Annotated in this window: 52 protein-coding genes and 5 pseudogenes (1 of these 57 only partly in view); 25 read left to right on the top strand and 32 right to left on the bottom strand. The window is 58.2% G+C overall.

Going from position 1 to position 57,026, the window contains the following annotated elements; translation table 11 throughout:
- The 3 genes from C3L37_RS17950 to C3L37_RS17940 form a co-directional block, all read right to left on the bottom strand.
- Positions 1–1,036, bottom strand: partial view of a PAS domain S-box protein gene (locus C3L37_RS17950; RefSeq protein WP_164974798.1) — the start only. It extends 1,814 nt beyond the left edge of the window; only the first 1,036 of its 2,850 coding nucleotides appear in the window; the start codon lies at positions 1,034–1,036; its stop codon lies off the left edge, out of view.
- A gap of 1,135 nt (positions 1,037–2,171) precedes the next feature.
- Positions 2,172–4,328 carry an acetate--CoA ligase family protein gene (locus C3L37_RS17945; RefSeq protein WP_129115962.1) on the bottom strand — a complete coding sequence of 719 codons (2,157 nt, stop codon included), beginning with the start codon at positions 4,326–4,328 and terminating at the stop codon, positions 2,172–2,174.
- Positions 4,329–4,597: 269 nt separating this feature from the next.
- Complete coding sequence (locus tag C3L37_RS17940) at positions 4,598–5,209, bottom strand: TetR/AcrR family transcriptional regulator (protein WP_129115961.1); 612 nt, start codon at positions 5,207–5,209, stop codon at positions 4,598–4,600.
- A gap of 97 nt (positions 5,210–5,306) precedes the next feature.
- Here C3L37_RS17940 and C3L37_RS17935 point away from each other — a divergent pair, with 97 nt between their 5' ends.
- The 4 genes from C3L37_RS17935 to C3L37_RS17920 all read left to right on the top strand — a co-directional run bounded on the left by C3L37_RS17935 (position 5,307) and on the right by C3L37_RS17920 (position 10,137).
- A complete protein-coding gene (locus tag C3L37_RS17935) occupies positions 5,307–6,248 on the top strand; it encodes an ABC transporter ATP-binding protein (RefSeq protein ID WP_129115960.1) in 942 nt (313 codons plus the stop codon).
- A complete protein-coding gene (locus C3L37_RS17930) occupies positions 6,241–7,029 on the top strand; it encodes an ABC transporter permease (RefSeq protein ID WP_129115959.1) in 789 nt (262 codons plus the stop codon). The genes C3L37_RS17935 and C3L37_RS17930 overlap by 8 nt, the downstream gene beginning before the upstream one ends.
- A gap of 692 nt (positions 7,030–7,721) precedes the next feature.
- Positions 7,722–8,357 (top strand): GAP family protein, encoded by a 636-nt coding sequence (locus C3L37_RS17925; RefSeq protein ID WP_129115958.1) that lies wholly within the window; start codon positions 7,722–7,724, stop codon positions 8,355–8,357.
- A gap of 589 nt (positions 8,358–8,946) precedes the next feature.
- Positions 8,947–10,137 (top strand): AI-2E family transporter, encoded by a 1,191-nt coding sequence (locus tag C3L37_RS17920; RefSeq protein ID WP_129115957.1) that lies wholly within the window; start codon positions 8,947–8,949, stop codon positions 10,135–10,137.
- A gap of 51 nt (positions 10,138–10,188) precedes the next feature.
- Here the strand turns inward: C3L37_RS17920 and C3L37_RS17915 are convergent, their stop codons facing one another.
- From C3L37_RS17915 to C3L37_RS25835, 3 genes are all read right to left on the bottom strand, one after another.
- Positions 10,189–10,593, bottom strand: a complete 405-nt coding sequence (locus C3L37_RS17915; protein WP_129115956.1) for a DUF5518 domain-containing protein — start codon at positions 10,591–10,593, stop codon at positions 10,189–10,191.
- Positions 10,594–10,844: 251 nt separating this feature from the next.
- Complete coding sequence (locus tag C3L37_RS17910) at positions 10,845–11,171, bottom strand: DUF6920 family protein (protein ID WP_129115955.1); 327 nt, start codon at positions 11,169–11,171, stop codon at positions 10,845–10,847.
- Positions 11,078–11,485, bottom strand: coding sequence for a DUF6920 family protein (locus tag C3L37_RS25835; RefSeq protein ID WP_394345805.1), 408 nt, complete (start codon positions 11,483–11,485; stop codon positions 11,078–11,080). The genes C3L37_RS17910 and C3L37_RS25835 overlap by 94 nt, the downstream gene beginning before the upstream one ends.
- A 510-nt stretch (positions 11,486–11,995) precedes the next feature.
- On the opposite strand from C3L37_RS25835, the gene C3L37_RS17905 reads away from it, so the two are divergent.
- The 3 genes from C3L37_RS17905 (at position 11,996) to C3L37_RS17895 (ending at position 14,242) form a co-directional block, all read left to right on the top strand.
- Positions 11,996–12,427 carry a hypothetical protein gene (locus C3L37_RS17905; RefSeq protein ID WP_129115954.1) on the top strand — a complete coding sequence of 144 codons (432 nt, stop codon included), beginning with the start codon at positions 11,996–11,998 and terminating at the stop codon, positions 12,425–12,427.
- A gap of 128 nt (positions 12,428–12,555) precedes the next feature.
- Positions 12,556–13,296, top strand: a complete 741-nt coding sequence (locus C3L37_RS25830) for a rhodanese-like domain-containing protein (RefSeq protein WP_129115953.1) — start codon at positions 12,556–12,558, stop codon at positions 13,294–13,296.
- 703 nt (positions 13,297–13,999) lie between these two features.
- Positions 14,000–14,242, top strand: coding sequence for a hypothetical protein (locus C3L37_RS17895; RefSeq protein ID WP_129115952.1), 243 nt, complete (start codon positions 14,000–14,002; stop codon positions 14,240–14,242).
- Between the two features lie 38 nt (positions 14,243–14,280).
- Here C3L37_RS17895 and C3L37_RS17890 read toward each other — a convergent pair.
- Together C3L37_RS17890 and C3L37_RS17885 are read right to left on the bottom strand one after the other, a co-directional pair.
- Positions 14,281–14,700: pseudogene (locus C3L37_RS17890) on the bottom strand (zinc ribbon domain-containing protein); the annotation flags it as partial.
- A 628-nt stretch (positions 14,701–15,328) separates the two neighbouring features.
- The gene (locus C3L37_RS17885) at positions 15,329–16,129 is read right to left on the bottom strand and encodes a hypothetical protein (RefSeq protein WP_129115951.1); all 801 of its coding nucleotides are present in this window, start codon (positions 16,127–16,129) and stop codon (positions 15,329–15,331) included.
- A gap of 115 nt (positions 16,130–16,244) precedes the next feature.
- On the opposite strand from C3L37_RS17885, the gene C3L37_RS17880 reads away from it, so the two are divergent.
- Positions 16,245–16,733 carry an ArsR family transcriptional regulator gene (locus C3L37_RS17880; protein WP_129115950.1) on the top strand — a complete coding sequence of 163 codons (489 nt, stop codon included), beginning with the start codon at positions 16,245–16,247 and terminating at the stop codon, positions 16,731–16,733.
- Positions 16,734–16,798: 65 nt separating this feature from the next.
- Here the strand turns inward: C3L37_RS17880 and C3L37_RS25825 are convergent.
- From C3L37_RS25825 to C3L37_RS26015, 6 genes and pseudogenes are all read right to left on the bottom strand, one after another.
- Positions 16,799–17,103, bottom strand: a pseudogene (locus C3L37_RS25825) (hypothetical protein); the annotation flags it as partial.
- Positions 17,095–17,684 (bottom strand): annotated as a pseudogene (locus C3L37_RS25020) (RNA-guided endonuclease TnpB family protein); the annotation flags it as partial. The pseudogenes C3L37_RS25825 and C3L37_RS25020, both read right to left, overlap by 9 nt.
- A 19-nt stretch (positions 17,685–17,703) precedes the next feature.
- Positions 17,704–17,985, bottom strand: a complete 282-nt coding sequence (locus tag C3L37_RS17870; protein WP_129115949.1) for a hypothetical protein — start codon at positions 17,983–17,985, stop codon at positions 17,704–17,706.
- A gap of 2 nt (positions 17,986–17,987) precedes the next feature.
- The gene (locus C3L37_RS17865) at positions 17,988–19,160 is read right to left on the bottom strand and encodes an RNA-guided endonuclease InsQ/TnpB family protein (RefSeq protein WP_129115948.1); all 1,173 of its coding nucleotides are present in this window, start codon (positions 19,158–19,160) and stop codon (positions 17,988–17,990) included.
- 1 nt (position 19,161) lies between these two features.
- Positions 19,162–19,551 (bottom strand): IS200/IS605 family transposase, encoded by a 390-nt coding sequence (tnpA, locus tag C3L37_RS17860; protein WP_129115947.1) that lies wholly within the window; start codon positions 19,549–19,551, stop codon positions 19,162–19,164.
- A 59-nt stretch (positions 19,552–19,610) separates the two neighbouring features.
- A pseudogene (locus tag C3L37_RS26015) lies at positions 19,611–19,847 on the bottom strand (hypothetical protein); the annotation flags it as partial.
- A gap of 218 nt (positions 19,848–20,065) precedes the next feature.
- Here C3L37_RS26015 and C3L37_RS17855 point away from each other — a divergent pair.
- Positions 20,066–21,016, top strand: coding sequence for a DMT family transporter (locus C3L37_RS17855; protein ID WP_129115946.1), 951 nt, complete (start codon positions 20,066–20,068; stop codon positions 21,014–21,016).
- 175 nt (positions 21,017–21,191) lie between these two features.
- Here C3L37_RS17855 and C3L37_RS17850 read toward each other — a convergent pair whose 3' ends face one another.
- The 5 genes from C3L37_RS17850 to C3L37_RS17830 form a co-directional block, all read right to left on the bottom strand.
- Positions 21,192–21,731, bottom strand: coding sequence for a hypothetical protein (locus C3L37_RS17850; RefSeq protein ID WP_228546326.1), 540 nt, complete (start codon positions 21,729–21,731; stop codon positions 21,192–21,194).
- Positions 21,721–23,415 (bottom strand): sodium/proline symporter, encoded by a 1,695-nt coding sequence (locus tag C3L37_RS17845; RefSeq protein WP_129115945.1) that lies wholly within the window; start codon positions 23,413–23,415, stop codon positions 21,721–21,723. Before C3L37_RS17845 ends, C3L37_RS17850 begins: the two co-directional genes overlap by 11 nt.
- A gap of 326 nt (positions 23,416–23,741) precedes the next feature.
- Positions 23,742–24,848 carry a pyruvate dehydrogenase (acetyl-transferring) E1 component subunit alpha gene (pdhA, locus tag C3L37_RS17840; protein WP_129115944.1) on the bottom strand — a complete coding sequence of 369 codons (1,107 nt, stop codon included), beginning with the start codon at positions 24,846–24,848 and terminating at the stop codon, positions 23,742–23,744.
- A 139-nt stretch (positions 24,849–24,987) separates the two neighbouring features.
- Complete coding sequence (locus C3L37_RS17835) at positions 24,988–26,061, bottom strand: Leu/Phe/Val dehydrogenase (RefSeq protein WP_164974797.1); 1,074 nt, start codon at positions 26,059–26,061, stop codon at positions 24,988–24,990.
- A gap of 90 nt (positions 26,062–26,151) precedes the next feature.
- The gene (locus C3L37_RS17830; RefSeq protein ID WP_129115942.1) at positions 26,152–27,159 is read right to left on the bottom strand and encodes an agmatinase family protein; all 1,008 of its coding nucleotides are present in this window, start codon (positions 27,157–27,159) and stop codon (positions 26,152–26,154) included.
- Positions 27,160–27,290: 131 nt separating this feature from the next.
- On the opposite strand from C3L37_RS17830, the gene C3L37_RS17825 reads away from it, so the two are divergent.
- From C3L37_RS17825 to C3L37_RS17790, 8 genes are all read left to right on the top strand, one after another.
- Positions 27,291–28,112, top strand: a complete 822-nt coding sequence (locus tag C3L37_RS17825) for an SDR family NAD(P)-dependent oxidoreductase (protein ID WP_129115941.1) — start codon at positions 27,291–27,293, stop codon at positions 28,110–28,112.
- 361 nt (positions 28,113–28,473) lie between these two features.
- Positions 28,474–28,776, top strand: a complete 303-nt coding sequence (locus C3L37_RS17820; RefSeq protein ID WP_129115940.1) for a hypothetical protein — start codon at positions 28,474–28,476, stop codon at positions 28,774–28,776.
- A complete protein-coding gene (locus C3L37_RS17815; protein WP_129115939.1) occupies positions 28,776–30,317 on the top strand; it encodes a sodium:solute symporter family protein in 1,542 nt (513 codons plus the stop codon). The genes C3L37_RS17820 and C3L37_RS17815 overlap by 1 nt, the downstream gene beginning before the upstream one ends.
- 80 nt (positions 30,318–30,397) lie before the next feature.
- The gene (locus tag C3L37_RS17810; RefSeq protein WP_129115938.1) at positions 30,398–32,455 is read left to right on the top strand and encodes a hydantoinase/oxoprolinase family protein; all 2,058 of its coding nucleotides are present in this window, start codon (positions 30,398–30,400) and stop codon (positions 32,453–32,455) included.
- Positions 32,448–34,181: a hydantoinase B/oxoprolinase family protein gene (locus tag C3L37_RS17805; protein WP_228546325.1), complete on the top strand. Its 1,734-nt coding sequence runs from the start codon at positions 32,448–32,450 to the stop codon at positions 34,179–34,181. The genes C3L37_RS17810 and C3L37_RS17805 overlap by 8 nt, the downstream gene beginning before the upstream one ends.
- Before the next feature lie 2 nt (positions 34,182–34,183).
- Positions 34,184–35,425 carry an MFS transporter gene (locus C3L37_RS17800; RefSeq protein WP_129115937.1) on the top strand — a complete coding sequence of 414 codons (1,242 nt, stop codon included), beginning with the start codon at positions 34,184–34,186 and terminating at the stop codon, positions 35,423–35,425.
- 458 nt (positions 35,426–35,883) lie between these two features.
- Complete coding sequence (locus C3L37_RS17795) at positions 35,884–37,338, top strand: sulfatase-like hydrolase/transferase (RefSeq protein WP_129115936.1); 1,455 nt, start codon at positions 35,884–35,886, stop codon at positions 37,336–37,338.
- A gap of 3 nt (positions 37,339–37,341) precedes the next feature.
- Positions 37,342–39,258 (top strand): asparagine synthase-related protein, encoded by a 1,917-nt coding sequence (locus C3L37_RS17790; RefSeq protein ID WP_129115935.1) that lies wholly within the window; start codon positions 37,342–37,344, stop codon positions 39,256–39,258.
- A gap of 603 nt (positions 39,259–39,861) precedes the next feature.
- Here the strand turns inward: C3L37_RS17790 and C3L37_RS17785 are convergent.
- From C3L37_RS17785 to C3L37_RS17750, 8 genes are all read right to left on the bottom strand, one after another.
- On the bottom strand, positions 39,862–40,119 hold the full coding sequence (locus C3L37_RS17785) for a thioredoxin family protein (RefSeq protein WP_228546351.1): 258 nt from the start codon (positions 40,117–40,119) through the stop codon (positions 39,862–39,864).
- 191 nt (positions 40,120–40,310) lie between these two features.
- Positions 40,311–40,664: an SHOCT domain-containing protein gene (locus C3L37_RS17780; RefSeq protein WP_129115934.1), complete on the bottom strand. Its 354-nt coding sequence runs from the start codon at positions 40,662–40,664 to the stop codon at positions 40,311–40,313.
- A 6-nt stretch (positions 40,665–40,670) separates the two neighbouring features.
- Positions 40,671–41,087 carry a DUF302 domain-containing protein gene (locus C3L37_RS17775; RefSeq protein WP_129115933.1) on the bottom strand — a complete coding sequence of 139 codons (417 nt, stop codon included), beginning with the start codon at positions 41,085–41,087 and terminating at the stop codon, positions 40,671–40,673.
- Positions 41,088–41,182: 95 nt separating this feature from the next.
- The gene (locus C3L37_RS17770) at positions 41,183–41,536 is read right to left on the bottom strand and encodes an SHOCT domain-containing protein (RefSeq protein WP_129115932.1); all 354 of its coding nucleotides are present in this window, start codon (positions 41,534–41,536) and stop codon (positions 41,183–41,185) included.
- A 57-nt stretch (positions 41,537–41,593) separates the two neighbouring features.
- Positions 41,594–41,887, bottom strand: a complete 294-nt coding sequence (locus tag C3L37_RS17765) for a hypothetical protein (RefSeq protein WP_129115931.1) — start codon at positions 41,885–41,887, stop codon at positions 41,594–41,596.
- A gap of 230 nt (positions 41,888–42,117) precedes the next feature.
- A complete protein-coding gene (locus C3L37_RS17760; protein ID WP_394345804.1) occupies positions 42,118–43,587 on the bottom strand; it encodes a multicopper oxidase family protein in 1,470 nt (489 codons plus the stop codon).
- On the bottom strand, positions 43,577–44,725 hold the full coding sequence (locus C3L37_RS17755) for an MBL fold metallo-hydrolase (RefSeq protein ID WP_129115929.1): 1,149 nt from the start codon (positions 44,723–44,725) through the stop codon (positions 43,577–43,579). Before C3L37_RS17755 ends, C3L37_RS17760 begins: the two co-directional genes overlap by 11 nt.
- Before the next feature lie 63 nt (positions 44,726–44,788).
- The gene (locus C3L37_RS17750) at positions 44,789–46,573 is read right to left on the bottom strand and encodes a 5'-nucleotidase C-terminal domain-containing protein (RefSeq protein ID WP_129115928.1); all 1,785 of its coding nucleotides are present in this window, start codon (positions 46,571–46,573) and stop codon (positions 44,789–44,791) included.
- Positions 46,574–46,862: 289 nt separating this feature from the next.
- On the opposite strand from C3L37_RS17750, the gene C3L37_RS25015 reads away from it, so the two are divergent.
- From C3L37_RS25015 to C3L37_RS17725, 6 genes and pseudogenes are all read left to right on the top strand, one after another.
- On the top strand, positions 46,863–47,051 hold the full coding sequence (locus tag C3L37_RS25015; RefSeq protein WP_228546323.1) for a hypothetical protein: 189 nt from the start codon (positions 46,863–46,865) through the stop codon (positions 47,049–47,051).
- An 18-nt stretch (positions 47,052–47,069) separates the two neighbouring features.
- Positions 47,070–47,411, top strand: a pseudogene (locus tag C3L37_RS25010) (sulfite exporter TauE/SafE family protein); the annotation flags it as partial.
- 279 nt (positions 47,412–47,690) lie between these two features.
- Positions 47,691–47,990 (top strand): hypothetical protein, encoded by a 300-nt coding sequence (locus C3L37_RS25005; RefSeq protein ID WP_228546321.1) that lies wholly within the window; start codon positions 47,691–47,693, stop codon positions 47,988–47,990.
- A gap of 22 nt (positions 47,991–48,012) precedes the next feature.
- Positions 48,013–48,411 (top strand): hypothetical protein, encoded by a 399-nt coding sequence (locus tag C3L37_RS17735; protein WP_228546320.1) that lies wholly within the window; start codon positions 48,013–48,015, stop codon positions 48,409–48,411.
- A 239-nt stretch (positions 48,412–48,650) separates the two neighbouring features.
- Positions 48,651–49,418: a hypothetical protein gene (locus C3L37_RS17730; protein WP_129115927.1), complete on the top strand. Its 768-nt coding sequence runs from the start codon at positions 48,651–48,653 to the stop codon at positions 49,416–49,418.
- A 144-nt stretch (positions 49,419–49,562) separates the two neighbouring features.
- Complete coding sequence (locus tag C3L37_RS17725) at positions 49,563–50,117, top strand: DoxX family membrane protein (protein ID WP_129115926.1); 555 nt, start codon at positions 49,563–49,565, stop codon at positions 50,115–50,117.
- Between the two features lie 65 nt (positions 50,118–50,182).
- Here the strand turns inward: C3L37_RS17725 and C3L37_RS25000 are convergent, their stop codons facing one another.
- The 4 genes from C3L37_RS25000 to C3L37_RS17710 all read right to left on the bottom strand — a co-directional run bounded on the left by C3L37_RS25000 (position 50,183) and on the right by C3L37_RS17710 (position 54,175).
- A complete protein-coding gene (locus C3L37_RS25000; protein WP_228546319.1) occupies positions 50,183–50,410 on the bottom strand; it encodes a hypothetical protein in 228 nt (75 codons plus the stop codon).
- Complete coding sequence (locus C3L37_RS24995; protein WP_228546318.1) at positions 50,410–50,622, bottom strand: hypothetical protein; 213 nt, start codon at positions 50,620–50,622, stop codon at positions 50,410–50,412. The genes C3L37_RS25000 and C3L37_RS24995 overlap by 1 nt, the downstream gene beginning before the upstream one ends.
- A gap of 241 nt (positions 50,623–50,863) precedes the next feature.
- On the bottom strand, positions 50,864–53,470 hold the full coding sequence (locus C3L37_RS17715) for a heavy metal translocating P-type ATPase (protein WP_129115925.1): 2,607 nt from the start codon (positions 53,468–53,470) through the stop codon (positions 50,864–50,866).
- Positions 53,471–53,575: 105 nt separating this feature from the next.
- A complete protein-coding gene (locus C3L37_RS17710; protein ID WP_129115924.1) occupies positions 53,576–54,175 on the bottom strand; it encodes an AsnC family transcriptional regulator in 600 nt (199 codons plus the stop codon).
- Positions 54,176–54,307: 132 nt separating this feature from the next.
- Here C3L37_RS17710 and C3L37_RS17705 point away from each other — a divergent pair, with 132 nt between their 5' ends.
- Positions 54,308–54,505, top strand: a complete 198-nt coding sequence (locus C3L37_RS17705; RefSeq protein ID WP_129115923.1) for a CopZ family metallochaperone — start codon at positions 54,308–54,310, stop codon at positions 54,503–54,505.
- A 104-nt stretch (positions 54,506–54,609) separates the two neighbouring features.
- Here the strand turns inward: C3L37_RS17705 and C3L37_RS17700 are convergent, their stop codons facing one another.
- The gene (locus tag C3L37_RS17700; RefSeq protein WP_129115922.1) at positions 54,610–54,828 is read right to left on the bottom strand and encodes a hypothetical protein; all 219 of its coding nucleotides are present in this window, start codon (positions 54,826–54,828) and stop codon (positions 54,610–54,612) included.
- Between the two features lie 6 nt (positions 54,829–54,834).
- Between C3L37_RS17700 and C3L37_RS17695 the strand changes: the two genes are divergently transcribed.
- Entirely contained in the window at positions 54,835–56,850 is a 2,016-nt protein-coding gene (locus tag C3L37_RS17695) for a copper-translocating P-type ATPase (protein WP_129115921.1), read from the top strand.
- Positions 56,851–57,026: the final 176 nt, after the last annotated feature.

The following is a 57,026-nucleotide window of genomic DNA, read 5'->3' as shown; positions in this document are numbered from 1 at the left end:
CTTCCCCGCGCCAGCGCCCCCGACGCTTGATGATCGGTTCAATGTCCGTTTCTATGCGCTGGATCTCTGCCCCGTCGTAGAGCTGTTGCCAGGATTCGCCGACGAGTTCGGCGGGATCCGCGTATCCGTACATTTCGGCGTGCGCCCTGTTGACGTAGACGTATTTTCCATCCGCGTCGAGGATCGCCATGCCGTCGGTCGTCGCGTCCATGGCTGTGGACCGTTGTCGGATCTCCCGCTCGTGCTCTATGCGGTCCGAGATATCTCGGACGAGTGCCAACACGTGGGGACGGCCGTCGATCTCGATCCGAGAGGCCGAAATTTCCGTGGGGAGTATCCCTCCGGTAGACGTGCTACAACCAAACTCGTCTGACCACCCCGTTCCCTCATCCAAGACCTCATCGACGAGCTCGAGGAATCGAGGCGGATCATAAGAGTAGACGTCGGATGGAGCCAGGTCCAAAAACTCCTCGCGGGAGTAGCCGAGCAGGTCACACGCCTGTACGTTACACTCTTTGAACGTATCACGCGACGGATCGAAGATGACGATCGCGTCGTTCGCGTGCTCGAAGATCTTCTCGAAGTGTTCCTTGGCTTCTCGCTGCTTTCTCTCCCGCTCTTTTCGTTCGGTGATGTCCATGTAAATGGCGTAACCGCCAAGGGAGCTGTCGTCCGCCTCGAACCGAATACCTCGAAACAGAAACTCGCGGGGACCGGTGATCGTCTGCCGACGAACCTCGGCTTCGACTCGCTCGTGTTGCAATAACTTTTGGAGAAATGAGCGATATTCGGCGTATTTTTCTGTGGGGACGAGGACGTCATCAGCGGCACGGTCGACGACTTCTTCGGCGGAATACCCAAACACATCCTCGAAGGCGCCGTTCACGGCTTTGATGATCGCCGTCTCGCCGTCGAATTCATATTCGACGATCGGATCGTGCGAATTCTCGAACAGCGCCGCACGGCGATCGTACTCCTCTTCTATGCTGTGATGTTCCGAGTTCTTGGATTCGGAACGGTCACGGATCGCTACCACGAAGAACCACTGACTATCGTACCCGGAACCATAGATGGTGAGGGTAACCGGAACGGTACACCTGAGGTAGATAAGCACCACTCCGCAATCGTCTTTTTATGGGATCGCTGTTCATCCGCGCTCGCTCGCTCTCCGGTGGTTTCGATCGACATGTGACTCTCGGGGAAGAGTCGTCCGATGAGTTTACCAACCAGTTTGCGGGGGGGATACCGGAGGAGTCGTTCAGTAATCGGATTCACGAAGACGATACTCTCGAAGAGTGTACTCCGCGCGTCCAGAGAGGATTGAGACATGCTACTCCGGCTTTACGTGCTCCCGACGGAAGAAGAACCCACCTTGACCTCAAGGTGTGATAACCAGTGGCGCTGCCGCGAAGCACTCGTACACGCACACAAGACCGTTCGACCGCCTTCGTGTAGCCGACTCGAGTGAGACTCTTACAGTCAACTACCCCGCCCTGAACGCCTTCGGCGTTCTGAGGACAGGGCTTGCGTGGCGTCGGTCGGGAGTTGTGGTCCCGGACCGACTTGTGTGCCGGTGCGGTCGGTCGGCAGAGGCAATTTAATTGGACGTGACCTCGGCGACTTCGCGGCCGGCCGAGCCGGCTCGGAGCGGTCGCGTCGTCGGTCCGTCCTTCGGGGTCGGTTGACGGCGGCCCGTCTGGAGCGAGGAACCAAACCTTCCCCGCCCGCACTGGTGGTTCGGCACCCGTTGCCGGGCTTTCTGAAGCCCTCTTCGGACTACAGAAGACGACGAGCCGGCCGATACTCACTGTTTCGTCCGACCTCGCAACGCGATTCCTCCCTCCCTCCTCGCGGCTCCTTCGTCGCCGCTCGGTGAGGAAGGGGATACGCTCGCCGTCTTCGGCTTTCTGACGTGTGCGATAGCGTGATGTACTATCTCACCAATGCGGTACTGTGCGTGATAGTGGAGGAGTTGAACACTCAACTCCTCGCACGCACTGCGCAGTGGGGTCAGATGGGCATGGGACGGGCCGAATCCACGCCTCTGGAGACTGCGACCGCTGTGGATTCCGTGTGAATCTGCACGTCGCGTCGGTGACCGAGGAAGCCCCTACCTCAAGAAGCGAGGGGTGAGTAACCCCAAGCGCGGTAGGTGGAGGTAGTTCACGTCTTCATCCGTCGTAACTCCGCCGTCGGTAACTGCACGTTTCGAAACATTCACGCCTGACGAGCACGTCCACCACCGCCGCGCCGTCCTCGCGCACTATGACCGGGTTGAGGTCGACCTCCGCAACCGACGGGTTCTCGACGATGAGGTCGCCGACCCGTTCGAGGAGGTCCGCCAGCGGCTTGGGCGGGATGGGCGGGCCGTCCCGTCGTTTGGCGAGGAGTGCTTCTAACTTGGTCGCCTCGACGGCTTCGCGGGCGTCCGCGGAGGAGAGAGGCGGAACACGAACCGCCCGATCGTCGAGCAGTTCGACCAAGGTGCCGCCCGGTGCGACGGTTACCAGCGGCCCGAACACCTCGTCCGTGGAAGCCCCGACCAGCGCCTCGACGCCGCCGTCGACCTGCTCTTGGATCAGGACGCCTTCGATGGCGGCGTCTGGTTCGTACGCGCGAGCGTTCCCGACGATGCGCTCGAACGCACCCCGGGCGGCCGCCTCGCCGTTGATGCCCGTCTCGACTGCTCCAGCCTCGGTCCGGTGGGGCAGGTCGGACGAATCGACCTTCATCGCGACCGGAAAGCCGACCTCGGTGGCGATGGCCGCCGCCCCCTCGGGGTCGGTAGCCAGTCGTGTCTCGACCGGCTCGATGCCGTACTCGCCGAGTAGCGACGCCGCGTCCGACCACCCGAGCACCCCGTCAGGGAGTTCGAGCGGCTCTTCGATCCGGGTTCGCGAGCGGAGCGCCGAGCGTGGAGGCTTTTCGGCTACCCGGTCGCGAACCTCCTTGAAGCGAACGAGCGAGGCGAGCGCGTCCATGCACCGCTCGGGGTCGTAGAACAGCGGCGTCTCCTCCCGAACGCGCTCGTAGGGCAGGTCGTCGGTCGGTTCGTCGGGCTCCTTGCGGCCGGTCCAGAGGAACACCACTGGATCAGAGGCCTCCTTGGCGACCTTGAGGACGTCAGGGACGATGCGGGTGGCGCGCTCGTCGACCGCCGACAGTCCAAGCGCGACGACGTAGGCGTCGAAACTCTCGTCGGCGAACAACGCCTCGGCGACGTCCGGGAGGACGTCGGCACCGTATCCGCGGATGTCCGCGGGGTTGTGCATCTCGCCGAAGGTGAGCAGGTCGTCGTGTTCGACGAGTTCGCGCTCGGTCTCGCCCTCGATGGGCGGAAGTTTGAGGCCGCGCTCGTCGGCCATGTCGGCGAGGAGGCTCGCCAGCCCGCCGCTGGTCGAGACGATGGCCACCCGGTTGGACGCTGGCGGGTCGAACGCCTGATGGACGCTCGCGCGCCCGAGGAGGTCCGGGATGTCGGAGACGCGCTCAACGCCCGTCTGGGAGAACGCCCCCTCCCACGCGGCGTCGTCGCCGGTCAGAGACCCGGTGTGCGAGAGTGTCGCAGCCTCGGCGGTCTCGGACTGGCCGATCTTGATGGTCAACACGGGGGTTCCCTTCCGGACCGCCCGGTCGACGACCGACATGAACCGGTCGGGATCGGCTAGCCCCTCGATGTACGCGCAGATGACCTCCACACCAGGCTGGTTGGCCATGTACTCTATGTAGTCGCTCACCGAGAGATCGGCCTCGTTTCCGGTCGAGGCGAGATACGCGAAGTGGACATCCTCGTCGGCCGCGCGCTCGAAGAACGTGGTGAACGCGAGCGCACCTGACTGGCTCACCAGCCCGATGGAACCCGGCTCGGGGCGGCGCGAGCAGGTGCTCGTCAGCACGGTGCCGTCGACCGCGTTCGCCAGTCCGATGCAGTTGGGGCCACAGACCCTGATATCCTCCTCGGCTGCAACCGCCGCGAGGTCGGACTGGAGGTGCTCGCCTTCCGCGTCAGCTTCGGCAAATCCGGCGGTGATAACCAACGCGGCGGGCACGCCGCGCTCGCCCGCCTCGCGCACTACACCGACCACGTACTCTCGCGGGACGCTCACGACGACAAGGTCGACCGTCTCGGGCACGTCGTCGATCGAGTCGTAACACGTCTGTCCCCAGGCCTCCTCCCTGCCGGGATTGACCGGGTAGAACCTCCCGTCGAAGCCGTACTCGAGGAGATTATCTATCAGATTCGAAGAGTAGAACGAGTTCGGGCTCGCTCCGACGACCGCGATGGAGTCGGGCGCGAACAGCGGGTCGAGCGATGCAGAGTCTACCATGGTACGAACGCTCGTGACATCCGTATAAATCCAACCATCGGATCCATCAGATGTCGCTTTTGTCCCCGCCCCCTTGACCGGTCCGCCGGACCGCAGCTGGAGTTTCCATCGACGCGTCGGTGTCACTCGGCTGTACGTCTACGGGCCTTCGACGTCGATGTGCCCACGGCGTCGCGCTCAGCGAATCTCCAAGGCGCCAGCCTCCATCGCGAGCTCCGGACTCGACAGCACGAGTATCTTCAACGCAGTGAGTACAATTTATTGTATATTTATTCGTTCACCAGTCCCCGCGCGAGCGACGTGATGAACGCTTCCTTCACCTGTTGGTAGTACTGCTCGTCGTAAGCGTCGTACTCCTCTCTGTGCAGGACGAAGAGGCCAATTGTGCCCATCACGCCGAGGATCGTCTCCGGAGCGAGGTCGGCTATCGGCCCGTCACTCCGGTTCTGGACCTCCTCGACGAACGGGAGGAAGTCGGTAAGCGCCGCTCGCTGGGCTTGCTCGTACGACTGCTGGGGAATGCCCCGAAACAGGTCCCGGTACTCGCCCTTGACAGTCACTCGCTGGACGAGCGGGTTCTCCTCCGCGAACGCCGCATAGCACCGGAACAGCCGCTCGAGCGACTCGAGTGGGTCGTCCGTCTCCGCCAACTCCGCTTTGACCTCGTCGCGGAACGCTTCGCTCTCCCGGAGGAAAATCTCGAAGTACAGTTCGGCCTTCGAGTCGAAAAAGCGGTAGAACGTGCTCTTGGCGATGCCGACCGGCTCGGTGACGTCCGCGACGTTCGTCTTCTCAGGGCCGAGCGTCAGGAGCAGTTCGTGGCCCGTTTCGACGAGCTGTTCCCTGATTCGGTCCCGCTCTTCGTCGGTGAAACCGTGCATGACCGAACGGATGCGGAGAAAAACGATAAATAAATCGGTCATGAGTCATGACTCCATGACCGGTATGATTATTTAGTCATGGAACCGAACGTCGGGTATGGCCGCCATCGAAGTGACCGATCTGACGAAAGACTACGGGAGCGTCCTCGGCGTCAACTCACTCACGTTCGCCGTCGAGGACGGGGAGGTCTTCGGCTTCCTCGGGCCGAACGGCGCGGGGAAGACGACGACCATCCGGACACTTCTGGGCCTCCAGTCGCCGACGAGCGGGTCGGCGACGGTCCTTGGCGCCGACGTGCGCGACGAGGACGCACTCGTCGCTGCCAAACGGTCCATCGGCTACCTGCCGGCGAACCCAGCGTTTGACGAGACCGCCACCGGCCAAGAGATACTCGACCTGCACGCATCCATCAAGGGCAACGAGCGAAGCGGCGACCTCCTCGAACTGTTTGATCCGCCGCTCGAGCGGACCGTCCGACAGTACTCGACAGGCAACAAGCAGAAACTCGGCATTGTGCAGGCGTTCATGCACGACCCCGACTTGGTCGTCCTCGACGAGCCGACATCTGGCCTCGACCCGCTGATGCAGCACCGGTTCGAGGAGTTCGTCCGCGCCGAGCGCGACCGCGGCGTCACCGTGTTCTTCTCCTCGCACGTGCTCGGGGAGGTCCGCCGCGTCTGCGACCGCGTCGGCGTCCTCCGGGACGGCCGCCTCGCCGCGACCGAGCGCGTCGAGGACCTGCTCCATCGGAGCGGGAAGGCCGTCCACGCGCGCGTAGCCGACCACCTCTCCCCGGCCGACTTCGACATTGGGGGTGTCCACGACCTCGAAATCCACGAGAGCGACGGAGAGGGCGTCGTCGACGCGACGTTCACCTACACCGGCGACGTGAACGACCTGCTCGCGCAGCTCCGGCGGTATGACCTCGTCGACCTCACCGTCGAGGAGGCGCCCCTCGAGGACGTGTTCATGCGGTTCTACGGCAACGACGCCCGCGAAGCAGCCGTCGCGGTCGACGGGGGTGTCGCAGATGTTTGAACTCGCCAGGTACGAGGGCCGCCACCGAATCAAGGGCGCGTCCGTGCTCGCGGTCGGGCTGAGCGCGCTCGCCGCGCTCTACGTCGGGATGTTCCCCTCGGTGTCGTCCTCGGTCGACCTCGACGAGTACGTCGAGGCGTTCCCGGCAGTGTTCCGTGAGGCATTCGGCGTCGTCACCCTGAACACGATCGAGGGCTTCCTCGCGGCGGAACTGTACGCCTTCGGCTGGGTGCTCCTGCTCGGCCTGTACTTCGCGTACGCCGCGGCGGGGTTAGTCGCGGACGACGTCGAGCGGGGGCGGATGGACCTGCTCCTCTCGCTCCCGGTGCGTCGCTCGCGGGTGGTCCTCGAAAAGTTCCTCTCGCTTTTCGTGCCGCTCGCGGTACTCAACGTCGTCGTGCCCATCGCTGTCTACGTCGCGACGGTCCTCATCAACGACCCGATCGCCGTCGGCGACCTGCTCGCGGTCCACCTGCTGTCGGTACCGTACCTGCTCGCGACCGCCGGTGTCGGGCTGCTCGCGTCGGTGGTGTTCGACCGGTCGAGCGTCGCACAGCGCGTGGCCCTCGGCGCCGTGTTCGGTCTCTACCTCGTCGAGTCAGTCGTCGCCAGTACCGACTACGCGTGGCTTGGCACGCTCGCCCCGACGCGGTACTACGACCCTAGCGCCGTCCTCGTCGAGGGGACGTACGACCTCGGCGGCACGGCCGCTCTCGCGGTCGCCGCCGTCGCGCTCGTCGTCGCGAGCGAACTGTGGTTCGCCCGGCGGGACATCAACTGACCGCCGCCGACTGTCCGCCTCGCGGTAACTTCCGTCCGTCAGTAATTTTTTAGTCCGGTGGGTCGCGCGTGTGTATAGTTGGGAAGCGAGCCACCGTACCGAGACTCGTCAGTGTCGACGGAACGGCAAATCGAGGACCTGTTAGACCGCCTCATCCTCTCGTCCCGACTCGTCGAACGGCTCCATCGTCTCGGTGCTCAGTCGCAGACAACGGGGACGGACGCCGCGAGAGAGAATCACAGCGTTGTGATCAGGAGTACACAGGAGGGAGTGATAGACGCCACAGGGACCTTCCGTCTATATTCGGCAACGACGGTCGATTCAGGGAAGCTCTAAACCCTCGGCATTCTCTTCGATCGATTTGAGTCGTTTTTGACGTTGTGAGCAGACCCCCGGGGCTTGACCCCGGGGCACTCTGCCTTGAGTTCTGTAGAGGCGGCTGTTCTGCCACCAGAAGTACGGCGTCCATACATATTGTACAGGTGAACGTGTCAAAGTATGTAATTCAGGAAACATTAATCACTGTTGCTGGCCAACGTCTCACTCAGTATGGAGCACTCGTTCACCCATTTATCATGGAGCTGTTCGAATAGATCTAACATTCCGAATTTCTCCGATATTAATAATGTAATTACAATTCGAAAAGAATATTTTGGCCAAAACATCGAACCGAACCACAGCGAGTTCAAATTATGAGTCTCGTGGAAGTTCTCCCGCTAGCTATCGTGATGATCGCGGGGCCACAGATACTCTCCCCCATCTTCATCGCCACGAGCGAGCAGTGGAGGTCGAACTCTACAGCGTACATCTTCGGCGCGTCCCTCTCCATCAGTCTCGTCGTCGTTATAGCGTACCTGCTTGGAAACAGGCTCGGTGGCGGCGGCGGTAGCTTGCTCGGACCGAGGGGACAGGATATCCTCTACGTCGTTGTCCTTGGTCTCCTTTTCTACGCGGCGGTGGAGACCTACCGAACGCGGGATGTGTCGGAGCCGCCGGCGTGGATGGGCAAGTTGACCAGCGCAACACCGCAGTTTTCATTTCGGCTTGGCTTTCTCTTGCTGGGCTTCTTCCCGACGGACATCGTCACCTCGGTTAGTGTCGGAACGTTCCTCGCGGCGAACGGCGACCCAATCACGGACGCAACAGGATTCATCCTACTCACGCTGTTCATCTTAGCACTTCCGTCGCTAAGCCTATTCGTCTTTGGAAAGCGAGCGGAAGCCGCACTCCCAAAGGTTCGCGACTGGATGAACGACAACTCGTGGATTATCTCCGAGGCGGTGATTGTACTCTTCGTCGTCCTAACGCTTCAGAACCTCCTCGGGTAAGCTACCCACGACTACAGTCGTGGGCTTCCTCGCCCTGCAATTATGTGAACCGCCTCAAGGTCAAGTCCGAGGCACTCGGCATGCTCCGCATGCAGATATCCACAAGCCGGTGGGAACACATCATGCATCGGAGGCTATCATTTCAGACAATTTAGACAAAATATGGAACATGACCCCAAGATAGTTCACTCAAATTCGAGGTGGAAGCCCACGACTTCGGTCGTAGGTACTGACATGGAATCGAGCGGATGTCCGCGTCTTCAGGCGCGGGTCGAACGGACACGAGCTTCTCACCCGCAAGAGGTAGACTTTCTGGGGTCGTATCTAGGTTCAACTCACTCGAGAAACCTGGAGTTGGCTTGGAGTCTCCGTCACCAAAAAGCAACCTTGTCCGGCGTGAGACTCGATCTCTCTGCGAGGTCGAGTCAAATTCAAGCAGGGAATCCCGGCATTCAGGCCGAGCGGGACTGCGACCGGAAGCGTCCTAACCGCCGTAATCAGCAGGGTTAGGACCCCTCCCAGCGGATGGAGAGACTGTCCTCACGATCTGAAAGCGCGTTTAAGTCTCTCAGAAGACTCTTATCACGATATGGTGTCAGACGGCTCAAATACCGGTGCGGTACGGGTATGGCTGGCGCGAGAGCACGTTGCGTGGTGGCTCCTCGGACTCGTCTTCCTCGGGATCGTTGCTTTCATCGCCTACGAATACCTCGCGTGGATCGTCTTCGGGTTGTTCACCTACTATGTCGCCCGTCCGATCAGTCGACGCATCGAGACTCGCGTTGGCGGTGCGAGTCTCGCCGCCCTTGTAACGCTTCTCCTCATCATCGTCCCGTTCGTCATCTTCTTTGCGGCGTTCCTCCTCGTCGCACTTGGGCAACTCACCGCTGTTCTGTCCGGGCTTCCGATCCAAGCGATCATCAACCAACTTCCCGTTCAGGTGCCACAACTGCCACAGACGCCCGAAGAGATGTACCAGACGGGCATCGTCTTGATACAGGAACCGTCGGTGCAATCTGGTCTCGCAGTTGTTGGGGGTGTACTGGGTGCGGTTTCCACGACGCTGTACAACATGTTTCTCTCGGTACTGTTCGCGTTTTTCCTGCTTGTCAGTGGCCGGCAGCTCAGCGAGTGGTTCCGTGCTAATATCTTCGACGAGGGGGGTCTGGCCACGGACTACTTCCGAGGTGTCGATGCCGGATTGACGTCCGTGTACTTCGGATACACGATGACCATCTTCGCGATCATGATTCTCACAGCAATCATCTATAGCGTGTTCAATCTCTTTGCACCGGGAACTCTAGCCATCCCGTCGGTTGTTCTCCTTGGGGTTGTCACCGGCATCTTCACACTAGTGCCCTTGGTTGGGCGGTCTATTGTGTATCTTTTCATTGCCCTTATCCTCGGGGCTCAGGCCGTCACGACCGACCCGATGCTGCTGTGGTACCCCGTCGTGTTTCTGTTGGTGATGGCGGTGGTGTTCGATAATGTTGTCCGGACTTCCATTCGGCCGTACTTATCCGGCCGAATGTTCTCGACGGGCCTCGTTATGTTCGCGTACCTCCTTGGACCGGCGTTATTTGGGTGGTACGGAATTTTCCTTGGACCGTTGTTACTTGTTGTGATCGTCGTGTTCATCCAGCGCATTCTTCCAGTTCTTGCGCATCCGGAACGAGAGCACCCATCAATCTCTACCGGACCAACGCTCGATGAGTACGTTCACCATGAGAAAGGAGGAACAGATATTCCACCTGGGTCAGATCCCGAGACGAGCCCGTAAGAGTTCTGTACCGTCTCTGATTTCTTTGAGCACAAAAAAAGGGCTAATTGATCAGGCAGCCGGCCGGGCGGTCCGACGCATTGCTCGCCGTTCCTTTTCCCACGATCCAATCGCACCGCCGATCGCACCGGGAATGGCGTATACCACGAGGAGCAGCAGTCCCAGTGTGAATATTCCGACCGCTGGAACGAGGCCTGCGAACAGGACACCGGTGAAGGTCACCGCCAGGAGGATGACAAGTGCACCGACGATAGTTGCAAGGCCACCGTGAATCGCACCGTCACTCATGGGACCTCCCGCGACATAGCCCGCGACGAATCCAGCGAGGATCCCCGCCAGACCCCATCCGATGATCGGGAGTGTCATATCTGTGCCAGGGAGCGTTGCTCCACTGAGTAACCCGATAGCGAGGGCCACAATGAACCCGTATACCACTGCTTTCCAATTGATTGTCATCAGTAGTGGGTACGCTACGCATGGTATTAAACTAGTGAGTCAAAAAACATATCAAATTCAGGATAGAATGTCTCGTACCACTGCCTATTCAACTGGCCATGCGGAAGTAAGCTACCCACGACTACAGTCGTGGGCTTCCTCATCCTGCACTTATGTGAATACGTAACTTATGCGTTAATCGAGCCGAAACGACAAGGCCGGCGGCCTGTCCAATCCGTTCTCACCAGACCCAGTCAATCTCCGTCGGCCGATTATGTTGTTCGATACGTGATTTCCTCGATCGTCGCACGCCAGTACGGAAGATCACCGTCGGGTGAATTCCACTCGACCGCTGCCTCGGTCGGGATCAGGATACCGTGCCGCTCCTCGTATCCGCAGAAGTATCCGGTCCAAGATACGTGGGTGTTGTCCTCCTGTCGGTAGCGTTCGGTAGTGACGCGCGTAATCCTGTGTTCATCGTCGAAACGGAAGACGACCGACTCCGTCACGCCCGCGTGTTCGAGTGTTGCTCTTGCCGAACGGCCGTCAATTTCCTCCCATTCGACTCCGTGGAGGGAAGGAGTGCCGTCGGAAACCACACGGCTTCAGCGAGATATCGAACGAGTTCACCTTCGTTCATCTTCCGGTTCGGCCCTACACTCGCAACGGGGACGATGCCAAGTAGCCGCGCGTGCAAGATTCCCTCTCCCCGCTTGTAGAGGTCAATCACGCGCGCTGGGACGAGCGGGAGGATGTCGATCGTCGCGTCCCAAACAAATCCCGGTGGTCGAGCTGTGAAGTGCTGAGTTGCGGTAAGAGGCCGCCACGGGGCGTCGACTCCGCCGAGACGGAATTCACCGTGTTGGTGAAGCTGAGCGTTCTGTACGACGGGTTGTCCGTCAGAGAGGACCACCTCGAAGTACGCTCTGACAGGGGCAGGAAAGTCTGCGACCTCTTCTCGAGTGTACTGCTGACCAGTTCCTTGCTCTGTATCCGATAGGAGTTCGTGAATATGTGCGTGAACGGTGGTGTCGAAGCGATGTTTACCTGAATTGAGGCGCTAAGGCCCCTTCCTCAACGAGCGAGCGGAGCGAGCGAGTAGGGAGGGGAGACAGCGTTCACCCGCCACGGCTATACTCACAAGACCGAGAGCGACGAATAATCCACCGAAAAATGTCTTTTTCACGATATCTCCCCTGTTCAGTTCAATTCGGTGATCGATCATAAACGGCCTAGAAACGTAGTTTTTCCTCGGCAGCGTCGTACACGAGGAATGGGTACGGCGGTGTCAAACCCGACGACCACTTCGTTCTCATGGGAAACCATAACGTCTATTATGAGATTATGAGAATGGGCGCGAGAAAAGTGTATTGAAGGTCCTAGGAGAGATTCTTCACTGTCCGATAACAAAGAGGCAGGTGAGATGCTTCGCAAGGCCCTCACCATGGTCGCCATCGTCGAAACGCTTTCACCAGAAAGACTCATCGAGATCGCTGAGCGGCTTGCTCTCGATAACCCCGCGGACTGCGAACTACAGCCGTGGGTCGTGCCCGGCGCGCGATTTGAGGGGCTTCTGTTCCTCGTTCTTATGTGGCGTAGCGACACCTCTTACTCGACGTTCAAGAAATTCCTCGGGGTCATTGGACTCCTCGCGCTGCTGCACCCGCGTACCTACGTCGATTACGGGGCTGAGCTAGCCTACGTTGACGCGGCGAACTGCGAATGGAAGCAATGGGTCTATCCCGGCACTCGTCTCGTGGGCGTCCTGTACGTCATCATTGCACTCCGTGAGTTGCGGCGAGAGCAAACTACCCCCGTCCTCAGCGAGGCCGCAAGGCCGAGCAGGGCGGAGTAGTTTATTGAACAATATTATATGAATATAGATCTAGGTCTGTGTGACGGTGTTAGCTTAGCGAGAAAGACTCATGGAGAAAACGTTAGATATCCCACAGTTTTTTTACTCATTATAGAAAATAACCACCGATGAACCGCCGTACATTTCTTACCACATTCGGAGGAATAACCATTCTTTCGGGATGTGCAATGCGACCTCCTAATAACCAATCCACAGTACCGAATAACACTTCCTCGGAAATGGAGGAGAGTGCCACTATCCAAGTGGATGGAACTAACGTTCCACTCGTTCCGCTCTCGACGGCGATCAAATGGTACCGCAGCAATTCAGCACATTTTGTCGATGCACGAAGCTACCTCGAATACCAACGATCACACATCAAAGGTGCAGTATTGAGCCCTGCTCCCGATGGCCAACCTCGAAATGACCCCGTAGTGAGATGGGCCCGCTCGGCGAAAATTGTCACCTATTGTGGTTGTCCACATCACCTTTCCTCGCTCAGGGCCGCCACACTCATCGACCAACGCTTTCAGCAAGTATTTGCCCTCGATGAGGGATTTTGGGCGTGGATGGATTCAGGATATCCAGTGGAAGGAACAGATGTCACCACGAATCCTAATCCTAGCATAATTCAAGGGATTGTTCCACCGAGATTTGCAGGCAATACCGTGTGGGCGCGACACGATTCTTCCGGCCAACGAGAAGCAACAGCAGTTACAAAGGATGGATTATACGAACTCGAACTTCGATTCACGAATGTGGGGGCCACATCATTGATTTACATTGAGACTCCCGCATACACCCTCATAGCCCCCCTCAGTCGCCTTACGAAAGGAACTATCAAGAAGAATGGGACGATAGATATATAAAATATTCAGTATTTTAGCTTTGCAATCTGGTAGCCTTGCTAATGACGGGAATTCCTGTGCGCGACGACTCAATCGGGTTCTTCCTCTCAATATCGACCGCGTGTACGACAAAGAAACGGTTTTAAGACCAGATAGAGAAACAAGTGCCCACTTGAAATACCTCCACATTTTGTGACCTTCTCTACGCCTGTGAGGGCGTGGCATCCCACCATAGGATAGCGGCCAGTGGCCTTCGAGGGTTCAACCCGCACTCTAACAGGAACCGGCGACATCTCGGAAGACTGTCTCTTCCGACGAGTCCGTGAGAGCGAAGCTCTCGCGAGACACCGGGGGAACCTCTCGGTTTGACTCCCATGATAGGGCTATGGCCCGGTCACTCAGGCCCCGTCTCCAGCCGAGTCATCGGCATGCGTGTGCTCTCTGGCATGACTCTCTTCGCTGGAGTACCACACACAAACCGGACGTACAGACGCCTAAACGGACCACCGTGGGATATCCCGCCCGGCACCCGACGGCGGTTGTTGTGCCTACCGTTCGACCCGCGCCTGAAGACGCGGGTATGCACTACAAATTTGTATCAAAAGGCCATAGCCGCACTTATTTTGGATACCTATCACATATGAACATCTATTCTCATCATGCCTGGATTATGTCGTGATATCTTGGGTGGGATTTATTTTTTTATATTTCGTACGTACGTCTAATGAGTGAGCATCGAGCAACAGAGGTTGCAACGACAGCAATTCTGCTTGCAAACGATACTGGTGAATTTCGACTCCCTGAGTTAAAAGAACGACTTGAAATAAGTGATGAGATACCATCAGATAGTACTCTCCGGCTTGTACTCCGCCAGCTTGAAGAAAGTGGGTGGCTGGAACGTACTCATCCAGAAGGGCGGATCTGGTATAGAGGCGATAAGCTGGCTCAATTTCAAAATGCCAGGTGAAAATACCTGTAACCGATCAACCAGCTTTTAGCTGTCAACTACCCCACCCTCAAAGCGCCTTCGGCGCTTAGGGTGGGCTTGTCCGTGAACTCGGCCTCGAACCCGTCAGGATGAGCGGTGAATCCGCTCTTCGGCTTCAACGTTCCAGACTTTAGGGCGAGCTGACAGTCGCCCGTCCGCCGAGACGACCGTTGGCCTCGACGGACGTACCGCATACCGATGTTCTTCGCCGCATTGTAATCCGCGTTCGCTCCCGACCCACACTTTACGCACCGGAAGTCATTACGCGACGGGTGATTCTCGTCTGCCGTGAATCCACACTCGGAACACCGCTTCGACGTGTACGCCGATCCGACTTGCTTCACCGAGATTCCGACCGATTCGGCTTTGTACTCGACGTATTCGTAGAGTGTTCGGAACGCCCACTTGTGCCCCCACGACGCGCCTTTCGAACGACGACAAGAAGCGTGCATCGGGTGGTGTGACCGAGTGTCGAATCGGGAGGAGTGGGTCACTCCGACCCGCCCAGCGAGGGAAACGCCTGCGGAGACTGGGACCGCTACGCCCGTCCGTGCGACGGGTGCACGTCCTGTCGCAGACACAGGTAGCCCCGACCGCACCGAAGGCGCGTCGCGCCGGAGGAGGTCGGGGTAGTTCACATGATTGCAGGGCGAGGAAGCCCACGACTGTAGTCGTGGGAGGAATCGCCCGTCTTTGGTCGCAAACGCCGGAATCGGAAGGCTTAGGCCCCCTACCGGTGTATCTCTGGCACTCCTCGGTGGCCAAAACGGACTCCGAGGAGGGGCCTCCGTAGGCAGGCCCTGAACTCGGGGACTGTGACCGCGAACGGGTTCGACTCCCGTCCCCATCTTGGGGTAGAGCGTGAGAACACCGGGAATTAAAGCCGGGTGTGTCGGCTTCGGACGTAGACCACGGGACGGAAACCCACGCAGGAATCCCTCCGTGTGCCCGTCCTGCGCCGTGAACCGCGCCCATGAGTGACCGAGTCGTGCGCCGAAACCTTCGGGGGAAAGCCCATGACTGTAGTCGTGGGTAGCTTACTTGGTAGTCTCGCGGTTTGGCTGTTCATGGCTCGTCACTCGCTTCCCACTTCGGGCGTGGTGTCGGCGACGGGAGGTCAGCAACTTCAGCCCGGAGTTCCTCCTCCGTTGTCCATGGAAAGCACCGACCGTGTAATTCGAATTTGCGGAACTTGTTGAGCTGGACCCAACTGTAGGTCGCTAGTCCCTCCTCCTCGTCCGCCCGGTCGTCAATAACATCCCAGACCTCGTGTTCGGCGATGTTGATGCCAGTATCCTGTGCGCGGTCAACGAGTGATTCGATCTTCGAGTGAGCCTCATCCTCCGTCAAATCGTCCGTGAACGCAATTTCAAGGGCGGCCTGGATGACGTGGTGTTTCGACTCAAGATTCGCGTCAGTAATCCACGAGTAGTCGCGTGGGAACACGTATGATTTGTCGAAATAGGGTCGGTCATCGATCTCACCCAGTTCCGACGCTTCACCACCGCTTTCTTTCTCGAAGACGCCGACAATGTAGTCGCTGTACGTCGCTAACAAGGAGAACATGATATCGAACGTATTGAGCCGTTCAGTCGGAAGTTCGAGGAGATCACCCATAATGAACGGGTAGGCGCCGAGCTGCTTCGTGAGCTCGTTCTGCACGGCGCGGAGACGACGGATGTAGGGATCACGATAGCTGCCAAGGATGAAGTACGACGTCCGCTGACTCCAGAGATACGGCAGCTCACACTGAGTGAAGCGCCAGATTTCCCGCTTCTCTGCTGGTTCGAGTTCGATGCCCCCGACAGCCTCGTGAACCACCGTCATAATGTCCGCGGCATCTGGCGGTGGACGCGGATCGCTCATTAGCGACCGATTCAAACTACGCTACCTTAGTCCTTCTGAACCACTTTGGTATTTTCTATATTAACCAACTTGGATGACCCTAACTGTTATAGCGTCACCCCCCGTAACGCCACGTATGAGCGAAACCCACACCGGAGCGGCCGATGCGGGGCCATTTGCGGAGCAGCAGCGACTGTTCAAGCTGCTTTCTCAGGATACGCGCCATCTTATCATCCAGGAGCTCCTCGGCCACCCTGCCCACCTCATGTCGCTCGCCGAACTCGAGTACATGACTGGAAAGAGTCAGGCTGCAATCAAAGACCAACTTGAGACACTTAGCGAAGCCGGGGTCCTCACACAGTACACGCACGAACCGAGTCGAGAGAAACGGAATCTCCCATCGCAATTCTACGGCTTCACCAAGCGGGGCGTCGAGGTCCTCCACGACTACAAGTATCTGCGCGGGCTCCCAGTCGCCCGCGCCCTCTACGAAAACACTCGTAAAACCGAGAAAATCGAACGCCATGAATCGGCACCACGCCCGGAGCTTCCAGCGGCTGTTGCAGAAGCGCTCGAGTTCGAGGAGCCCGAACGTAACGCCGTTGATGTCGGCACAACCGGGTAGCTCGTCGCTGGGAAAGAACTGTCCTCACCGCCGGAGGGTGAAGGCACGTCGACTGGGTGACCCGTTCAGGACTCCGTCGGCCCGAGTGTCTCCGGTTCGACGTTGATAGAAGTTTCGAGCGCATACCCGCGTCTTCACGCGCGGGAGGGTGTCCACTGGAGACGATATACACTGTTTGTCGGCACCATCTCGGGACGCGTGGGGTCGAGGAGGGAGTAGCCGCTCGTGAACGATTCGACGAGTGCCTCTCGGGTTGGCAGGTCGATGCCAAGTTGGTCGGCGAGGTATACGATGCGCTTAGTTGCGGCGCCGTCGCCGGAGGCTCGAGATACGCTCCAACCGTCGGCCACGAGCAGCCCTGCTCGTTGGCGACGGTATGGATGTACTGCTTTCGCCACGCCTCTTCGCGCTTGCCGAGGCGAAGGAGCGCGCTGTGCGCGGCTTGCGTCCCGCGCTGGTGCATCTCACCTCGCCGTTTCTCGAACTCACGGCACCAGTGGTCGTACTCGTCGCCTTGCCAGAACGTGCCGGTCGAAGCGACCGCGGGGCTGTTGACGCCGAGGTCGATACCGAGGACTGTTTGGTGCTCAGTATCTTCCGAAACCTCGGATTCGTCACTGTCGTACTTCCGGGTCGTGATGTGGAAATAGAACTCGTCGGTCGCCTTGTCGTAGTGCAGTGTACTCGCCCGGAACTCGTAGTCCCCGAGAGGACGTATCGCTCGTAGGGCGTCGGACTATCTGCCGGAAGTTCAAAGTCGCACTCGACACGCCCGTTGACGGTCGAGAGGGACACACGGTCGCGGTAGAACGTCGCGCTTCGTTTGTCGTAGACCGCGCTCTCGGCGGAAAAGTAGGGTCGCGACGTTCGTTCACCGCGTTTCAGCCTCACTACACTGCTCTTGACAGCTTCGACCGCCCGCCGAACCTCTTTCTGCACGAGATTCGCGGTGAACCGCTGGTCGGGAAGACTAGTCACCGGCAGTCAGATTGAACGGAGGCTCCGCGTCTTCGGGCAGCGGTGTCTCGTAGGATTTGCCGTCGGTTATTTCCTCGAACTCGGCTCTGGCCGCCTCGAGTGTCTCGGGGTCGATTATAAGGTCGTGTGCTGCCCCAGCAAGAACCTTCGCGGCATAGACGGCGCCTTTCTTCGCGAAGTTGCCGTTCGATGCAACAACCTGCCAGGAATGGCCGGGCGTTCCAACCGGCCACGTCGCGGCGGTGAACTGCCCAGTTGGGGTGACTTCTCCCACGACTAAAGTCGTGGGCTTCCCTCACTGAGGGTTAGGCCCACGTCGTCTGGGGGGTTCGCAGATTCCATCTCGCCGTTAGTTCCCTTGAGTACGACCTGCGTTTCGGGCTGAGCCACAACAGCCCCCACCGTCGATAGCGGACTCTGAATGTTCTTACCAACGGCTCGTTTTCCGATGTTTGACGCACCATTCTTGTCTGCGTTGTCCTCCAAGCCACAATCGTCACACTCCAACCGTCCCTGCACTTCACGGTTCGTGTTCTGTGACCCACACCGCCAACACGTCACAGACGTATCGAACTCCTCCACAGGGATGCACTCCCGTTCGTCCAGGTGCGACTTGTACGTGAGGATGTTCGCCATTTTCGCGTATGGTATCTTGTGGGTCTTGTCGTTAACGTACCTTCCTTTGTCGTTGACGAAGCGCAACCCAGTCATATCACCGAACACGATGACGGCATTACGTTCACGGGCGCGGGCGACGAGTTCGTTCGCCACTTGATGCAACTCGTGTTCAACCGTCCGAGACTCCTTGTCACCGAGACGCTCGATGACCTGTGCGCCCTGTCGGATTTTTGCCTTCCCAATGGATTTGCGGAGTTGCTTGTAGTGTTCCCGGACTCGACGGACTTCCGCACCGTGAAACTGCGTGTCTCGGCCGGAGAGGAACATACTGACGGCTATCCACTTCGCTCCCATATCGACTGCGAGAACGTCATCGTACTCGTCTGCGACGGCCACAGACCGCTTGCAGACGAGGTGAACGTACCACTCACCGTCTCGGTGGACGAGTTCCGAGTCGCGGATGTACTCGTCATCGAGGAGGTGCGTGTCCTTCTTAGGGACGTGGGCGGGAACCCAAATACTGTCCCCCCGTTCCAGCTCAGGGTTGTAGATGGGGAGTTTGAACCACCACGACGAGAGAACGGTGTCCTCATCGTGTTCGATAGTGATGCAGTCATTGCGGAGGACGACAGGTTGCTTGGTATCCTCGCGTGGGTTTTTGTTTGACCGGACTTTCCCCGCTTGTTGTTTTGTAGCGGAGTAGAGGTTTGCATCGTCGTCACCGTGAACGGCGTCTTGGAACGCGTTATATTCACGTTCGACAAGTCGGGCTTTCCGCTCGGTGAGCGAGTGGAGTTTGACCCGCACCGTCGTGGTGACTTCGCGTTGCATCTTATTGTCCAGTCTGTGCTTCGATGTATTCCTCGATGGTCTGACTCGGAACCTCGCCTGCACTGGAGACGAAGTACGAACGTGTCCATAGCGACGGGAGGCCGAAGTCAAACTCATCACGGAGGTTCCGCGAGGTGTAGCCCTTGACCTGTTGGATGATTTTGTTCGGAGAGAGTTTCGGATTGCTCGTGATGAACAAGTGTACGTGGTCGGGCTGGATTGCCAGTCGGAGTATTTCAAGACCGAGTTCGTCAGCCTTCTCCTCGATGAGTTGTTCGAGGCGTTTAGCAACCTCGTCTGTCAGCACCGATTTGCGGTACTTCGGACACCAGATGAAGTGGTAGTGGAGGTTGTGTACCGACGTTCGTTCTCGGCTATACCCGCGTGGCATGGTTTTAGATAGATACTGTTCACTATTAGATGTTGCGACTCCATCAACCATAGGCCGTGCTATTGAGGATGGATTACGTCCGTGTTGTCGGATTCATCCCACGACTGAAGTCGTGGGCTTTCTTCTCGAATCTCTGTAACCCATGAACCGAAAGCCGTTGCTTCGTAGGAGGCGTTATACTTCATCACCCATCGTCGACTCTCAAAATTCTCTAGAATTCGACCGAGTGTCGCCTGTGAAGTCCCAGTCTTTGCCTGCAATTCGCGGCGATTGTGTGGCTCTCGCGTAAGCAGTTTGAGTACATGAACTCAGTTATCCGACCGAGGGAGGTACTCAATCTCATCAAGCGACTGTTCCATACGGAAACAACGCCGCGCCTTATTATAAGGGATCGTACCTCGAGTGGTCGCCCATGAAAATGTTTCACCATCCTTGAAAAATTCCAAGAATATTCTATATTCGAGCGACGAAAAGTAGGTGCTATGGTAGAGACTGAACAACAAGAGAGAAGCCAATGAGCACTCCGGTTTTCGGCCATCGGTATCGCAACGCTTTCTTATTCATCGTCTTGGCTGGCGTATGGGGTGGTACGTATCCTGCGGTCAAGGTTGGGCTCGAAGACTTCCCACCGATCCTCTACGCAGCGTTCAGACTCGACCTTGCTGCGGTGTTGTTGCTCCTATATGCCGCTAATTCGTTCACCTACTGGCTACCACGCAGCGGTCGTGATTGGCTTGCGGTGTTCTCAGGAGGTGTCCTCACACTTGCAGGATACAGCGTGCTTTTAAATATCGGACAACGAACAGTTCCCAGTGCAATAGCAGCAGTTCTCGCTGGGTTGATTCCGCTATTAACAATTGGGTTTGCCAAGGCGTTACTCCCTGAGGAAGACTTCGGCATAACCGAGCTACTCGGCGTTATCCTGGGGTTTGTCGGGTTAGTGGTCATTACACGGCCTGACCCGTCGAACTTGCTAACAACGGATACGCTTGGTCAGTTGACGTTGGTATTGGCTGCAGCTTCATTCGCACTTGGTGGTGTGTTGACCCAATGGGCGAACGCTGAGATGCCGTTTTCTCCACGGACTGCGTGGGCGATGTTGGTGGGGGCGATATTCACTCACGTCGCCAGTTACGTGAGTGCAAATGAATCAATCCAGCACGTTCAGATCTCTACTCAGGGAGTTCTTGCGCTCATTTACCTCGGCGTGTTCGTGAGCGCAATCGGCTATTTGATTTACTTCGATCTGCTACCCCGGCTCGGGTCTGTCGAACTGAACCTTGTCACGTATGGAACCGCGATGTTCGGGACTATCTTTAGTTGGTTCCTGTTCGGCGATCAAATTACAATAGCCACGGTTTCTGGGTTTTGTCTTATCATGTTTGGATTCGTGTTGCTAAAGCGGGAAGAGTTCTACGAAGAGTGCACTAAAGTTCTCGGAGATGTTCGAACTGAGTCGCGGTAAGATTCGTATTGGCATCAGTAAATACCGTGTAACCGACATATGCCGTTCACTCTCACTAGTGGTTGGACAATAGAATTTCAACAAAGCCGATATAGTGGGGTGAGTCTCCAAACAACACTCCCTACTCTATGAAAAAGATTAGAATCTAGTGTCTCAAATAACTCACACCTGAATACTAATCTTGGAATGGTTCCTCATCGCCTTGGACACTGTCGATAATGACATCACTGTCTCCACGCGTCACCAACCAGAAGAGCTTGTAGAGGTCTGCGGTCTGCTCGAACGAGATTTCTGGCGGCGCATTAATAGAGTACTTTCGAAGGGTCCATCGAAAAACTGCCTTCCGCGCTCGTTTGTCACATACCCCGGGTGAAAGCTCTGATGGCAGCACAAGAACGTCTTCCAATGTGCGCTGCTCGACACTTGGAAAGACGTCGGCGCGGACGGCAAGGCGACGGGAACGGTCAATGCTGACGATATAATTTAGTTCGCGATCCGGAACGATCGGTCGGTCGATCACCGCGCGAGCATCATAGACACGATAGGGGTATGCAACCACGCCGACGCGGCCTTCCGCCTCTACCGCGTCGCGTTCGAGAGAGGGAGGAATGACCGATAGTTCGACACGGTCACGGGTTGTTGCAACAACGCTCCGCTGTGCGGTATCCCTGTCGGCGATTACTCCGTCCTTCTCAGCTGCCAGCTCAGTCGACATTTTGATTCTCCGTATTCCAATACCCGCTTGCTTCAACGTGCGCGCGGATATTGTCGCATTCAGTAACACTCTTCGGAGCGAGATCGGCCCCTCCGTCCGTCATTGGTGTTGTCGTGTCGCCCTCTGAGATAACTCTCGACAGTGGTTTTTCGAAGATCGCGAAGTGCTCGTCGACGTTCTTCGGAGGCTCAGTCAGCTTTGAGACGATAATCAGTACTGACGCAGAAAGAATGAAAGCTGGGAACAATCCGTAGACCGTTAGGAAGTGGTACATAAGGGTTCCCTCTGCGGGCATCGCCCCGCCAAGGATCTGCGACCATTGTGTCCAAACAATCATCGTTACGGCCCCAGTGACCATGCTCGCCACTGCACCTTGACGGGTCAGCCCCCGCCACCAGAGCGTCGAGATTAGCAGTGGCCCCAACGCGGCCCCAAGACCGCCCCACGCATAGTCTAGAACTGCGGTATAGACCGGTGTTCCACGAGCAGCGATCGCAAGACCAACGCTCGCCACCCCAATAGCGATCGTCGCAATCCGTGAATACCGTACGAGCTGTTCATCCGTTGGATCGACGTCCAGAAGGCCATTATAGACGTCTTCGACGACCGCACTCGAGGCAACGAGCAGCTGAGAGTCAGCGCTTGACATCATCGCTGCGAGCGCTGCTGCGAGTACAATACCTGCGATTGGTCCCGGTAACAACTCAAGGGTAAGCTGTGGCATCACGTTGTCGGGGTTACTGATCGCATCTTGGCCGAATACAGCAATGGCGTAGAGCCCAACGAACACCGCCCCGAAGTAGGAGATGAACATGAATACTTGGGCAACAACAGCTGCCTTCCGAATGTTTTGGACGCGATCGATCCCCATGAACCGGACCATTATGTGTGGGTTACCAGGCCACCCGAGTCCGATTGCGGCGTAGCTTATGATCCCGAACAGCGCTGCAACGCCGGTGGTTCCCGCTGTGATGCTTGTAAAGCTCGAATCAGCGGCGGCGAGTTCTGGGAATGGTGAGCCGTAGGTGGCGAAGGCGGCAACCGGCAGGATTGCGAACGCGATTAGTATGATGCCGCCTTGGAAGAAGTCACTCCAAGCGACCGCAAAGTATCCTCCAAGCATCGTGTATCCAAGGACAATTGCACCACCGACAAGGACGCCGACGAGGTCGTTGACGCCGAGTAATACCTGTAGGAGCACTCCTGCAGCGAGGATCTGAGCCCCCACATAACCACCCTCAAAGATGATTAAGACGATCGACGAAATCAGCTTCACTTGTCCTGAATCGTCTTCTAGGCGGTTTTCAAAGAACGTTGGGAGTGTTACTGACTTAACAATTTCTGTGTACTTACGGAGGCGTTTTGCGATTCCTGCCCACGAAAGGAGATCTGCTGGGATACTTCCAAGGGCGTTGAGCGCACCCATGATCCCGACACCATATGCATCGGCCGGAACGCCGAGGGTGAGCCAGCCGCTCATTTCGGAAGCTCGCTCGGAGAAGCCAGTGACGACTGGGCCGACACGGCGGCCGCCAATGACGAAGTCTCCGACGTTCTCCATCAGTTTCGAGGCATAGATACCGAGTCCAATCAAGATGAGAAGATAGATGACAACCGTTACGAGAATCCACACTCCGGCCCCACCGGCGATTCCACCTGTTTGAAGACTGATCTGGGGGTCCATACTCATGACTCTGCTTCTGATTCACGGCTTTCTCGAGTGTAATACTGATCGCGGAGCCTACGCTCGCGCTTTCCTTCCCAGACGTAGTATACTACGAGTCCAATTATGTAGATGGTGAACGGTGCGAAGAGGCCGATCATATCCATCGTTCCAAGTCCTTGTACCATGGTACTGCCCTGTTATGAGTTGACTCTTCACAATCACCATAATTATGCTTTTCGGGAAGTACTTATATACTATCTGATATACTAGTTACCGTTTTGGTATACCGTGACTGTCTTGACTCCCTATTCTTAGATATGATATTTTATCAAATAATCCACGATCTAAATATCGTTAATTAGATCATCTCCATACTCGTCGTGAAGTTTCATGAGGTTGCTCTGTTGTTTGGAGAGCGCGTTTGGTTGGGACTCAAAGACATAGTCAAAAATCTCCTCAGGTGTCGGTTCAATTGATTCGGCAATTTCGACAGCAGTTTCGACTTGGTCTTCGATATTGGTTTCAATAGCATTGACAATCTCATCATTAAGTCGACCGGTGTCTCGGAGAAACGTTTCAAAGCGTGAGATCGGGTCGAGTTTTTTCCATTGCTCGACCTCTTCTTCGTCCCGATAAACTGTGGGGTCATCCGACGTATTGTGAGCGGCAATACGGTAGAGGAGAGCTTCGACGAGCGTCGGTCGTCGGTCATCGGTATCGGCGTTCCTGGCCCGTTCAACAGCGTTTCGAGTGACCTCATAGACCGCGAGCGGATCTGTTCCATCAACTCGTACCCCCTCGAAGCCGTAGGCGGTGGCCTTCTGAGCAATCGTCTGACTCGCCGTCTGTTTCTCTAGGGGGGTCGAAATTGCCCATTGGTTGTTCAGGCAAAAGAAAATGGTCGGTGTGTCGAAGACGCCGGCAAAATTCAGTCCCTCATGAAAATCACCTTCGCTTGTTGCCCCGTCGCCAAAGTAACAGAGGAACACCTTACTCTCGCCTTTCAACTTTGAAGCCCACGACAACCCTGTTGCATGAGGCACATGGCCACCGATTGTGATACAAATAGGGAAGATGTTCACATCTGGGGCGACTTTGTTCCCCTGCTCATTCCCCATATAATACATTAGAATATTAGACATATCGATGCCGTGTGAAATAGTCGCGGCGTGATCTCGGTAGTATGGAACGATCCAGTCGTCGTCGTTAAGGGCGAACTCGCTCCCAATGAGCGCTCCTTCGTGTCCTCTCACAGTTGAAAATGTTCCCATCCGACCCTGCCGCTGGAGGCTTATCCCACGCTCATCGAACCGCCGAACTTGGCGCATCCGATAATACATTTCGACAAATTCGTCGTCAGTAAGGGAGGGAATCGTTACTCCCTCTAGCGGCCTTCCGTTTTCATCGAGAAGTCTATAATACTCGTCCCACTGCTTCTCTCGAGCACTCATGAATGCATCTAGCTTACAAGCCCACGACCGATATAAAGTGTACTGCTAACAGATAACATATTCGTGCGAGAATACACTGACTCCAAAGAAGGCTACCTGAAGGATCCAAACTACTGTCACCTCGTTCTCCGACCTGGCGTCACCACTGCGGCGTCCTGATCGTCTGAACGTTGTCTCGCATATTTCCAATCGCCTCAATTCGGTGTTCTGCCATCTCATTAGCTAGTTCATATGTTGGACGGTCTTTTTGTCTCGATTGCTTACCGATCGTCAGCATTCGGTCGTAAATTCCGTCTATCATCGCCGTCGCCCGATCGAAATTGTACCCGCCCTTTCGGAGCAGATCGGTATCATCGATTGTACGGCCAGAGTTAGCGAGATAGTCAGGAGCATAGAGGATTCCTGCTTCGTGTAGCATGCTTCCGTGTTTTTCCTCATCATCCAGTTGATTATTCGCTGCACCACAAACGATGTCACAATTGAGCCGGGGAATCGTGTCATCGTTGATCACGAATCCGAGTGCTGACGGGGCGAATACATCACAGTCGACGTCAAAAATCCGATCTGGATCGACCGATCTGACGCCATACTCATCCTCAGCTCTATCGACGGCCTCATTATTTGGATCGGCGATAGTCACATCTGCCTTACGCTCATTCAGATAATGAAGCATGCTGTAGCCCATCTCGCCAATGCCCTGAATAGCAACGTGAACCCCCGAGAGATCGCTTTCACCGTAGACAAGTTCGCAGCACGCTTCCATCGCCCGGATTACCCCGAGACCGCCGCCATGGTAGTTCGGCGGATGATCAAATTGCTCAGGGAGGCCGATGACGTAGTCCGTCTCCATGTTGATCCAGCGAAGTTCTCGATCGCCTGTCCCGATATCACCGCCAGTAACGAATCGCCCGTTGAAACTATCTACGATTCTTCCATACGAGCGGTATAACTCTTCAGAGCAGTGCTCGTTATCATCGATCCAGATCACAGCTTTGGCACCTCCCATGTTAATCCCGGAGATAGCGTACTTGTAGGTCATTGCCCAAGAAAGACGAAGTACGTCAATGATCGCTTCCTCTTCGGATTCAAAGGAAAACCTCCTCGTTCCGCCGGCTGCAGGCCCGAGTGTTGTATCGTGAATGCCGACGAATCCCTTTAACCCGGTATTGTCGTCTCTGAATGCCTTGAGTTCTTTATGCCCTGACTCTGCCATCAGTTCACAAATATCATGCATAGACAAGGAGTTATAGAGGTGGTAAGAAATATCTACCGCTGCTAGCTAATCCACCAGGCTTGCCCGGCGTTACCCTTGGATGGCCTTGCGTGCTCCGAGGAACTGCGTTAGGACCGCCGCACCGATCATCGAAGTTATATCGTTTGTGTCGAGCGGCGGTGCGACTTCCATAAGGTCTGCTCCTTTCACGAGTGGATGTCGACCGAGCTGATAGACCAATTCCAGCAGTTGATAGTTCAACAACCCGCCTGGGCTTGGCGCGCAGGTACCTGGCGCTGTACCGCTGTCCAAGACGTCGATGTCGACTGAGAGAAATACTGCTTCTGTTCCATCCGTCGCTGCATCGAGCGCCCGTTCGACCGCAGGGTCCACCCCGCTGCGATGGATTTCACGGGCGGTGATGATTTCACTGCCATTTTCAACCAACCAGTTGACATAATACTGTGAATTGTGCCACCCAGAAAGCCCGAGTTCGACGAAATTTTCGTGATTAAGCTGTCCAGACTCGTCCTCCAGTAGACGCCGAAAGGGGGTCCCCGAGGAGAGTTCGTCCCCATGGGAATGACGGACGTCGTGGTGTGCATCAACGTTAATAACACCGACCTGTCCATCGGTTGCGTTCATGAGTGCCTTCACTGTCGGGTAGCTAAGCGAGTGGTCACCCCCGACGCTAACGGGAAAAATCCCTTTTTTACTGAGATCCGTAAGGACGGTTTCGACACGATCGTGGGTCTCAAGCACATCAGTGTGTGTGACCTTGACATCCCCAAAATCGACGATATCGAGCCCCTCGCTAATGTCTATATCTAGTTCAGGATTATAACATGTCCCGTGAGTTAATTTTTCTCGGACACCATTGGGTCCGTATCGTGATCCGCGTGCACCAGCGACACACGCAGTGTCAAACGGAATTCCGACAATACCTACATCTGCGGTGTCTGCTTCCCGGAAATCAGTCACGATTTCCCCCACGTTGACATCATACCCGTCTTCAATACCAATTTCATACTCACCGTACGGCGAGAGGAGGTTGCGACTTCGTTCGGACAATTCCAGCCCAGTTTCTCTGTTAGACATTCTCACGGTAAGTCTTTTGAGGTAGCCTGATAGAGATTTCGGCTGCGGTGACTATCTCATTGTTCTTGATTGAATCGCCGCTCAATCGGTCTAACAGTAAAGTTAAGTCGTGCTATGTCTACTCAAGGCATATGTCCGGGAACCTAAAAGATCAGACGGCGATTGTTACAGGATCTAGTGGTGGTATCGGCCGAAGCATTGCGGAACAGTTTGCTGCGGAAGGTGCAAACGTTGTTACGAACTCCCGATCTGTGTCACGTGCTGAGAAGGCAGCTGCAGCGATCGAAGAGGTAGGGGGAACGGCCCTTCCGGTCGAGGCTGATGTCAGCTCCAAGAGCGACGTTGAACGACTTGTTGAGGAGACAGTAACGGAATTTGGCCAACTTGATATCATGGTGAACAATGCAGGTATCAGCCACATCGCTTCAGCAATGGAGATGACCGAAGAACAGTGGCGGCAAGTCATCAACGTCAATCTCACAGGCGTCTTCTTCGGCTGTCAGGTCGCTGGCGAACAAATGATTAAGCAGGGCAGGGGTGGTCAAATTCTCAATATTTCTAGCATCTTCGGTAGCATCGGAGTACAAGGACGTGCACCGTACAACGCTTCAAAAGGCGGAGTAAACAACCTCACCCGCTGTCTCGCGATCGAGCTAGCTGAACACGACATTCATGTCAATGCGCTAGCACCAGGCTTTATCAAAACTGCACTTGACGAGCAGACCCGCGAAGAACGAGATGACCACAGGACTGATCGTGACGTCTCCTGGCCACGATACGGGTATGAGGACGAAGATATCCATAATCGGACGCCACTTGGACGGTTTGGCACGCTTGAAGAAATGGCCAACTGTGCGACCTTCATCGCGGCAGGCGATCACTATATGACTGGCGAGGTGCTCCACGCTGACGGTGGTTGGCTTGCATTTGGTTGGGGAAGTAAGGATCGGTGACTTCTCCCACGACTAAAGTCGTGGGCTTTCTTCTCGAATTTCTGTAAGGATCGGTGAAGTGAGGGCGGGGTGTTCCCGCACCGACAGTGTACCCTGCACCCCCATGCATGGACGCGGCCCGGCTTCCTGCATCCGGGTGGACGACAGGTCGGCGTGGTTGCTGCGACCTGCCTACCGGACCCACCCGGAAGTTGTCCCGCCGATTTCATTCCCGGTGTTCTCACGCTCTACCCCAAGATGGGGACGGAGAGGCCAGTGGCATCACGTTCGCGGTCACAGTTCCCGAGTAGAGGACGCGATACTCTCGCGCCTTGCCGGATAGACAAGAAGATTTAAGCAAGATGGTGCTTCATAGCGTTCCATGTTACCAAAGACCACTCAGGGTAAGATCACGGTCGGCTTCCTCGTTATTTTTACAATTGCGATGAACCCTCCTGTCATCACGATGGTTGATTCGCCCACGACAGTACTCGGCATCAACGTTCTATATCTGTGGACAGTTGCTTGGGGACTCCTTGTCTCTCTCGTCTTGATTTGGGCTGCATGGCAAGATGCCTTCGCGCTCACAGAAGATCAGGTTCCGCCCGAACTTCGGGAAGCTGAAGGCGTCGAGACTGCCCGTCCAGAGACCAGTGAAGAAGCGCCTACTGGTGGTGGAAGCTAATGGTTTCGTTCCAAGCGACGGTTGCACTCGCCACCATCGGTGTGTATCTTGTCATCATCCTCGCAATCGGCTATCGTGGATGGCAAGTCGGTAAGCTGAACGTCGATGATTGGATGGCTGCCGGTCGCGGACTCGGCATTGTCGTTCTTCTGTTCACGTTCGCTGCCTCATACCATTCTGCGTTTGCCTTCCTCGGAATCGGGGGGTTCGTCTATGGGAACGGAATCGGAATTTTCAGCGCTTCGACGTTCTATCTTGCTATTTCGGGAATCATCCTCTGGCTTGTTGGATCGCGTGTCTGGTTGCTGGGAAAGAAGTATGGGTACATCACTCCCTCAGATTTGCTTGAAGACTTCTATGAATCACCGCTCTTAGGAAAACTGGTGAGTCTCACGTTGATTCTCTTCACCTTCCCCTACATCGCGACCCAGATGATCGGCAGTGGCATTATCTTTGAAACGGCCACCCAGGGAGTGGTGAGTTTTGAACTCGGTGCAGCTGTGTTTCTATTGGCCGGTGTGATCTATGTCTGGCTTGGCGGGCTACGCGCAGTTGCGTGGACGGACGCTGTCCAGGGCGTGTTTATGTTTGGTGCGATGTGGATCGCAGGGTGGTACTTTGTGTTTTCAGCGTATCGAGGTCCACAGGCCTTTTGGGCTGAAATCACGAGAGAATTTGCTGCATATGTTTCTCTCCCCGGTCCAGCTGGTGCTATTACGCCCGAGTTTTACGTCTCGTTTGCGATCATGACTGGAATTGGGGTAATGATGACGCCACACATTTTTCTCAGATTCATCTCTGCCCGGTCACCCCGTGTTCTCAAATGGGTCGCTGCATTCGGAACCGCATACTTGATCCTCTTTTATGTGCCAACAGCCTTTCTCGGCTTAGGTGCAGTAGAAGCATTTCCCAACCTGCAACAAGCGGACTCTGCAATTCCTGCTGTTTTGTACCGCTTCACCCCGGCCTGGTTTGCCTCAATTGTCGTCGCCGGGGCTGTCGCTGCTGCAATGAGTACCGCCGACTCACAACTGCATGCCGTGTCTGCGCTCATTACCCGTGATTGGTACCAACCGCTTGTCGGAGAAGAGGTGGATGAACGAAAAGTCACGCGCTTCGCACAGATACTTGTCCCGATTCTCGGCGTCATCTCCTATATCATTGCAATTCAACAATTTGAGTTCATTATTCTGCTTACAGCGGTCACCTTCTATGGTGCGGCACAGCTCTTTCCCATTCTCGTTGGTGCGCTCTATTGGCCCGGGTCATCACGTGCGGGTGCTCTCAGCGGATTTACGGGCGGCGTGCTCGTGACCTCGTTGCTTGAATTTGGGATTGTGGCCCTTCCTAGTAGTTTCCCAGGGTTCGTAAGTGGCTTCTACGGGCTCATCATTAACACGATCCTGTTCATCGTGGTCAGTCTCGCTGTCGGCGCTGTCTCAGAGGAGGCGCGTGAGCGAACGCAGGGGTATCTTGAGTACGCTATCTCCCGTCGCTGGGAATCTGGTACAAATCCCAGCTCATCTACGGAGAATGACTAATGCAGGGGAAACGTATACCTGCCTTCCGGGTGCATCCGTGTCATGCTCTCTGTAAGGTATCCCTTTGGAAGAGGTGACCGATGACGAAGCAGACCGCACTTCGGGTGGGTGTCGATATCGGTGGTACGTTCACAGATATTGTCACGATACAGGATGGAACTCTCAGTGTCACGAAGACATCATCAACACCCCTCGCCCCCGAAAAGGGAGTCATCACTGGCCTTAAAAAGGCGCGAGAGCGTGATGGATTTTCCTTCGATACAATCTCGTTTTTCGGCCACGGGACCACCGTCGCGACAAATGCAATCCTTGAGGAAGAATGGGCTGAAACGGCTCTTGTCACAACAGCCGGATTCCGAGACGCACTTGAGATTGGCCGTCAGGCGCGGCCTGATATTTACGATTTCCAAGCGGAAAAACCGGTACCCATTGTCGAACGTGATCGGCGATTCGAAGTCCTCGAACGCCTCGATGAACGAGGGAACGTCCTCATCCCGCTCAACGAACACAGCGTTCACTCTGTCGCAGAGCAACTTCAGACAGCTCGTATTGATAGCGTCGCGATCTGCTTGCTTTTCGCATTCGAGAATGATGCGCACGAACAGCAGGTATGCGACAGATTGCGTGACGCAGGTGTTGAGGCATCGTGGTCACTCTCAAGTGAAGTTCTCCCCGAAATCCGTGAGTACGAACGGACACTCATTACCGCGATGAACGCAGCGCTAAAACCGGTGATGGACCAGTACATTGGCAATTTGGAGACGGAAACCACCGCCATTGGAATCGAGACCGATCTCAAAATTATGCAGTCAAACGGTGGCATCATCGATGCGAGCGCTGCGCGCAATCAACCAGTAAACACACTCCTCTCGGGACCAGCTGCTGGTGTGCAGGGGGCAACAACCATCGCTGACCGGTGTGGCTTCTCAGATGTTATTACAATGGATATGGGTGGCACATCGTGTGACGTCTCGCTGGTCGAAGGCGGGGACCCACTCATCACAACGGACGTCACGGTTGGCGAGTATCCCGTGAGCATTCCGATGATTGATATCCATACGATTGGTGCTGGCGGTGGCTCGATCGCGTGGCTCGATGCTGGAGGTGCACTTCGCGTCGGTCCGCAGTCCGCCAGTGCCGATCCAGGGCCAATTTGCTATGGTCGCGGCGGCACCCGGGCGACGGTCACCGACGCGCAGCTGCTGCTCGGCCGATTACATCCTGACAACTTCCTCTCGGGCGAACTCCCTGTCGAGACTGACGAGGTCGCCCACATCGTCGAACGTGATCTCGCTGAGCCAATGGGCCAGTCAATCGAGGAGGTTGCGCAGGGGATTCTCGATGTAGCAAACGCAACGATGCAGCGAGCACTTCGCGTGGTTAGCGTCGAACGAGGTCATGATCCCCGAGAGTTTGCCCTTGTCGCCTTCGGTGGCGCAGGTCCCTTGCACGCCTGTAAGCTCGCTCGAGAGCTCGACATTCCACGCGTGATCATTCCGCGAACTGCTGGTGTTCTCTCTGCGCTCGGACTACTCACGAGCGATGTGCTCTATGATTACAGCACCTCCCGGGTCCGTCGTCTCACCACCGTTGACCCGACGGCCCTTCAGGAGACGTTTGAGGAGTTCGAAGCAGCAGGCTTCGATCGGCTGACCCAGGAGGCGTTGGCAGAAGACCAGATGCGATTCGAGCGAGCACTCGATCTGCGGTATCTCGGCCAGTCATTCGAGTTGTCAGTTCCCGTCCCGGACGGATCACTTGACGACGAGAGCCTTGCGTCGGTTGCCGAGCAATTCCATGAGCAGCACCGTCAACGGTATGGCCACGCCTACCCTGAAGAGCCAATCGAACTCGTCACACTCCGTCTCCGAGCCCGTGGACTTGTCGACTCGTTAGACCTCGCTGGAGGTTCCGTCGATAGTACGCTTGATGATGCACGCAGGGACACGCGAAAGGTGATATACGGCGGTAAGCCACACGAAACGAGCGTTTACGACCAATCACTGCTTCCCTTCGAGTGTACATTTGAGGGTCCGGCGATCGTCGAAGGGGTAGAGAGTACCGCTGTCATCCCTCCAGATCATCACGTCAGCGTCGATACGGACGGTAACCTCCTCGTGGAGGTGCCGGATGTCTAAGATCGACATCGATCCGGTGACGCTGGAAATCATCCGTAACGCCTGTACAGCGATTAGCGAGGAGATGAACGCCAATCTCATTCGGACAGGCTACTCGCCAAACATCAAGGAGCGTCGTGATTGTTCGTGTGCGCTCTTCGATGCCAGCGCTGAGATGATTAGTCAAGCAGAGAATATGCCCGTCCATCTCGGGTCAATGCCTTTCTCAGTTGCCTCGGCGATCGAGCGATTCCCGCCAGACACGCTTACACCTGGTGACGCGGTTCTTCTGAACGATCCATTCCGAGGGGGTGCTCATCTTCCTGATCTGACGCTCGTGACGCCCATCTTCGTCGCAGATGAGGTCGTTGCCTATGCAGCAAATCGTGCTCATCACGCAGATGTTGGTGGGGCGCGAGCCGGCAGTGTCGCTGCGGATTCGACCGAGATTTACCAGGAAGGGATTCGTATCCCGCCAGTAAAACTCTTCGAAGGTGGCCAAGTGAACGAAACCGCGATGGAGATGATCCTGGCGAATGTCCGGACGCCGGACGAGCGTCGGGGTGACCTCCGGGCGCAACAGGCTGCAAATGAAACCGGACGCCGGCGCTTTGAGGAACTCGTCGATAAATACGGGCGTGAGCAGCTGGAGGCGGCGCTTGCAGAAATCAAAGACTACTCTGAGCGACGGATGCGTGCTGAACTTGCGTCACTCCCCGACGGTGCCTTCTACTTTGAGGACGTGTTGGATGATGACGGGCGGGGAAATGAAGATCTGCTCATCGCTGCGGAGGTCGTTGTTGATGGCGACGTTGTGACGGTCGATTTCGACGGAACGGCTGCACAAACGGAAGGCCCGATAAACGCTGTCTTCGCGGTGACAGCATCGGCAACCTACTATGTTGTTCGATGTGTGACAGATCCCGATATTCCGCCAAATCATGGCTGTTATCGTCCGATCGATATTCACGCTCCCGAGGGGACGATTGTGAACGCCACACCGCCAGCTGCCGTGGTGGGTGGAAACCTCGAAACGTCTCAACGCGTTACTGACGTTGTTCTCGGTGCGTTCGCCGAGGCAGATCCCGATCGTGTGCTTGCTGGCTGTCAGAGTACGATGAATAACGTCACCTTCGGCGGTACAGATCCGCGTGACGGTACTCCGTATGCGTTTTATGAAACGCAAGGAGGCGGATTCGGTGGTCGAGATGGAAAAGATGGCATGGATGGTGTCCACGTCCACATGTCGAACACGATGAACACACCTGTTGAAGTGCTCGAAACAGCGTATCCCCTCCGTGTCACACGCTATGAATTCCGTGAGGACTCCGGTGGGGCTGGCCAATTCCGCGGCGGACTTGGCTTACGCCGTGATATCGGTGTCCATGATCACCGTGCAACGTTTAGCTTCCTTGCTGAGCGCCATCGCCACGCACCGTATGGCCTTGTCGGGGGACTCCATGGGACGATGGGCGAAGCGTATCTGTACCATGGTACAGACGTGTTCGACCAGACGGACGAAACTGATGGTGAGAAGTTGCCACCGAAAACTGTTCGTGAACTCACGTCCGGTGATCTCGTGAGTATCCGGACACCAGGCGCTGGGGGGTATGGTGACCCGACAGCTCGGTCACCCGAAGCGGTTCAGCGGGATATCGAACTTGGGAAAATTTCGCTCGAGACGGCCACAGCAGAGTACGGCCTCTCAGCGTCTGACCTGCCCACTTCTACCTCAGATGAGCAGTAAGTATGGCGCTAGACACGGCGTCAGAGCGTGTTCCGTTGGCGGTGCGCGTTGCACCACATATTGCTGCTGTGAGCGTCGGCTATGTGTTGTTTGCGTACGCTGCAGTACCGTCGCTCTTTCTCGCTCGATTCGACGTAGGGTATGCTGCACTCGGGCTTGTGATGAGTGCTCCTCTAGTTTCGATCGTTCTCGTTCAGCTTCCCAGTGGCTATCTCACTGACCGATACCCACCAATACCACTTCTCTTCGTCGCAACGGGTATCCATGCGGCCTCTGCGGTCCTCCTCGATCTTACGCACCAGTTTGAGACATTACTTCTGCTCCGAGGAATCTGGGGGCTTGCTGCTGGTGCCATTCTCACGGTCGGGGCGACACATCTGTCGCGAATCTATCAAGGAGCCGTCGCGACTCGGCAACAGGGATATTTTGGGGGCGCTTTGACGCTTGGTGGCGCGCTTGCGTTTTTCATTGCTCCGTCTCTCGTTCAGATGATCGGCACCCTGAGCCTCCAAAGTACCGGCGTTCTGCTGAGTCTACCGGCACTCGGTATCTTTGCGGTGTATGGGAGATCTCGTGCGTTTCCCCCTTTTCACCTATCGCTCTTCTCGAAGAACGGCACCGGGTCTGAGGCGCTTCGCACAGAACGGCACAGGGCATCTAAGTTGCGTCAACTCCTCCGCGTTGTCACACATCCAGTCGTCATTGTTGCCTCACTCGCCTATGTCGCCTCACTTAGTTCGTACATCACTCTCTCGACGTTTATCACCTCGTATTTTAACCAGCTCGGAATTCACGGTCCGCTCAACGTGCTTGCCTTGCTCACGGCTACTGTAGGGCGGGCAAGCGGGGGGACAGTCATTACGCGGCTACCGATCAGCGACCGCAGCCTCATCGGTGTGATGGCGGTTATCGCCACAATCGGATTTGCTGCTCTCCCAGTCGCCCACTCCCCGCCACTGATTGTGCTCCTTCCGCTTGTGTCGGTGCTTGCAGTCTCCCTTCCATTTGGCTCAATTTACCGGATTGCCGCAGACGTACCTGGAAGTGAGGGCACTGCCCTTGCAATGGTCATTGCAACCGGGAACGTTGCTGCACTTGTGCTGCCAGTCCTTACTGGTGCCCTCCGTGATGTAACCGGCGAATATGGAAGTGGATTCCTTCTGTTAGCCGTCCTGAATACGGTTGCCTTCGCCGGCATTAGTATGCTGCGCTGGCGATCTACCACCTACGACGTTCCACACTGAAAAGCGACAGCATACCAAAACACGCCCCGTTCGCGGTTGCATTCCACCCATCGTGGTGAGTACGGTCGATGGCACGACCCGTGTCCGCCCATACACCAACCGTGGGTGATCGATCGGTATTCGGACGCTTCGGTGCGAGAGGCGGTTGAGGGCGTGGTGGAGGTCACAATATTGTGACGGTTGTCAAACCCTCGGTTGGCGGGTATACAACGGAACTGGAACGAATGCTGTTCGTCGGCGAGCTTCCGAAGCTCACCGAACGTGCTTCGAGACCATGCGCGAATCAGAGGAAAGTGTGATGAACCGATAGTACCGATCTACGACTGTTTTTATGATGTACTTAGCGAAGGGCCTTGCGCCCGTTCGGACGACACACATGGCGCGCCAATGCAGTCATCCGGGCGAATCAATCGACCGCTTCCATCGCTCTCGAGTGATGCGATCGCGGGAGGCGTGAGATGCGGAACGTCGCACTCATCGTCCTTGACACGGTTCGAAAAGACACCTTCGACGCGCGCGCGCCGCGGTTGCGGGCGCTGTCGGACACGTCCTTCGAGCAGTGCCGCGCGGCGAGTTCGTGGAGCACGCCGAGCCACACAAGTATCTTCACTGGCCGGTTGCCCTCCGAGCACGGCGTCCACTCGGAGAGCTTCGACGCCTCGTTCAGCTTCTCGCGCTTCGACGCTGACGAGACGTTCCTCGGGGACCTGCCCAAGCACCGCCGCATCGGTCTGAGCGCGAACTCCTACGTCAATCGCGCGTTCGACTTCGACGCGCTCTTCGACGAGTTCTATGACTTCTCGATCGGCTCGCACACCAACGAGACGCTGTTCACCGAGGGGATCGCGGTCCAAGAGTACATGGAGTCGACCGACGAACCGAACTCGGCGAAGCGGTATCTCGGCTTCCTCCGCGCGTGTCTCGAACACGAGCGTCCGGCGAAGAGTCTCGCCAACGGCGTCTGGTCGCAGGTTAATCACCGCATAAAGACGCTGCCCGTGCCGGAGTTCGTCGACGACGGCGCGAAGAACATCTCCACGACGGCGATCAAACGGGCCGATACGGTCGACGAGCCGGTGTTCCTCTTCGCCAACTTCATGGACGCCCACACGCCGCTCCGCAACCTCCTCCAGTACGACCAGACGCTCCACTCCGCTCCGGACTCGTGGAGCTCGAACGAGCTCGACAAGTGGGAGCTCAACAAGGAGGGGCTGGCGACCGAGGAGTACGCGCGGAATTACCGCGAGCTGTACGCCGCCGCGGTCGACTACCTCGATCGGATCGTTTCCCGGTTCGTCGTGGAGCTGCAGGCGAAAACCGACCGGGAATGGTCGTTCGTGATCGTCTCGGACCACGGGCACAACCTCGGCTACGAGGCCGACGACGGGCTGTTCCACCACACCGGAAGCATGACCGAGGGGGTGATGCACACGCCGTGCGAGATCGTCGGTGCGCCGGAGGGGTACCCGTCGCGCGTGGTGGAGTACTTCTCGCAGCTCGAACTCGGTGAACTCCTCGTCCGGCTGGCGAACGGGGAGTCGTACGCGGACGACCTCGCAGCGGACCACGTCGTCGCAGAGACGATCGGTCTCCTCGGCCATGGCGACCGGACGTGGGGCCGGGAGTTCACCGAGGCGGAGTACGACTTCTGGAACCGGATGATTCGGGTCGCCTATGAGGGGAAGACGAAGCTCGAGTGGGACTCCCTTGGGCGCTGTATCGAGTACGACCTCAACTCGGACAGACCCTCCTGGCAGCGGGAGGTCGCGACGCACGGCGGCCCGCCGCCGGAGGTCACCGCGCTGTTCGAAACTGGGCTCCAGGAATACAAGAAAGCCGCCGCAGCGGGCGAGCAAGACCTGGAGTTCGACGAGTCGGTCGAAGAACAGCTAAAAGAGCTCGGGTACCTCTGACTGATGGTAGGCCTGTGCGGTGTCATCGGGAGCGACGACGATCTTCCGTCAGCGTTCGTCGACGCGATCAGGTGGCGCGACAGGGAGGCGCCCTTCTCGTACGCCGACAACCGGGTTGAGATTCACGGCTCTTTCCACCCATTGCTCGTCAACGACCAGCCCGTCCGCGCCAACGGAGGGGACGTTGACGTCTGGGTCTGGGGCGACATCTACGGCTACCAGACCAGCTCTGGACACGTCCCCCGCAATAACGGTCCTGACGGGAGCGCGGACTTCTGTGTAGAGCTGTACGAGACGCTCGGGATGGGGTTCGTCTCGGGGTTGAACGGCGACTTCGCGCTCCTCGTCCGCGACCGGGATACGGGGACGCTGTCGTTCGCCACCGACCGTCTCGCCACACGCCCAATCTTCCGCGCCCACCTGCCCGACGGTGGGTTGCTCTTCACGTCGAACCTGCAGTCACTGGCGCACCACCCGGAGTTCGACGTGTCGTTCGACCGCCAGTACCTTGCCGAGTACTTCCATCTCCGCCGTGTCTACGGCGTAAAAACGCCGATATCCGGCGTCGAGGAGTTTCCCCCGGCCTCGGTCGTCACCGTGGACCTGGAGACCCTCTCAACAGCGACAGACACCTACTGGCGGCCGACGTACGAACCCGTCGACCGGCCATTCTCAGATGTTGTTGATGAACTCGCCGGGACGTTCGAGCTGGTGCTGAGCGAGTGGACCTTCGACGACCTCGACTACGGGCTCCTGTTGAGCGGCGGTAGCGACTCCCGGCTCGTGCAGGCGGCCGTCGACCAGCCGCTCACGTCGTTCCACAACGCCGACTGGTTGAGCAGAGAGGCCCGAACCGCCCAGCGGGCGGCCGCCGTCAACGGCGACGACTTCCGATTTCTGGAGCGCGACCCGGAGTACGACGCCCGCCTGCTCGAAACGTCTCCGGCCATCTCGAACTTCAGCGGCTGGTTCGACCAGGCGTATTTCACTGGCTTCGAGGACGAGATCGCCTCCGAAGTGGACGTTCTCGTGTCGGGGCTCTACGCCGACATGCTGTTCGCCGGCGGCCCGATCGTGACTCACCGCCTCGATCTCGGGTCGGTCGGCACCATCACGCTCCCCGTGGCCCGCGGCATCGACGGCGTCGAGGAGTACGTCCGAGTGCAGACGAAAGACGCGGTCGAGCCGCTTCCGTACTTCGAGGCTGACCGATCGCTCGCGGAGGTGCTCCGGGCCAACGTCTGCCGGACGAACGCCGGCGTCGAGAGCCACAGCGTCACGTACCCATCAGTGCGCGACCTGGTCATGTATGGCGACTATTACCCCATGGGCGCGGACACGGACGCGATCTTCTCGCGGAGCCTGATGCAGCTGTGCCCCTACCGGACGCCATTTCTCGACAACCGGATGATCGACCTCCACCGGACGATCCCGGTCAAGTACTTCCTCCGGCGAAATCTAATCAACGCGGCGGTGAAGCGACTCGACCCCGATCTCGCGGGGATTCCTCACGCCCGGACCGGCGTTCCGCTCAAGTACCCGTTCGTCGCGGATTACCTCGGGGACAACCTCACCGGATTCTGGTGGAAGCACGTCTCGGAGGAGGAGCCTCCAGACCCGTACCTCGATCACGCGCCGTGGCCAGACCGCTGCAAACTGCTCCGTGCGCGAGAGTTCGCCGAGAAGACGATCCGCCGGACGGCGGACCTCCAGCGCAGCCTTCCGTTCCTCGATCACAACGGGGCGCTCCAGTGCTACCGCGATCACGAGGGCGGCGAGAACAACATGACCGCGCTCTACTCCCTCTTGACCTTCCTGAACACGCCCGTCGCCAGGGCCGTCTTCGAAGGAGACGGATCCGGCGCTAGATCGGCGGACGCCGCGGCGATTCCGGACGTGGAGACGGATAGACAGTCGTGATGCAGCTGTGTGGGACGCGTTCGATCGCGCGGCCGGTTTCGTCGCCCGGTTTGCGAACGGAACGGTGTTTTTGTCGGTGGGGGGTAGTTCGACGTGGCCGATGACGATCCCACCGCTCCGAGTCGGGGTGGCGCTCGCCGGTGACGAGCCCTATGAGTGCCCAGGTCGACCGATGTGAACTACCCCGCCCTACTCGTGCCCTTCGGACGCCCGCTGAGGAAGGGGGCTTAGCGCCTCAACTCAGCTAAGGCGAACTTGTACAGTGCATCGCTCGGCGACCAGTTCCTCCAGCTCTGGCGGGAGAATCGCTCGAAAACGTACTCCCGACAAGCGGTCGGCGGTGAAACACAAGCCGAAGTAATGCTCCAACTTGCGACGGATATTCATCGGTATATTCTCGACTTCCTCTCAATCGGACACGACTGTATCTGTGAGCTGGATTGAATCAAGCTCATTTTTCACAATACGCTATTTGTAGGTACGAACACTCCATACGTTGCGATTAAGCAGCGCGGTAGTGAACCTTCCTTAGAGCGACTCAATTGCTCTGACTGCGAAGTGATTATTTTCTTTCCGTTATCCTCGAACGATGCTGGCGATCCGTTACACGAGGTCGGTCGATTGCTGGTCTGCGCGTTCGAAAGCCGCTTCCAGCTCGTCTCGATCGACGATCCCGATGAACTCCTCCGTTCGTTCTCCGTTCGCGTACACGAGCGTTATGGGGGTCTTCCGGACGTCGTACTCCTCGGCCGTCTCCAGACCCTCTTGGATGTCGACCTCTCTGAACTCGACATCGGGGAATTCGTCCTCGATCCCCTCGTTTTTCTCTTGCTGCGTTGCGCACGCCCCACACCTCTTCAGGGTGTAGAGAATTACTTCGGTTACATTCTACCATACGGTATTGTGTGTTAAACACATTTCTATTCATAACCGAACGCGACGGCTGTCTCGTATTTTAGATTCGAAGGGAGCCTCGCCTAGGATGAATACTCAAGCCGGTGGTTTGAATCGATTACACCGAGCAGAGTACATACGCGTCGTTCCTGCGTGCCCTACTTGGACCGTTCCAGCGTGTCTCGGCGGGTTTCAAATTCTTCATCGGTCAGGTCGCCACGGGCGTACGCCATGCGCAACTCCTCCATCGCGGGATTCTGAGACGCCTCCGATTCCGTCATGCGACGGAAGACAAGATAGCCACCGCCGAGGAGGATCAGGAGGAAGACCAGTTGGACGAGCATCCCAACGAGTGGCCACCATCCGCCGGTCGTTCCGTACCCGCCCATCATTCCGCCGTATCCCATCATCCCACCGAATCCCATCCCCATCGTGAGCATAGGCAGGACGATGATTGCCCCGAGAATAAGGAGGATGATGGTCATGGTGTCGAGTTGGTTCGACGAGGACATCTCTACTTAGACCTCTGACGAGGATTTTAGTTCGTTAGCGACACTGGCAAGGACGCGCTCGAACCGGTCGTGGACCTCGTTCGCGATTGAATCGAGCGCCTCGTTGTCGGCGATGCCAACCAGTTGTTGCGGATCGACTGCACTCACCATGACCTCGCCACCATTGGTTTCGTAGATGATGACGTTGCACGGGAGGAGTGCGCCGAGTTCAATTTCTTCGTTCAGCCCCTCGTGGGCGAGTGACGGATTGCACGCCCCGAGGATGCGGTACTGTCGAAACTCCTCGCCGAGTTTCTCCTCAAGCGTCGCCTGGACGTCGATGTCACAGAGGACGCCGAACCCTTCGTCTTTGAGCGCGTCGATCGTCGTGCCGACGACATTGTCGAACTCACCGGTGACTGAAGTCTGTATTGTGTATTCCATGGAATATCATACCCCGTCCACGGGGTTAACGATTGGGTGCCTCAACGGCGGGCGTTGGGGGTGTGGTGCACCGGTTGGAACAGCAGCTGTTCCGGTCATCCGGTACGTTCGAGCTGTTTTCGCCGTCGATCGAATTCGTCGTCCGAGAGCTCACCGCGGGCGTAGCGCTCGCGGAGAACCGACAGCGACTGCTCATTGTTCCCGCCGGATCTTCGGTTGAGGAGCGCATAGACGAGGTAGAGCGGGACGGCGATGAGGAGCCCCATCCAGAGGAGTCCCCAGAGCCCCATCGCTCCGCTGAAGAGACCCCAGCCGCCGCCCATCATGCCGCCGCCGTAGCTCCCGCCGCCGTGAGCAGCAGCTGTTCCAGTCGCCGCGACCAGTAGCGGGACAGCGAGTATCGTGAGTCGACGAGCAGTGCGTCCGATTTGAGTGATGAGTTGCGTCATGATCGTGAGTTGGTGAGTCGCAGTGTTCGGTTGAAGCGATCGAAACGGTCAGAGCTGTCAGCAGTGGCCCTGCCCGTACATCCCGCCGTTGTAGTCGTCGTCAGCCATGTCTTGGTCCATCTCGTCGACGGTCACACCCATGTGCGACTCCATCCACTCGACACTACCAGGGCCCATGTGCTCGGTCATCTGCGCCTCCATCCAGGCTGCCCAGTCGGCGGCCCCATCGGACGGGGGCGCGTCGTCTGCGGTCGTTTCGTTGCCGTGGGCGCTAACCACGGGGGCGGCGAACGCGAGTCCGACGATCGCGAGCGCCACGAGCAGCCAGCGGCCGAGTTTGAAGTTGGTCATTGTCTTTCTCCTCGGCTACTCGTAGGACTGCTCGGGAGTTATCGGCGTGGGTGTGAATCCGCACAGGAGAACGTTCGAGAACGTGTATAAGACGGTTTAACCATTTTTCAGGACAAGGAACGTTCCTCCGGCTCGAATTCGCTGGATTAGCACTCAACCCTTCTCCCGGGACAGAACCAAGGCCACAGAAACGACAGCCTGAACGATCGGAAACCGGGCCTTCAACCGAGTTACTCGATGTATCTCACGACACGCGCCATCCCCGCATCGAGATGGTAGAGGTTGTGACAGTGGAATAACCACCGGCCGGGATTGTCCGCGTGGAAGTCGATCGTCACCTGCCCTCTATGTCCGGGGACGATGACTGTGTCTTTGATAGCGTTGCCGACCTGGAAGAAGTGGCCGTGGAGGTGCATCGGATGGACGACTGGACTCTGGTTAGTCATCCGAATCCGAACGTGTTCTCCGGGTCGAATATTTAGCGGATCAGCATCCGGATAAGCCTGTCCGTCAATCGTCCACACGTACTCACCCCTGCCGCGAGACAGCGTCAGGTCGAACGTCCGGTCGGGACGCCCGTTCACACCGTCGAGCGAGGAGAGTGCTCGAAGATCGGCGTACTGCAATCGGTTACTCGAGGATGATGGGGGCTGTGGGGTGCCCGATCCGCCTGAGGATTCGTACTCAACGACGGCTCTAGCTGGTGGTTCGTTCCCGTCGAGTGCGTCCGCCTGAACGAACCATCTTCCCGGATTCGTCGCTTCGATCACGATGTCGTACCGCTCGCCGGCTCCGCAGACGAACGAGTCTGCGTCGACGGGTTCGACGGGTCGGCCATCGGCGTGGGTCACCGTCATCTCGTGGCCGGCGATCCGTACACCGAAGACCGTCGCGCTGGCGGCGTTCACGAACCGGAAGCGAATCCGCTCGCCCTCCGTTACGTCGAACGTCTGGAGGTCCTCGGGCAGTCGACCGTTGATCAGGAGCCCCTCGTATGGCGGCCGAATGTCTCCCATCATACCGCCTCCCCCACCCATTCCGCCTCCGCCGCCCATTCCGCCTCCGCCGCCCATTCCGCCTCCGCCGCTCATTCCCCCGTCCGAAGGAAGTCTCGGCGCTCCGGGGAGGTAATCGTCGACGACAACGACGTACTCGCGATCGTACTCGACGTGTGGCTCACGTTCTTCGACGATCAGTGGACCGAGCAACCCGCGGTCGAGTTGGAGGCCGACGTGGCTGTGATAAAAGTACGTCCCGGCGGGTTCGGCGCGGAACGTGTACGTAAACGTCTCTCCGGAAGCGATCGGGTCTTGGGTCACGTTCGGCACGCCGTCGACGGGATTCGGAACCGGGACCCCGTGCCAGTGAATCGTGGTCTCCTCTCGGAGGTCGTTGGTCAGTTTGACGCTGAGCACGTCGTCCTCCTGAACGCGTACCTCCGGTCCCGGGAATTGACCCTCGTACAGCCAGTTAGTCGTCGACATACCGGGCGCTGGTCGAATTGTCCCGGACGCTGCGGTGAGGCTGACGGATGTATCGGGCTCGGCCGTGACGGTTGAGCGTGGCGTCACCTCACGACCCCCACCATCGTCGGGATCGGGAAGCTGGTCGGTACAGCCCGCGAGCGCTCCGAGGGTAGCTGCCCCCGACAGTTGGAGGAGCCTGCGGCGCGAGAGCGACCGCTGTTCTCTATGCGGCACAGTTGTTCGGTCCCAGTTCGAGTTCTGTCGCCTCGCCTTCGTCGTCGACGGTCTCTTTGCCGGTGTTGATGGCGATAACTGTCTCGTAGTTTGGGGGCTTTTCCGGGGCATCCTCGGTTAACCGCTCGATGAACGCTTCGCGGTCGAACCCGAGGAAGTCGAGTTCCTCGCGTAGATCGCCAAGTCGGGCCTCAAGGGGTTCGCCGGGCGAGCCGTTCTCGTAACGCCCGTCGCTCGTGACGGTGAGGTGCCCCGGCAGGATCGTTGTGTCGTCCGGAAGGTCGAGGATCGTCTCGTGGAGCGAGTCGTACAGCAGTTCCGCTCCACGCGAGGCGTCGTCCTCGCCGAACTGGAGTTCGGTCCGTCCAACGGAGTCGACGAACAGCGTATCGCCCGTCAACAGGAGTTCGCCGTCGACGAGGTAGTTCATCATCTCGGAGGTGTGACCCGGCGTGTGGAGCGCCTCGATTTCGACGTCGCCGACTTCGATGACTTCTCCATCTGACAGCGGTTCGTATTCGTACTCGACACCACGCTCGCTGGCTGCTTCGCCGAGGTGGTAGGGTACGCCGACCTCGTCGGCGAGTGCCGGACTGCCTGAGATGTGGTCGGCGTGGACGTGCGTATCAAGCACGCGCGTTATGGAGAGCCCAGCGTCCTGGGCGGCGACTTTGAACTGGTCGGTCTGTCTTGTTGCGTCGACTACGACGGCATCTCCTGCCTCCTTGGAGCCGACGACGTAGCCGAGACAGCCCTTCGCTCGGCGCTGTATCTGCCGGACGACGAGGTCGTCGTTGCGGGTCTCGATGGGGACCACCTCGTAAAGCTTGCTCCATTCCTCCATCCCGCCCGTCACGACCTCGACGTCGTCGTAGCCGTGCTCATCGAGGTCGAACGCGAACGGCGTCGACGTCAGGCCCTTGCCGCAGATGGCGACGACCGGCCGGCCGTCGACCAGTGCGTTCACCTCGTTCAGTTGGTCCTCGCTCAACTCCTCGTCAGGGTCATACGGCACGTTTTCTGCGTCACGCACGTGCCAGGCCTCGAAGCTGTCTTCGGGACGTGTGTCGATGAGCGTGAACTGTTCGTCGGCGTCGATCTTGTCCGCGAGTTGTTCCGCGGTGATGTTTTTGACCATCGTAATTCACCTGTATAGTGTCTGGTCGCCGTTCGTTGGATCTGTCGCGAGTACCGTCGCTATCTAGCGCGTTCGATTACGCCCTTCTTCGGGGAAAGCGTTCCCACGGGGAATCATGGACGTCTCGCAGTAGGCCTCTCCGCCCTGATAGTCGACGCCCGGTTGGATGAACGGATACGGCCCGTCGGCGGGCGTGTTCTGGGCTCGGCCACCGTCGTCTGCGGTCTCGACCAGTCCCATCACCTCGTAGTCGACTGGTGAATGTTCCTGGAGGTACTCGACGATGACGTCGACCGGAATCGTCTCGTCGTCGACCTCGACGTCCTGGAACGGGAACCCACAGTTACCGAGGTCGCGTTCGGGATCACCGGGTCGGCGGAACGTCGCCACCGAGTACGTCTCCTCGGGGTCGATTGGTCCGCCGTCGATTCGCATCTCGACGAGGCGACGACCACGCTTGGCGGTCGGGTCGACGATCACCTCGACGTTCGAGGAGAAATTCCGGACACGGCCGTCCTCTTGGTCGTAGGGATACGATGTGAAGTTGTCTTCGAGGAACGCCTCCATGTGACTCGTCAGCTGCTGGCCGTAGGCGACGCCACGTGCGACGGGCGTCGCCATCGGGAAGAAGGTGTACAACTGCCCTAGCGTGATGTCACCGGGCGGAATCGCCGTTCCGTATCGGAACCCATGGCAGACTGCTAGATCGGTGTCGAAGTGTGCCATTAGTGCATCGTTGAACAGCGTGTTCCACGCACTCTCGAGGAACGCCTGCCGATAGAGCGGTGTCTGCGTCTGCCCGACGACCGTATCGAGTGGCTGGTCGAGCGTCCCCGCTCCGCGCTCGAATCCGGGGTCGTCCTCGAAGAACGGCGTGCGAGCGGACTCGACCGTCTCTCTGGCCTTCTCGTCGGGATCGGGGATGTGCTCGCCGTCCTCTGTCAGACAGTAGAGGTGGTGTCGGAACTGCACCTCGCCAACGTGAACGCGGAGGTCTACACGACCGAGCGCTTCGCCCATACCGGACTCGACGATGACGGTTTCGGTCTCCTCGACGACGATGGGGTCGTAGGTGTACTCGTGAGTGTGGGCACTGAACATCACGTCCACGCTCGTACAGTCCTTCGCAGCTTGGACCATCCACGGTAGGCCGATTTCGGTGACCGCTACTACGATGTCCGCACCGTCCTCGCGGGCGGCCTGTGCTGACTCTTTGAGGAGCGCGGGGTGCTTGCCGAAGCGGTATTTCCCCTCGTAGAACGCGGGGGCCATCCGATCGACGTAGACGTTCGTCATCCCGACGACGCCCACCGAGAGTCCACCGACGTCGAGGATGCTGTACGCGTCGTACAGCCGCTCGTCAGTCTCCCAGTCGTAGAGGTTGTTCGCGAGGACCATGGCGTCGAGGTCGTCCATGAGTTCCACGAAGTTGCCGTCCTCGGCGGCCTCGTTCGAGTAATCCCAGTTTCCGGGGACGTAGACGTCGGGCGCGACGTGCTCGTTAATGGGCTTGAGCATCGCCCGCCCGTCGGTGTAGGTGGTCACAGCGGAGCCATGGAACGTATCACCGCTCATCAACGTACAGACCTCGTAGTCTTCGCGGAGTTCGCTGAGTTTGGCTGCGAGCAGGGAAATCCCGCCACCGCGCTCGATGATGCGGTCGTCGTCTCCGAACTCGAAGTTCGGCTTCGACGTTGGGTTGTCGTAATAGACCTGGTAGCGCGGCGTGAGCTGTCCGTGGAGGTCGCTGACGTGCGCGAAGACGACGTCTGGGTCGCCTGTCCTGTCACGCGCAGGGTCACCGTCTAGGGATTGCCACTCGCCGACGGATGTCTCGTCCTGGTTCATCGTGACGCGATTGTAGATACGACCGTTGGCTGTTCATAAGTTGTGGTTAAGATTCGAAAGACCGCACAAGACCACGTATGGGTTTGCTATCGGCTACATATTCGATTGAAAGCCGAGACCGGTCGAGTTCGGTTTGCAAAACAGTCTCGTAGTGCGTTCTAGTGGCAGGTGCGAAGGATGAGTGAGACACTGGCCTTACGCTTCTTAGGGAGAACTTGCCAAAAGGAGAAGGCCGTAATATTGGCCGAGCAGAGATGTACGCGCTTGTTCGAACATCGAGGTGGTCTCGATGACAGCTAACTGGGTAACGACGGGGTTGTCTGCGGTCGTCATCCTTGTTGCGTCCGTCATTCACGGAATCGCCGGATTCGGCTTCGCGCAGGTGTCGATGGGGCTGATGCCGCTGTTCCGGTCGCCTTCGAGCGCCTCGATCATTTTCACGGCGACGGCGGTCGTGAGTAACGCTCGTGTCTGGTAGAGCGTCCGCGGCGCGTTCGACTGGGAGAAGTGGATCGTCCCCGTCGGCGGCCTCGCCGTCGGGATGCCGCTCGGTATCTACGTGTTTAGTCGGTTCGACGAGGCACTGATGCGCGTCGCCATCGGAGCGGTTCTCGTGCTGGCGGTCATCATCGTCGGCGCGACCCAGCAGCTCGATGTCGTCACGGACTGGATCGAGGACAGCGACTACAGGCCGGGAAAGATAGTTGGCGCGACGGCCGGTCTCTTCGCGGGGATTTTCGGCGGCGCCGTCCCTGGACCGCCGATGATCGTCTATGGAGCGTTCATGTCGGCAAGCGGGTTCTGGAGCGACGAAGAAATGAAGGCCACCTTTACCTGAACGCAGGCGCTAAGGCCCCTCCCTACTCGCTCCCTACGGTCGCTCGTTGAGGAAGGGGCCTTAGCGCCTGCGTTCAGGTAACTGCTCTTCTCTCCGGAAAGTAGTGTTCCTACTGTAGAATAGTCCGGTCATGTCACGAGTACCCGTCTCGAAATCCCGTCTCGACATCGCTGCCGTTTCTTCTATCCATCCGGTATTCCTGATCGACATCGCCGATGCGGCGTGTACGCTCGATTCTAAGCAGCAAACCAATTGAACCAGTCGGACGTATCTCTACACATGAGTACTGCTACCACCAACCAAGAACCGTACGAGATGGGAACGACCTCCGACGTGATGCATCTTGACGCACTGGCACTCGCCGGAGCTGCGGCACTCGTGTCTGCCGTCGTAATGTTCCTGCTCGGCGTGTTCGGAGCCACCGGCGTCTACGAGGGTGCGGTCGAGATGATGCAGCAGTGGCACATGTTTTTCGAACCGACGGTCGTCGGGACCGTTGCTGGCATGATCGAGGCGGCCGTCATCAGCTTCGTCCTCGTGTACCTCTACGCGTGGCTGTACAACGTCTTCGCTCGATAGGAGACGAACTGGAGGCCATCCAATGTACGTAACCGACAAAGCCGAAATCGTCATCGATGCCACCCCTTCTGAGATTTGGGAGTACGTGACTGACCCCGTCCACTGGACGGCGTCGAATCCCGAGGAACACTATGGGCTCGAATACGACACGCCCGACAACCGCCCGCGGGAAGGAGCAACCTTCCACCAGCGCGAAGAGGTCGCCGGCATGTACGCCGATCTGCATGGTCGGTTCCCCTACATCGATTATCCCAACGTGGCGGTCTGGACGGGACAGCGTACTATCCTCTCCTTCGCGGCCACGTCACCGTTCGGATCCCCAAGGGCGGCACCATTCGACTCGAAGAGACCGAGGATGGAACCCGGATGTCACACGCCGTCTGGATGGATTTCCCGAACAACCGTTGTGGTCGTTTCCTAAAGTGGTTGTTCACGACCGTCCTCAACGGGAAGGCGAAGCTCTACGACCACACCAACAAGGAACTCGTCTTTTTCAAAGACCGACTCGAAATCAAGGCTGCCACGCCGACGTCGTGAGCGCTACTAACGGGTCGACCTTCCGATTGTGAACCGGAGGCCGATCTACGAACCAACAGAGAAGTCGATTCGCAATACCAGATCAGAGCAACCGGTAAATCCGAAACGGACCATATCTACTCTATGGAGAATCACTCCGAACACGGGAGCCACAGTCCTCCCAAGGGATACGGGCCTGGTGGACACGCTACACTAGGCGGACTCTCGGTCGACGCAGATGGACTCCGCTTTGTCCCGACAGACACGCACTTCACTCCCGGTGACCCGCTCGACTGGAGCTTCCAGGTCGTCACGTCGAATGGCAGTGTAGTGACCGAGTTCGACGAGGCTCACGGACAGCGTGGTCACCTGATCGTCGTCCGTCGAGACCTAACTCGATTCCAGCATCTCCATCCGACGCTTGACGCCGATGGAACCTGGCGTGTCGAAGCGTTCACACTCCCTAATCCCGGTGTCTACCGAGCGTTCATCGACTTGGTCGTCGACAGTCGACCGAGGACACTTGGATTCGACCTCTTTGCTTCAGGGGAGATAGAGGTTGCTCCACGCCCCAATACGTCTCCGCGTGCAACAGCAGATGGATACGCCGTTGACCTCCATACTGACGAGATTCTCGCCGGTGAGTCGGCTGAGTTAGCCTTCGAAATCAGGCGTAACGGAGAGGACGTGTCGCGTCTGGATCCGTACCTTGGCGCGCTCGGCCATCTTGTTGCACTCCGAGAAGGCGATCTCGCCTATCTGCACGTCCATCCCGAGGAGACAAATCCCGACAGCGGACGAGTCGAATTCGGCGCGCAGTTTCCTACCCCCGGAAGATACCGGCTGTTCCTTCAATCGAAACCGGATGGGACGCTCATCACAACGCAGCACGATATTCGGATCGAACACTGACACTCTGCCAACCAACTCTGACCTGAGAATTCTCTGGAACTGCTCTCTGAAATCGGTTACTCGATTTCAGGGCAGCGTCCGCCATCAATCGACACTCCTCGTCAGGATGACCGTTTTGTAGCTACTCGTGAATCCTCTCTAAGTATGGCATCGCAAGAGGTGCATCTGGAGAGTACCATCGGCGGCTTCACGGCAAGTGGGAAACTGCACACGCTGAGTGTCTGGTTCATCTTCGCGCTCAGGCTGATGATGGGGCTTGCGTTCTTCCAGAGCGGCCTCGACAAGGTCCTCTCAGGGAGTTTCAGTGCAGCCGGCTATCTGACGGGAGCCGTTCCGAACACCGGCAGTCCGCTCGCGGACCTGTTCGTCGCGATGGGGAACACGCCCTGGTTCGTCTCGTTCGTGAACGTCGGCGTTCCATGGGGCGAGGTCCTCATCGGCCTTGGGTTGCTGGTTGGCCTGCTCACCCGCCTCGCCGCGTTCTGGGGTGCGTTCATGATGCTCCTATTCTATTTCGGGAACTGGGACATCGCCCACGGCTACATCAACGGTGATTTCGCCTACATGCTCGTGTTCCTCTCTGTCGCCGCGTTCGGCGCCGGCCGCATCCTCGGCCTCGACGCGTACGTCGAACAGTACGAGGTCGATGGCCTTCCGCTGGTCGAACGGTATCCGTGGACCCGATACCTTCTCGGTTGATAGCGTATAATCTAGCCAAGTGACACGTCGAGGTACCACATCTCATTCGACCGCTGACTCCCTCTTCACATTCCGTCTTCGGTGTCGCGCCGACTCGTCATTATGACACCACTGATCAACATCAGGATAGCGAGAGCGACCATGCCGAGATCCCAACCCATCCCAGAAGTCATGCTGGATCCCATCCCGCCGCCCGTACCGGGACCCATGCCTCCACTCATCCCCCAGTTCGCGCTTCCAGTCGTCCTGACGAGAGCCTGATTGAGCAACATCATCAGCGAGTAGCCGATCATCAGCGGCCCACTCGCGTTTCCGAGACGGCTAGCGTAGGCGTCAGCAGGACGACGCCGTGAATCACGACGACGATGCCGAGAATCGTCATGAGGAGGCCACTGTTCGAACCCATCATCCCAGTCCCACCCGTCACGGAGATCAGTGAGTACAGGCCGGAGACGAGCGCGATCGCTGCACCGTATTGCCGCGTTATCGTACTGGTCGCATTCATGAGTCGATCGCCTCGACACGCAGCGTCGTGTACTTCGATCGGCCACAGTGTTCGAGTGCCACGCCGACGATGTCCTCTCGGAGTCGATTGGGGTGCTGTGTGTAAGCCTTGGGTGAGCCGCCAAGATTGCTGGTAATTTCACCAGGCCGGGGAAGCGTGGGCTCGGCACTGACTGACTTGACGAGATACGTCAGAACCATTTGACGGGATGCGGTGGACATGATGGCTCTGAGTTGGTTGCTTAGCGGAGTCGGCCGAGCAGCTCGTAGTCGTGGTCAGGAGTGTACCGGCGGAACAGCAGGCTGTTCGACAGAACTGACACCGACGAGAACGCCATCGCGCCGGCAGCGAGCACGGGCTGGAGCAGCCCGAGCGACGCGAGCGGGATCATCGCGGTGTTGTAGCCGAGCGCCCAGACGAGGTTCTGTTTGATCTTCGCGAGCGTCGCGTCCGAGATGCGGATGGCTTTCACCACGTCGAGCGGGTCGTCACGCATCAGCGTCACGTCCGCCGCCTCGATGGCGACGTCCGTCCCGCTCCCGATAGCAGTCCCGACGTACGCGACGGCGAGCGCGGGGGCGTCGTTGACGCCGTCACCGACCATCATCGCCTTGCGCCCCTCGTCCTGAATGGCCTCGACGGCGTTGGACTTGTCCTCGGGGAGGACCTCCGCGCGGACGTTCTCGGGGTCGATGCCGACCTGCTCGGCCACTGCTCGGGCGGTCCGCTCGTTGTCGCCCGTGATCATCATCACGTCGATACCGCGCTCCTGTAGTTGGCTCAGGGCCTCTTTCGCACTCTCCTTGATCGTATCGGCGTCGACGACCACACCGACGAGTTCACCCTCGTAGGCTACGAGCATCGCCGTCTTCCCCTCGTTCTCAAGGCGCTCCATCGTCTCCTGAGCGGGCGAGGGTCCGATCCCGTTGTCCCGGAGTAGCTTCCGATTCCCGACCAGCACCTCACTGTCACCGACGGTCGCTTTGATGCCGTGTCCAGGGATGTTCTCGAAGCTATCTGGGTCGGTCACGTCGATTCCGCGGTCTTCGGCCCCGTCGACGATGGCCCGAGCGAGCGGGTGTTCGCTCCCACTCTCGGCGGTGGCTGCCAGCCGCAGTACGTCGTCCTCGCTGAGGCGCTCCTGTGCGGTTAGCTGGCCCCCATCGGCAGCGGGTTCACCGCCGTCTGCCACGGGTTGTCCGTTGCCGTCGAAAACGACCACGTCAGCCAGCTCCATCTCGCCTTTCGTGAGCGTCCCTGTCTTGTCGAAGACGACCGTGTCGACGTCCTTCGCTCGCTCGAGGATGTCACCACCCTTGAACAGGACACCGTTCTGTGCGCCGATGGTCGTCCCAACCATTGTCGCGGCTGGGGTCGCCAGTCCCAGTGCGCAGGGACAGGCGATCAACACGGCCGACGCGAAGACGATCACCGCGAATTCGAAGACCGACACGCCACCGGCCGCGACGGGGCCGCCTGCAACGAGGCCCCACAGCGGGAGCCACTCGACGAACCCAGCGAGTGCTTCGGGGAACAGGTACCAGACGAGGCCCCAGAGGACGGCGTTCGCGATGACCGCCGGCACAAAGTACGCCGAGATGCGGTCGGCGAGGTTCTGAATGTCGGGCTGGCGCGACTGCGCTTCCTTCACCGTCTGAACGATCTGCTGGAGGGCGGTGTCCTTCCCGACCTTCGTCGCTTCCACGACGAGCACGCCGTTCTCGTTGATGGTCGAGCCGACCACCTCGTCGCCCTCGCTCTTCTCGACGGGGACGGACTCGCCAGTCACCATCGACTCACCCACTGCGGACTGCCCGTCGACGACGACGCCGTCGGTCGGGATCTGTTCGCCCGGACGGACCTTCATCCGGTCGCCGACCTCAACGTTTTCGAGAGGAATCTCTTCTTCGTTACCCTCTTCGTTGACGATGGTGGCCGTCTCGGCCTCCATCTCCAGCAGTTTGCGGAGCGCTTCGCCGGCCTGCCCCTTCGAGCGGGCCTCCAGATAGTTACCGAGCGTGATGAACACGAGGATGAGCGCTGCCGTGTCGAAGTACAGGCCGCCGGCAATGACATCGAGCAGGACCGCCACGGAGTAGACGTACGCGGTGGTCGAGCCCAGTGCGATCAGGACGTCCATGTTGGCGCGGCCGTTCTTGACGAGCGCCTTGTAGGAGTTCTTGTAGAACGGCCAGCCGAGCACTAATTGGACGGGCGTCGCCAGCAGGAACTCTGCCCAGCCGAATTCGATCCCGAGAATCGTCTCCGGAAGGACGCCACCGCCGAGCAGGAACTTCTCGGCGAGGAAGAACAGCATCGGGGCCGCGAGCGCCGCGCCGAACAGCGTCAACCGCAACTGTCGCCTGATCTCCTCTTGCCGGGCGGCCTCCCGGGCGTCACCACCCGACTCGTCCTCAGTCTCAGCGTCCTCGCGGACGGGTGAGTAGCCAGCGTCCTCGATGGCGTCGTAGAAGTCCGTGAGACTCGCTTCATCGGGGTTGTACGTGACCTGTGCCTCGTCGGTCGCGAAGTTCACGTCCGCTGTGACGACGCCGGGCGTCTGCTCAAGTGCGTTCTGCACTGTCTCTGAGCAGTTCGCACACGACATGTCCGTGATGCCGACCGTCACTGAATCCGTGACCGGCGTGTATCCGGCGTCCTCGATGGCGTCGAAGATCCGGGCGAGCGACGTTTCTTCTGGGTCGTACTCTATACTCCCCTCGTCGGTCGCGAAATTGATGTTCGCGTCCGAGACGCCATCTACGGACTCGACGGCGTCGGTGATGGTTTGCGAGCAGTTCGCGCAACTCATCCCCTGGATGTTAATTTGGCTTCGGCGGTGACTCATTACATACTCATATGGACCCCTCGTTCAATCGGTTTGCCCTTTCAGGTGTTCGGTAAATGAGGCTGTGGCATTTTGAATCCAAAGCAATCTAGCAGACCTCCCTAATCAATCGACTCCCTGCTGAAGCTGCTCGTATTTCTCCTCGAATCGGGATTCACACGATGGACAACAGAACTGGTACAACTCCCCATCGATGCGGGTCGCTGTCCCCTCGGTATCGACCGTATTCCCGCACTGGGCACAGGTGAGCGCGAACTCCGTCCCACCCAGATCAGGCGACCAATCAGCGCCTGCTAGGAGCGTCACTCCAAAATCTGCGATCGCTCCGTCTTTGAGGGTGTCGTCGAGCCAACTGGCAACATCATTGTCCGGGACTCGCGCATAGACAACCAGATCGGCTTCAGCGGTGGTGAATACGTGTTCGACCGCTCCCTCGCTGAGCAGGACATCTTTGAGTGATGCGACATCTGGACCGTCAGAGGAGACGTCCAGTGTCAGCAACACAGGAATCCCCTTCCGAAGTTGTGAGTGATCGACGTCAAGCGTGAATCGGTTGATGATGCCCATCTCCTGCAGTCTCGCCACCCGATCCGATACCGCCGGTGCCGAGAGACCGACGGCATCAGCGATGTCACTGTACGGACGACGAGCGTTCGACATCAGGAGCTGGAGAATCTCGAGATCGGTTTCGTCGAGGTCGCGCATAGTGGTACAAACGGCGACGAATGACTAAAGCTTCCCGGCGGAATACGCTTGTTTTCCAAACTTTGGAATGTCTACGACCCACTAGTTCGAAGGGAAAATCCGCATAAGAAAGGGGAGCGTATGTATTCGTGTATGTCAACGACCCTCACTGTCGAGGGAATGACCTGTGGCCACTGTGAGCAGACAGTCGAAGAAGCGCTTCGAGAGGTGAGCGGCGTGACCGACGCGGCTGCCGATCGAGAGGCCGAACAGGCGAGCGTCGATGGTGACGCTGACACCACAGCACTCGTTCAGGCCGTCGAAGATGCTGGATACACGGCATACGCCTGAAGCACTGTAGTCACAAGTCACGCCTGACTTTCTGTCCCCTACATCCATCACTATCCGGCGCGTACTCTCAGAGACACCGATGAACTATGGACGACCACGAACACTCAGCCGACGGCGAACACCCCCATCACGATCACTCCGAACCCAGCGCGAGTGACGAACCGAACGAGATAGCTGACGATCGGGACGTCGACCGGGTCGAACAGGGAATACTCGAGGAGGAAGGGGAAGACGCCGAAGAAGCCAAACAAGAGATCCACGAGCGAACCGAGCACGAAATGGGGCACGGGGCCGGCGGTCACGGAGACGGTCACGACGGCCATGGCGGAATGCACGAGGGCCACGAGCAGATGTTCCGTCGGCGTTTCTTCGTCTCGACGCTTCTCTCAATCCCGGTCCTTCTGTACAGCGAAACCCTTCAGGGGTGGCTCGGATTCACAGTGCCGGCATTCTCGGGCAGCGAGTGGATAAACCCCGTCTTCGCGGTGATCGTCTTCGCCTATGGTGGCGTCCCGTTCCTCCGGATGGCCGCTCCGGAACTAGAGGATCGCTCGCCTGGGATGATGACGCTCATCTCGATGGCGATCACCGTCGCGTTCGTCTACAGCCTCGCGAGCGTCGTCTTCCCGACGACGTCTGCCTTCTTCTGGGAGTTGGTGACGCTGATCGACATCATGCTGTTGGGCCACTGGATCGAGATGCGATCTGTCCGTCGTGCTTCGAGTGCCCTCGACCAGCTGGCGAGGCTCATGCCCGACACGGCGGAGCGGATCACTGAAAGTGGTGACACCGAGGAGGTACCGGTGAGCGAGCTGTCGGAGGGCGATCTCGTCCTCATTCGGCCCGGCGCAAGTGTCCCAGCCGACGGCGTCGTCGAGAAGGGTGACTCCGACGTAAACGAGGCAATGATCACCGGCGAGTCCAGACCCGTCTCGAAGGAACCAGGCAACGAGGTCATCGGTGGCACGGTCAACGGCGACGGGAGTCTCCGTGTTCGGATTGACGCAACGGGTGACGAAACGACGCTCGCGGGCATCATGCGCCTCGTCGAGGAGGCCCAGGAGAGCAAGTCCCAGACACAGGTGCTCGCCGACCGGGCCGCGGGCTGGCTGTTCTACGTCGCCGTAGCGGCGGCAGCCGTGACCGCTGTCGCGTGGACTGTCGCGGTCTCGTTCGATGCAGAGGTTATCGAGCGCGTCGTGACAGTGCTGGTCATCGCGTGCCCCCACGCACTCGGGCTCGCGATTCCGCTCGTCGTCGCAATCAACACGTCGCTCGCGGCCCGGAACGGCATGCTCGTCCGAGACCGAATCGCCATGGAGGAGGCGCGTAATTTCGACGCGATCATCTTCGACAAGACGGGAACACTCACCGAGGGTGAACATGGTGTGGTCGGGATGGCGACTGTCGAGGGCACCGATGAGGAGGACGCATTGTCCCTAGCTGCCGCCGTCGAGGGCGACTCCGAGCACATGATCGCGCGGGCAATCCGGCAGACGGCCGACGAGCGGGGGATCGATGCGCCTGACGCGGTTGACTTCGAGGCGATGAAAGGCCAAGGTGTCCGGGCGATGGTCGACGGCGACGAGGTCTACGTCGGCGGCCCGAATCTTTTGAATCACCTCGACAGCGACATTGGGTCCGATCTGCGGCGCTTCGCCGACGAAGCCGGCGAGAACGCGCAAACGGTCGTGTACCTCGTTCGCGAGGGCGAGCTGATCGCCGCCTTCGCCATGGCTGACGTGATCCGCGAGGAGAGTTACCGGGTCGTCGATGCGCTCCACGAGCTCGGCATCGAAGTGGCAATGCTGACTGGCGATTCGCAGGATGTGGCCGACGCGGTGGCCGACGAGCTCGGCATCGACACTGTCTTCGCCGAGGTGCTACCCGAGGACAAGGACGCGAAGGTCCAGGAGCTTCAGGATCAGGGGAAACTCGTCGGGATGGTCGGCGACGGCGTAAACGATGCCCCGGCGTTAACGCGGGCGGACGTCGGCATCGCCATCGGGAGTGGAACAGACGTGGCCGTCCAATCGGCCGACATCATCCTCGTCCAGAACAACCCGATGGACGTCGTCCGTCTCGTGAAACTGAGCAAGGCGAGTTACCGGAAGATGCAGGAGAACATTGTCTGGGCCGCCGGATACAACGTCTTCGCCATCCCACTGGCCGCGGGCGTACTCGCTCCGGTCGGAATCCTCCTGTCGCCTGCCGTCGGTGCGCTCCTAATGTCCCTGAGCACCGTTATCGTCGCGATCAACGCACAGTTGCTCCGACGGATCGACCTCTCAGTTCCGAGTCTCCCTGGCGTGTCGGCCCCGGGACAGGCGCGGCCGGCAGACTAGGGATTGAAGACTCCCCTCTATTATTACACACGGCTCCGTTTCAGGTGGCGAGGTGCCATTTTTCGTGTCTTCAACGCGTATACGACGCCTACATGAATGATTGGGAGTACCGTATCCTAAATTCCAGTTGATCAAGGAATTGTGGATGTTTATAGTTACGTTCTAAACTAGACTTC

The sequence above is a fragment of the Halegenticoccus tardaugens genome (assembly GCF_004116405.1).
GTDB classification, from domain to species: domain Archaea; phylum Halobacteriota; class Halobacteria; order Halobacteriales; family Haloferacaceae; genus Halegenticoccus; species Halegenticoccus tardaugens.
The sequence above is the reverse complement of the archived record's forward strand: the minus strand, read 5'-3'. Positions and strand labels throughout refer to the sequence as shown.

Excerpts from the sequence above, each read along its gene's own strand:
- C3L37_RS17920 (WP_129115957.1), top strand. The coding sequence starts at position 8,947 with ATGGTGTCAGACGGCTCAAATACCGGTGCGGTACGGGTATGGCTGGCG.
- C3L37_RS17795 (WP_129115936.1), top strand. The coding sequence starts at position 35,884 with ATGCGGAACGTCGCACTCATCGTCCTTGACACGGTTCGAAAAGACACC.
- C3L37_RS17790 (WP_129115935.1), top strand. The coding sequence starts at position 37,342 with ATGGTAGGCCTGTGCGGTGTCATCGGGAGCGACGACGATCTTCCGTCA.
- C3L37_RS25830 (WP_129115953.1), top strand. The coding sequence starts at position 12,556 with ATGAACCGCCGTACATTTCTTACCACATTCGGAGGAATAACCATTCTT.
- C3L37_RS17750 (WP_129115928.1), bottom strand. The coding sequence starts at position 46,573 with ATGAACCAGGACGAGACATCCGTCGGCGAGTGGCAATCCCTAGACGGT.
- C3L37_RS17825 (WP_129115941.1), top strand. The coding sequence starts at position 27,291 with ATGTCCGGGAACCTAAAAGATCAGACGGCGATTGTTACAGGATCTAGT.
- tnpA (WP_129115947.1), bottom strand. The coding sequence starts at position 19,551 with ATGCCACGCGGGTATAGCCGAGAACGAACGTCGGTACACAACCTCCAC.
- C3L37_RS17725 (WP_129115926.1), top strand. The coding sequence starts at position 49,563 with ATGGCATCGCAAGAGGTGCATCTGGAGAGTACCATCGGCGGCTTCACG.
- C3L37_RS17775 (WP_129115933.1), bottom strand. The coding sequence starts at position 41,087 with ATGGAATACACAATACAGACTTCAGTCACCGGTGAGTTCGACAATGTC.
- C3L37_RS17855 (WP_129115946.1), top strand. The coding sequence starts at position 20,066 with ATGAGCACTCCGGTTTTCGGCCATCGGTATCGCAACGCTTTCTTATTC.
- C3L37_RS17705 (WP_129115923.1), top strand. The coding sequence starts at position 54,308 with ATGTCAACGACCCTCACTGTCGAGGGAATGACCTGTGGCCACTGTGAG.
- C3L37_RS17915 (WP_129115956.1), bottom strand. The coding sequence starts at position 10,593 with ATGACAATCAATTGGAAAGCAGTGGTATACGGGTTCATTGTGGCCCTC.
- C3L37_RS17925 (WP_129115958.1), top strand. The coding sequence starts at position 7,722 with ATGAGTCTCGTGGAAGTTCTCCCGCTAGCTATCGTGATGATCGCGGGG.
- C3L37_RS17700 (WP_129115922.1), bottom strand. The coding sequence starts at position 54,828 with ATGGCCGTCGTGACCGTCTCCGTGACCGCCGGCCCCGTGCCCCATTTC.
- C3L37_RS17940 (WP_129115961.1), bottom strand. The coding sequence starts at position 5,209 with ATGCACGGTTTCACCGACGAAGAGCGGGACCGAATCAGGGAACAGCTC.
- C3L37_RS17945 (WP_129115962.1), bottom strand. The coding sequence starts at position 4,328 with ATGGTAGACTCTGCATCGCTCGACCCGCTGTTCGCGCCCGACTCCATC.
- C3L37_RS17905 (WP_129115954.1), top strand. The coding sequence starts at position 11,996 with ATGCTTCGCAAGGCCCTCACCATGGTCGCCATCGTCGAAACGCTTTCA.
- C3L37_RS17830 (WP_129115942.1), bottom strand. The coding sequence starts at position 27,159 with ATGTCTAACAGAGAAACTGGGCTGGAATTGTCCGAACGAAGTCGCAAC.
- C3L37_RS17755 (WP_129115929.1), bottom strand. The coding sequence starts at position 44,725 with ATGGTCAAAAACATCACCGCGGAACAACTCGCGGACAAGATCGACGCC.
- C3L37_RS17800 (WP_129115937.1), top strand. The coding sequence starts at position 34,184 with ATGGCGCTAGACACGGCGTCAGAGCGTGTTCCGTTGGCGGTGCGCGTT.
- C3L37_RS17845 (WP_129115945.1), bottom strand. The coding sequence starts at position 23,415 with ATGGACCCCCAGATCAGTCTTCAAACAGGTGGAATCGCCGGTGGGGCC.
- C3L37_RS17885 (WP_129115951.1), bottom strand. The coding sequence starts at position 16,129 with ATGAGCGATCCGCGTCCACCGCCAGATGCCGCGGACATTATGACGGTG.
- C3L37_RS17735 (WP_228546320.1), top strand. The coding sequence starts at position 48,013 with ATGTACGTAACCGACAAAGCCGAAATCGTCATCGATGCCACCCCTTCT.
- C3L37_RS17730 (WP_129115927.1), top strand. The coding sequence starts at position 48,651 with ATGGAGAATCACTCCGAACACGGGAGCCACAGTCCTCCCAAGGGATAC.
- C3L37_RS17765 (WP_129115931.1), bottom strand. The coding sequence starts at position 41,887 with ATGACCAACTTCAAACTCGGCCGCTGGCTGCTCGTGGCGCTCGCGATC.
- C3L37_RS17715 (WP_129115925.1), bottom strand. The coding sequence starts at position 53,470 with ATGAGTCACCGCCGAAGCCAAATTAACATCCAGGGGATGAGTTGCGCG.
- C3L37_RS17880 (WP_129115950.1), top strand. The coding sequence starts at position 16,245 with ATGAGCGAAACCCACACCGGAGCGGCCGATGCGGGGCCATTTGCGGAG.
- C3L37_RS17865 (WP_129115948.1), bottom strand. The coding sequence starts at position 19,160 with ATGCAACGCGAAGTCACCACGACGGTGCGGGTCAAACTCCACTCGCTC.
- C3L37_RS17695 (WP_129115921.1), top strand. The coding sequence starts at position 54,835 with ATGCACGAGGGCCACGAGCAGATGTTCCGTCGGCGTTTCTTCGTCTCG.
- C3L37_RS17815 (WP_129115939.1), top strand. The coding sequence starts at position 28,776 with ATGGTTTCGTTCCAAGCGACGGTTGCACTCGCCACCATCGGTGTGTAT.
- C3L37_RS17780 (WP_129115934.1), bottom strand. The coding sequence starts at position 40,664 with ATGTCCTCGTCGAACCAACTCGACACCATGACCATCATCCTCCTTATT.
- C3L37_RS17850 (WP_228546326.1), bottom strand. The coding sequence starts at position 21,731 with ATGTCGACTGAGCTGGCAGCTGAGAAGGACGGAGTAATCGCCGACAGG.
- C3L37_RS17895 (WP_129115952.1), top strand. The coding sequence starts at position 14,000 with ATGAGTGAGCATCGAGCAACAGAGGTTGCAACGACAGCAATTCTGCTT.
- C3L37_RS17930 (WP_129115959.1), top strand. The coding sequence starts at position 6,241 with ATGTTTGAACTCGCCAGGTACGAGGGCCGCCACCGAATCAAGGGCGCG.
- C3L37_RS25015 (WP_228546323.1), top strand. The coding sequence starts at position 46,863 with ATGACAGCTAACTGGGTAACGACGGGGTTGTCTGCGGTCGTCATCCTT.
- C3L37_RS25005 (WP_228546321.1), top strand. The coding sequence starts at position 47,691 with ATGAGTACTGCTACCACCAACCAAGAACCGTACGAGATGGGAACGACC.
- C3L37_RS25000 (WP_228546319.1), bottom strand. The coding sequence starts at position 50,410 with ATGATCGGCTACTCGCTGATGATGTTGCTCAATCAGGCTCTCGTCAGG.
- C3L37_RS17810 (WP_129115938.1), top strand. The coding sequence starts at position 30,398 with ATGACGAAGCAGACCGCACTTCGGGTGGGTGTCGATATCGGTGGTACG.
- C3L37_RS17805 (WP_228546325.1), top strand. The coding sequence starts at position 32,448 with ATGTCTAAGATCGACATCGATCCGGTGACGCTGGAAATCATCCGTAAC.
- C3L37_RS17710 (WP_129115924.1), bottom strand. The coding sequence starts at position 54,175 with ATGCGCGACCTCGACGAAACCGATCTCGAGATTCTCCAGCTCCTGATG.
- C3L37_RS17770 (WP_129115932.1), bottom strand. The coding sequence starts at position 41,536 with ATGACGCAACTCATCACTCAAATCGGACGCACTGCTCGTCGACTCACG.
- pdhA (WP_129115944.1), bottom strand. The coding sequence starts at position 24,848 with ATGAGTGCTCGAGAGAAGCAGTGGGACGAGTATTATAGACTTCTCGAT.
- C3L37_RS17935 (WP_129115960.1), top strand. The coding sequence starts at position 5,307 with ATGGCCGCCATCGAAGTGACCGATCTGACGAAAGACTACGGGAGCGTC.
- C3L37_RS17835 (WP_164974797.1), bottom strand. The coding sequence starts at position 26,061 with ATGGCAGAGTCAGGGCATAAAGAACTCAAGGCATTCAGAGACGACAAT.
- C3L37_RS17820 (WP_129115940.1), top strand. The coding sequence starts at position 28,474 with ATGTTACCAAAGACCACTCAGGGTAAGATCACGGTCGGCTTCCTCGTT.
- C3L37_RS24995 (WP_228546318.1), bottom strand. The coding sequence starts at position 50,622 with ATGAATGCGACCAGTACGATAACGCGGCAATACGGTGCAGCGATCGCG.